The following is a 55,549-nucleotide window of genomic DNA, read 5'->3' as shown; positions in this document are numbered from 1 at the left end:
CACCAAGGAGACCGGCGTCACCGTGGACGACGTGGCCAAGCGCCTCATCGACTACGGCTTCCACGCGCCGACCATGTCGTTCCCCGTGGCCGGCACGCTGATGATCGAGCCCACCGAGAGCGAGGACCTCGCCGAGCTCGACCGGTTCGTGGACGCCATGATCGCCATCCGCGGCGAGATCGCCAAGGTGGCCTCCGGCGACTATGACAAGACCGACAACCCGCTGCGCAACGCGCCGCACACGGCCGAGTCGGTCAGCGCCGACGAGTGGCCGCACCCCTACGGCCGCGGCGAGGCCGCCTACCCGGTGCCGTCGCTGCGTGAGGGCAAGTACTGGGTGCCGGTACGCCGCATCGACCAGGCCTACGGCGACCGCAACCTGGTGTGCTCCTGCCCGCCGCTCGAGGCGTACGAGGACTGAGCGACTCCTGGCGGGCGGGGCTCTCACCCGCCCGCCATTCGCAGGGCGTCAAGTGAGCAGACATGATCGCTCGAAGTCGTTAGGCTCAGGGCGACCGTCCCCACAAGGAGCTCCGTTGACGTCCTCAGAGCTGGAGACCTCACCTCTCGACGCCGCCCGCCGCCTGGCCGAACGCGGCGACCTCGACGCCGCCGCGGCCATCCTGGGCGAGCTGGCCGGCGACCCCGACGAGCCCGACAGGGCCCAGGCCGCCGTGGGCCTCGCCGTCGTGCTGGAGCAGCGCGGCGACGTCGAGGCCGCCAGGAGGGCCGCCAGGACCGCGCTGGCCACCGGCCACCCCGAATACGCCGCCCAGGCCGCCTGCCACCTCGCCCAGGGGTTCGAGCGCGAGGAGCGCGACGAGCAGGCCAGGGCCGCCTGGCAGGCCGTGCTGGGGGTCGGCACGCCCTCGTACGTGCCGCTCGCCCACCTCGCCCTGGCCCGGCTGGCCGTCCGCGACGGCAACCTGGAGGAGGCCGAGAAGGAGCTGCACGCGGCCATGGAGGCCGGCATGCAGGCGGGGGACGAGCGGGTAGGTGCGCACGCCGCCCAGCGGCTCGCCGACCTGATGGTCGAGCACGGAGAGCCAGGGGCGGCGGCCGAGGTGCTGCTGGACGCCCTGGAGTTCGCGCCTGAGGACGAGGTGCCGGGGCTGCGGGTGCAACTCGGCATCGCGCATCTGGAGCTCGCCTGCGCGGAGTTCGCCGAGAGCGTCGAAGGCGGCGCCGACGCCCAGACCAGCGCGCTCGCCATCGAGCTCCTGGCCCGCACCCTGCCGCTGCGCGGGCGGGCGGACGACGCCGACCGGGTGTGGACGTACGGGCTGGAACACGAGAACGAGGCCCTCGCCGCCGAAGTCCGCCTCCGCTACCACCGCGACACCTGATCCCCGCCGAGACCGGCCAGGCCCGCCGCCTGTCCTGGCACGGGCGGCTCAGTGGCGGAGGATGCCGGGCGTGCGGCCCGGGTCTGGTCGCGGCGTTCGGTGGCGCTTGAGCAGTGGCCTGGTCACAGGGACTCTCAGCGGCGGCGCATGACGGCCGCGGCGGCTGCCACGTTGACGACGACGATCGCGAGCCAGGCGATCACCAGGCCATAGCCGCCCGCGGTCGCGCCTGCGACGCCGGTCAGGGGGATGCCGAGGGCCAGTGAGCCGAGGGAGATCGGCACCATCGGCGCGGCCGGGCTGGTCCGCTTGCCCCTGGGAACGGCGTCGTGCCGTTCGAGCTCGGCGTGCACGCGGTGGGCGATGGTGGCGTCGAGGCGCTCGACGAACGAGTCGATGAGCGCGGCCTCGTACTCCGGGCCCAGATCACGACGAGCTTCGAGCGTGGCCTGCAAGTCGTCCCGGAGGGATTTGTCTGGCATGAGACCCATCATGCTCCCCTCTCGGCGCGCCGTCATCCGACCTGAGAGCTAGCGCGGGATCCTTCGCAGGTACGGTGCTGCCATGCAGGTGATGACCCCGAGAGGGCCGGCGCTGGCCGAGATCGACGAGGCCGACGACCCGCGGCTGCTGCTGGTGCTGACCCACGGCTCGGCCGGCACCGTGGACGCGCCCGACCTGCTGGCCGTGCGCGCGGCGGCGCTGGAGGCCGGGGCGACGGTGGTCCGGGTGACGCAGGCGTTCCGGGTGGCGGGGGCACGGGCGCCCGGCACGCCCGCCCGGCAGGACGAGGCGTGGGAGGTCGTCCTGGAGGACCTCCGCAAGCGCCTGCCGGACCTGCCGCTCGTGCAGGGCGGGCGGAGCAACGGGGCGCGGGTGGCCTGCCGTACGGCCAAGGCCGTCGGCGCGGCCGCCGTGGTGGCGCTGGCCTTTCCGCTGCACCCGCCGGGCAAGCCCGAACGTTCCCGCGCCGGCGAGCTGCGTGCGGCCGGGGTGGACGTGCTGGTGGTGAACGGCGACCGCGACCCGTTCGGCGTGCCCGACGCGGCGGACGCGACCCGGCTGGTGGTGCTGCCGGGGGAGGGGCACGACCTGAAACGGGACCCCGCCCGGGTGGGCGAGATCGTCGCACGATGGATCACCCGATACGCCTAGCCCTCTGGAGCCAGGCTGATTTCTCGACAGAGGCGGCGCCGAGGCCGGGAGGTTTGGGCGCTCGATTCGCTGTTCGTGAGGGCGGGTCGGCGGCCGGGAGGTGTGGTCACTCGGCCGGCCGCTCGTCGTCCCGTGCCTCAGCGGGTCCGGCCGCGCCTCGGCGGGCCGGTGGCGGTGGTGCCGGGGCGGCGTGCCCCGGCGCCCGACTTTGAGGTCAGGCCGCGCCTACGACGGGGCGGTGCGGGGCGATGGCGGTGCCGCTGGGCAGGAGCTCTCCGGTGTCCTCGAACAGGACGACGCCGTTGCAGAGCAGGCTCCACCCCTGTTCGGGGTGGCAGGCGAGGGTGCGGGCCGCTTCGCGGTCCGGCGCCTCGGCATCCGGACAGGCCGGGTCGTGCGGGCACATCGGCGTGCCTCCGATATCTCGTGGGATGCTCCCGTGATGGAGGGGCGGGAGCCGGCTCGGGTAGTTGTGCTGGCAAGTGTGCGACCTGAGTCACACGTTTCGACATAGTCCGTTAGGACTGTTACAGGAGGGTCCCCGAACCGTGTGACCTTCGACACAGCGTGCCTTATGCAGGATAACCGGCCAAGCGCGCCACGCGCATCACGTTTGCAAACCCTTGAGAAGAGCGTCGAGTCCGCGCTCGAAGTCCACATCGGCTCTTTCGTCCCGCCTGACCCATTCATCGACTTCGGGGTCCGCCCAGCCCGACTGCTGCACCTCGACCGCCACGCTGCCGAAGACGAAGGCCCGAAGTGCGCGTACGGCCTCGGCGGCGTCGGGCAGGCCCGCGTCGGTGAGCTGGTCGATCTGCTCCCTGATCGTGATCATGGTGGCGCCCTTGGGCGGCTTGGTGAGCGCGAGGGCCAGCACGCCGGGATGGTCGCGCAGCAGCTCCCTGCTCGCCCGGCACCACGCCTTGGCCGTCTCCTGCCAGGTCGGGCCTGGCTCGACGTGGACGGCCGTGACGTGCTCGGCCAGGGCGTCCATCAGCGCCTCTTTGCCCCGGGGCAGGTGGTGGTAGATGGCCATCGCCTCGACCTGCAGCGCGTCGCCCAGGCGGCGCATCGTGAGGCGGCGCAGGCCCTGGCTGTCGGCGATGTGCAGGGCGGCCTCGATGATCCGCTCGCGGGAGAGGGGGACCGGCGGTCTCTTGGCGGGCATGGTGATCATCTTACTATGTAAAGGCGCTCGGGCCGGGGCGATTTCCGCACGTGTCGCCGGACGGCGTACCCTTGGCGGTTGAACGAGTACCGACAGCGTGAAAGGGCCGGGTCGATGGCGTTTTTCCGTCCGCGGGTGAGCCGGGAGGCAGAGGTTCGCTACCACGCGGACCAGGAGATAGCCAAGAGCTTCCCCGAGTTGCTCGACAAGGCCAGAGAGGCTGAGGGCACGCTGCAGGAGCTGCGGGCCGCCGACGCCGACGAGGCCGAGCTGCGTGCCGCGGGGCTGGCGTTCGACCGCGCGCTGACCGAGGCGCTGCGTGCCGCCGAGGCGGGGCAGCGGGCCACGTTCGGGGTGAAGGCCTACGACGACCGGATCGCCCGGCGCAAGGCCAAGGCGACGCCCGAGGGCGCCATGTGGACGGCCGAGGTCAACCGGCTGCGCACGCTGCGCGAGGAGAACCGCCTCTGGGGCATCCCGCACGTCCCGTCGCGCGTCCCCGCCGCCCGCTGAGGCTCCCACGGCCCTGACGCTCCGGCGGTCAGGGTCCCGTGCATGACGAAGAGCCCCGGTGGGTCACCGGGGCTCTTCGCATGCCTACGCCCGATCCAGGCCGGGCGGGTGGTGCCAGTCCGCCCGATCGCCTGGGCGGGTGGTGTTAGCTTGCCCAGTCCAGGAGCGGGCGGGTGTTGCTGGGGTGGCGGAGCTTGGAGAGCGACTCCTTCTCGAGCTGGCGGATGCGCTCCCTGGTCAGCCCCAGGTGCTTGCCGATCTCGTCGAGGGTGTGCGGCTTGCCGTCCACGAGGCCGAAGCGCAGGGCCATGATCTTCGACTCGCGCGGCGAGAGGTTGTCGAGCACGCCGCGCAGCTGGTCGCCCAGCAGCTGGCGGTCGACGATCTCCGACGCTTCGGGGGAGTCGACGTCCTCGATGAGGTCGCCGATCGTGGTCTCGCCGTCCTCGCCGATCGTCGCGTTGAGCGAGATCGGCTGCCGGCTGGTGCGCAGCAGCTCCTCGATCTGGTCGGGCGTCTTGTCGAGCTCGACGGCCAGCTCCTCGGGCGTGGGCTCGCGGCCCAGCCGCTGGTGCATGTCACGCTCGACCCGCGACAGCTTGGACAGCATCTCCAGCACGTGTACGGGCAGCCGGATCGTCCTGGCGGAGTCGGCGAAGCCGCGCTGGATGGCCTGCCTGATCCACCACATCGCGTACGTGGAGAACTTGAAGCCCTTGGTGTAGTCGAACTTCTCCACGGCCCTGATGAGGCCCAGGTTGCCCTCCTGGACGACGTCCAGCAGGGACATGCCGCGGTCGGTGTACTTCTTGGCGACCGACACCACGAGGCGCAGGTTGGCCTCCAGCATGTGGTCCTTGGCCTGCTTGCCGTCCTCGACGACGAGGTGGAGGTCCTCGCGCGCGGATTCGGGCAGGTCGGGCTGGGTCTCCAGCTTGTACTCCGCGTACAGGCCGGCCTCGATGCGCCGGGCCAGCTCGACCTCCTGGGCGGCGGTGAGCAGGGTGCGGCGGCCGATGGACTTGAGGTAGGTGTGCACCGAGTCGCCCATGACGGACGCGGTGTCGTCCAGGTCGAGCGGCTCGTTGTCGGCGTCGGGGTCCTCACCGTTGACGGCGAGGTCCTCGGGGACGTCCTCCGCGTGCTCCGGCTTCGTTCCGGGGACCGTCCGCGTCTTCGCGGAGGTTTTTGCCTCGCCGGCCTTGCGGCCGGTAGTCTTTGCCCGCGAGGTGCTCTTCCTGGTGGTGGCCTTCTCGGGCGTGGGGGCGGTGGTGCTGAGCGACGGTTCGTTCTCGGCGGCCAGGCTCACGCCGGCCTCTGACAGTTCGCGCAGGATCGTGCGGCCTTCAGAGGGGCTGATACCGGCCTCCGCGAAAGCGTCACGCAGCTCCGCCAGAGAGAGGTGACCCTGGTTTCGCCCTCGTTCAATCAGCTGGTCGAGAGTTACGGGTGGGGTCGCCACGGCGGTTCTGGGCATGAGGACACCTCCTCCGTACGGAGTGGAAGCGATCAGGCAGGTTGTGGTGGGGCGGGTTCGCGTCCGCACGGCGCACCAGTATCAATAACGCCAATCGCCGTCATTTGTTCCCGTGCGCATTGATGCGGGGTGGAAAGGGGCGGATCGCCCACATAGCCAACCGCCCCGCCCCGAGTCTTATTCCGGCAGGCCGGCGATCTCTCCCGACTCGACCTCGCCGGAACGACGCCCGCCCGGCGCCGCGTCACTGGTCTCCAGCTTGCCCACCTCGGGCATCGGCATCGGCTGGGCGTCCTCCATCCGCTGGTCGCTCCAGTATCTGAGCACCTCGCGGGGGTCTGGGTTGACCTCTGTGGAGACCACGACGCCGTCGGTGGTCTCGGGACGCGGCTGCTCGCCGGTCTTCTCGATCTGGGCTCGGGTCTCCCTCGCGACCTGGTCGAGCTTGCCCGCCGAAGCGGCCGCCGCGACAGAGGCACCTCCGACGACGATGACGCCGACGACGGCCGCGGATGCCCACATCTTGCGGGTCTGGTCCATGAAGGCTCCCTCCTTCTCCCCCACTATGACGCAGCCGCAACTCGTCAGGTTCCTGCCCTCAGGCGTACCAGATCGGTCTTTCCGTTCGGCAGCAGGGGCAGCCGGGACATCAGCCGCAGGTCGCGCGGGGCAGCGTGAGGAGGCAGCCTATCGCGGCAGAATGCCCGCAATTGCGAAATTGTGGGAGGCGCGCCGGGGTCGGCGGGGACGATGACGGCAGTGACCAGCTCGCCCCACTCAGGGTCGGGTACGCCGATCACGGCCGCGTCGGCCACCTCCGGATGGGCGGCCAGGACGGCGGTCACCGCGGCGGCCACCACCTTCTCGCCCCCGGTGTTGATGACGTCGTCGGCGCGGCCCAGCACGCGCAGCCGCCCGCCGTCCAGCTCGCCGAGGTCGGAGGTGACGAACCAGCCGCCGTCGAGCGGGGCGGGCGGCCGGTCGAAGCGGTAGCCGGAGAACAGCACCGGGCCCGCGATCCTGATCAGGCCGTCGTCGCCGATCTTGAGGTCGACGCCGTCGAGCGGCCGTCCGTCGTAGACGCAGCCGCCTGAGGTCTCGCTGCTCCCGTACGTCGTCACCACCCGCGCGCCCAGCTCACGGGCCCGGTCGAGCAGGCCGGGACGGGGTGCGGCGCCGCCGAGCACGATCGATTCGAACACCGACAGGTCGGCCCCCATCTCGACCAGCCGGTGGAGCTGGGTGGGGACCATGGAGACGTGGTCGGCGCCGGAGTCCAGCACCGCGTGGGGGTCGAACGAGGGGTGGATCACCGGCTCGCTGCCGGAGAGCAGGGCGCGTACCAGGACCTGAAGGCCGGAGACGTGGGCGACGGGCAGGCAGCACAGCCAGCGCTCGCCCCTGACCGCCCCGACGCGGCGCAGCGAGGCCGTCGCCGAGGCGTGCAGGGCGGCGGCCGAGAGCAGCACGCCCTTGGGGGCGCCCGTGCTGCCGCTGGTGGAGATCACGACCGCCACGTCGTCGGGCACGCCGGCGCCGTCGCCGCGGGGGACGCCGCCGACGTGGGTGGGCCGCAGCGCCTCGATGGCCGGCCCCTCGTGGCCGGGGACGAGCGGGAGCACGGCGGGCCCGTCGCCCGCCAGCGCGGCGCGGATCGCCGCGAAGAGAGCAGGTCCCGGAGGCTGCACGATGGCATGCAGCGGACGGTCCGGATGCGACGGGTTCCTCCACATGCTCGTAAGGTTAATGGCGACAGGTCGGACAGCGGGTGCAGGGAGGGTCGTGACGCGTTCCCCCGTGGTCTGCCGGACCGCGCGGCTTCCCGGGCAGACCGTCAGGTCCCACCTGCCGTCGCCGCCCCCGGCCCGCACGCGGCTCCCCGGCCGGCCCCTCAGGCCCGGTGCGTGGGCGCACCGTCCCTCGGTGAAATTTCATGATTTGTCGGCATTTGAGATTGAATCTCCCCAGTGGCTTCGCCGGAAGCAGGAGGCGTCCCGTTGAACCCCGCTACCGCGCTGGCCACGGTGCTGGTCGATGAGCTGGTGCGCTGCGGCCTGACCGACGTGGTGCTGGCGCCAGGCTCGCGTTCCGCACCGCTGGCCATGGCGCTGCACGCCGAGTCGCGGGTGCGCCTGCATGTCCGCATCGACGAGCGCTCGGCGTCGTTCCTGGCGCTGGGGCTCGCCAAGCGCTCAGAGCGGCCGGTCGCGCTCATCTGCTCGTCCGGCACCGCCGCCGTGAACTTCCACCCGGCCGTCGTCGAGGCCGCCGAGTCGGGCGTGCCGCTGCTGGTGCTGACCGCCGACCGCCCGCCCGAGCTGCGCGGCACCGGCGCCAACCAGACGATCGACCAGCTCAAGCTGTACGGCTCAGCGACCCGCTGGTTCGCCGAGGTCGGCGTGCCCGAGGACCGTCCTGGCCAGGTCGCCTACTGGCGTTCGCTGGCCTGCCGCGCCTACCAGCGCGCCGCGGGGGCGGGCAACCCCGGCCCCGTCCACCTCAACCTGGCCTTCAGGGAGCCGCTGATCCCCGACGGCGACACCGAGTGGTGCGAACCGCTCGACGGCGGCGCCAACGGCCCGTGGGTGCGGGCCAGGGTCGCGCCCCCGCCCATCGCCCTGCACCTGCCGCCGACCAGGCGCGGCGTGCTGGTGGTCGGCGACGGCGCCGCCAACGTGCGCCGCTACGTCGCCGCGGCCGGCATGGCGGGCTGGCCGGTGCTGTCGGAGCCCAGCGGCGGCGGCCGCTACGGCGACCACGCCATCTCCACCTACCATTACCTGCTCGGCACGCCCGAGTTCGCCGACAGCCACCGGCCCGACGTCGTGGTCACGCTCGGACGTCCAGGGCTGTCGCGCCCGCTGCTGTCGTGGCTCGCGCGGGCCGGCGAGCACATCGTGGTCGCGCCCGACCTCGACCGCTGGCCCGACCCGACCCGCTCGGCCACCCAGGTGGCGCAGGCCGTGGAGATCCCGGTCGCCTCCGGCGACGACAGCTGGCTGCACGCCTGGCGGCACGCCGACCTCGCGGTGCGGTCGGTCATGGACGAGGTGCTCGACCTGACCGGCACCAGCGAGCCGCGCCTGGCCAGAGACCTCGTCGACGCGCTGCCGAACGGCGCCCTGCTGTTCTGCGGGTCCTCGATGCCGATCCGCGACCTCGACCAGGCGATGCGGCCCAGGCGGGGCATCCGGTTCATGGCCAACAGGGGCGCTTCGGGCATCGACGGGCTCGTGTCCACCGCCATGGGGGCCGCGCTGGCGCACAACGGGCCCTCGTACGCGCTGATGGGGGACCTGTCGTTCCTGCACGACCAGAACGGGCTCATCCTCGGGCCCCGCGAGCCGCGGCCCGACCTGTGCCTGGTCGTGGTCAACAACGACGGGGGCGGCATCTTCTCGCTGCTGCCCCAGGCGGCGGTGCGGGATCCGTTCGAGCGGGTCTTCGGCACGCCGCACGGAGTGGATCTCGGGTATGTGGCGGCCGCCACCGGCACGCCGTACACGCTCGTCTCCGACATCGGTGAGCTGCCCAAGGCGCTGCGGGGGGAGGGGCCGCGCATCGTGGAGGTGCGGACGGACCGGGAGGAGAACGCGCTCGTGCACGCCCGCCTGCGCGAGGCCGCCCAGGACGCCGTGCGGGCCTTCCTCAGCGCCTGAGCCTCCCCCGGCGGGTCACTCGGCGGGTCCCTCGGCGGGTCACTTGGCGAGGGCGTCGAGGAGGCGGTTGAGCGGGCCGTCGATGCCCCAGCGGTCGGCCAGGGCGACCAGGGCCTCCGCGTCGCGAGGCTTGGCGGGCAGCGTCAGGTCGGCGTCGGGCAGCGGCGCGTCCTTGGCCACCTCGACCACCGGCGGGGCGACGCGCAGATAGTCGCGGGCGGCGGCCAGGCGGGTGCGGCTGCCGGCCGGGAAGCCGTCGGTCTCGCCCGCGTCGAGCGCGTCCAGCAGCCCGGAGAGCGAGCCGAACCGGGTGATCAGCGCGGCGGCGGTCTTCTCGCCGACGCCGGACACGCCGGGCAGGCCGTCGCTGGGGTCGCCGCGCAGGGTGGCGAAGTCGGCGTAGGAACGGCCGGGGATGCCATATTTGGCCGTGACGAACGCCTCGTCCGCGATCTGCAGGTTGCGGATGCCGCGCGCGGTGTAGAGGACGCGGACCGGGCGGGCGTCGTCGACGAGCTGGAACAGGTCGCGGTCGCCGGTCACGATGTCGACCGCGCCGCCGGCCTGGGCGGTCAGCGTGCCGATCACGTCGTCGGCCTCGTAGCCGGGCGACTCGAGGCGGGCGATGCCGAGGGCGTCGAGCACCTCCTGGATGACCGCGATCTGCGGCACCAGCGCCTCGGGCACCACCTCCGTGTTGCCGTGCGCCACCCGGTGCGCCTTGTACGTGGGGATCGCCGCCACCCTGAACGCCGGCCGCCAGTCGGCGTCCATCGTCGCCGCCAGCTGGTCGGGCTCGTATTGGCGGACGAGGGTGGCGATCATGTCGATGAGCCCGCGTACGGCGTTGACGGGCGACCCGTCGGGAGCCTTGATCGACTCGGGGACGCCGTGGAAGGCGCGGAAGTAGAGGGACGGGGTGTCCAGAAGCATCAGCACGCGACCCATGCTGCCACCCCGCACCGACATCCCGCCCACCCCAGCTCACCGGTGCTCAGGCGTCGAGGATGCCGACCGCGACGAGGCAGGCGTCGTCCTCCGGGTTCGGGCCGCCGATGTCGGTCAGGAGGGCGTCCAGGCCGTCGTCCAGGTCGTGGGCGGACAGCCGGCGGGCGGCGGCCAGCACCAGGTCCAGGCCCACGTCGATGTCGCGGACCCGCCGCTCGACCAGCCCGTCGGTGAACATCAGCAGCAGGTCGCCGGGCAGCAGCCGGGTGGTGGCCAGCTCGTACGGGCTGCCGGACGCCGCCCCCAGCAGCACCCCTCGGGGCTTGGCGAGCTGGCTGGCCACCCCGTCGCGTACCAGGATCGGCGCCAGGTTCCCGGCCTGCCCCCAGGCGAACACCCGGGTCGCCGGGTCGAGGTGGCCCACGATCGCGGTGGCGGTGGTGTCCTTGAGCTGGTGCATGACCAGGTCGTTCAGCCAGTCGAGCAGCCGGTTGGCGGCCTGCCCGGTCATCGCCAGGCCGACCAGGGCGTGGCGGAGCTGGGCCATCCGGGAGATCGCCGGCAGGCCGTGCCCTGAGACGTCGCCGATGGTGAGCAGCAGCCGGCCGTCGGGGGCGGGCGCGGTCTCGAACCAGTCGCCGCCCAGGTTCGCGGTCTTCTCGGCCGGTACGTACCGCACGGCGACCCTGGTGTGCGGCAGATCCAGGCAGCCGACCGGCGCGGGCAGGATGGCCTCGCGCAGCGCCAGCATCACGTGCCGCTCCTCGGCCGCCTGCTCGCGGGCCTCCAGGAGCTGGCGGCGCGACTCCGAGACCATGCGCTCGGCGCGGCGGCGGCCGGTGATGTCCTGGATGACGCCGTGCATGCCGATCGTGCCGCCTGGGCCCGGCAGCGGTTCGAGCACGACGCGCAGGTCGCGTACGTCCCCGGCGTCCCGGCGGATGCGGAACTCCGCCTGCACCGGCTCGACGCCCTGCACCACCGACCACAGCAGCCGGTCCAGCGTGGCCACGTCGGCGGGATCGACGTGCTCGGCCAGGTCGGGCAGCGCGATGGGACCGTCGTCGGGGTCGCGGCCGAAGATCACGTAGACCTGCTCGGACCAGGTCGTCTCGCCCGTGTGCAGGTGCCACTCCGCCCAGCCCATGTTGCCCAGCCGCTGGGCGTGCGCCAGCCGTACGGCGAGCATCTCGGCCTCGCTCTCGTGCCCGAGCAGCTCGGCCGCGCCTATGACGTCGACCATGGTCTCACTCTCGAAGCGCAGGGAACTGGACAATTGGCCCCACACTACGTGATCGACCTTGAACGTGGAGTAGCCATGAGATGCGGCGTGGTGAGACCTTTTCGCGGATTTTAGGCGGTGCACGTACGAGTAGATTGGGCCTGTGACGTCCTCAGATCTGTATCCCGTGTCCCGTCTCGCCGCCGTCCAGGAGGCCACCGCCAAAGCCGGTCTCGACGCCCTGCTGCTCACGCCGGGGCCCGACCTGCGTTACGTCAGCGGCTACGACGCCAAACCGCTGGAGCGGCTGACATGCCTGGTGGTGCCGGCCTCGGGGGAGGCGTACATGATGGTGCCCCGTCTCGAGCTGCCCGCCGCGGAGGCGTCGCCGGCGTCCAGGCTGGGGCTGGAGTTCGTGGCGTGGGACGAGACCGACGACCCGTACGCGATCGCCGCCGCCCGCCTCGGCCGCCCGGCCAAGGTGGGGCTGGCCGACCGCATGTGGGCCATGTCGTCGCTGCGCTTCCGCGAGGTGCTGCCGGGCACCGAGCAGGTGCTGGCCGGCAGCGTGCTGCGGGAGCTGCGGATGCGCAAGTCGCCCGCCGAGGTGGCGGCGCTGCGGCAGGCCGGCGAGGCCATCGACGGCGTGCACCGGCAGGTGCCGGAGCTGCTGCGGGCCGGGCGCACCGAGCGCGAGGTGGCCAGGGACATCGCCGAGGCCATCCTCGCCTCCGGCCACGCCACCGTCGACTTCGTCATCGTCGCCTCCGGCCCCAACGGCGCCAGCCCGCACCACGACGTGTCCGACCGCGTCATCCAGGCGGGCGAGCCGGTCGTGGTCGACATCGGCGGCCAGCTGCACAACGGCTACTGCTCCGACTCCACCCGCACGTACAGCGTGGGCGAGCCGCCGGCCGATTTCGCCGCCTATTACGAGGTGCTGCGCCAGGCCCAGGACGCCGCCTGCCGCGCGGTGCGGCCCGGCGTGTCGTGCGAGTCGATCGACGCCGCGGCCCGCGACGTCATCGCCGCCGCCGGCCACGGCGACTACTTCGTCCACCGCACCGGGCACGGCATCGGCATCGAGACGCACGAGGAGCCGTACATCGTGGCCGGCAACGGCGAGCCGATGGAGCCAGGGTTCGCGTTCTCCGTCGAGCCCGGCATCTACCTGCCCGGCCGTCACGGCGCGCGCATCGAGGACATCGTGGTCTGCACCGACGGCGGCTACGAGCGGCTCAACGACACGCCGCGCGAGCTGGTCGTCGTCTGACGGGCGTGTTCCAGCAGGTCACGTACGCCACCAGGCCCGGCTCCGCGCGTCCCGACGAGGACCTCGTGGTCGCCGGGCCGTCCTGGATCGCCGTGCTCGACGGCGCCACGGCCGCGCCCGGCGTCGACAGCGGGTGCGTGCACGACGTCGCCTGGCTGGTGGGGCGGCTCGGCGGGGCGCTGGCCGCCGAGTTGTCCCGCGACGTCCCTGATCCGCTCGCCGTGGTCCTGGAACGCGCCATCGAGGCCACCGCCGCCGCCCACGCTCCTTCCTGCGACCTCGCCAACCCCGACTCGCCGTCCGCCACCGTGGCGCTGGTGCGGGTGCGCGAGCGGCTGGAGTACCTCGTGCTCGGGGACTCGCCGGTCGTGCTCTCCCTGGCCGGGGGCGGGGTGCGGGTGGTGTCGGACGACCGGCTCGAGCGGCTGCCCGGCGGGCGGCCGTACAGCGTGGAGCTGGTACGCCGGCTGCGCAACGCGCCCGGCGGGTTCTGGGTCGCCGCCGCCCGTCCCGAGGCCGCCCGCCAGAGCGTCACCGGCGACCTTCCCGCCCGTGACGTGCGCGGGGCCGGGGTGTTCACCGACGGGGTGTCACGGCTCGTCGACTGGTACGGGTGGCGCTGGGAGACCGTGCTCGGCCTGCTCGCCGGGCGGGGGCCGGACGCGGTGATCTCCGCCGTACGGGCGCTGGAGAGCGAACGGGGGCCCGTACGCGGGAAGCGCCACGACGACGCCACCGCCGCCTGGGGGCTGCTGCGCCGGCCCGCCTGACGACGTGGTGTATCAGGTGCTCGCACCGCCGCTCTGGGATGGCGAGGGCGGCGGAGGGAGTTCGCATGTTCGTCGGCAGGACGCGGGAGCTCGCCCTCCTGCGCGGGCAGCTGCACGCGGCCCTTGCGGGGGCCGTCAGGATCGTGGCCCTCGAAGGGCCCGAGGGGATCGGCAAGACCGCGCTCATCCATGAGGCCCTCCGTTCTTCTGCGCCCCGCGGGGAGGCGGGCGCGAAGGGCGTCAGCACGCCGGCGGTGAGCGGCGTCGAGGGCGTCAGCACGCCGGTGGTGAGCAGCGCGGTGAGCGTCAGCACGCTGGCGGTGAGCGGTGCCGAGGGCGAACGCGGGCTCCGGCTCAGCGTCGTGCGCCAACTCGCGTATGAGGCCGCTCGCGTTTTGGGCGTCGGGCCGCTTGATGCGGGTGCCTTTGAGGGCGGGGCGGCCCTTGCCGCGCTCGCCGGCGCGGGCGTCGTCGCCCCTGAGGACCGTTTCTGTGCGGGCCGTCCCAGGACTTCCGGCTCTGGGCGCTTCGGTGCGTGTGCCGCCGGGGAGTTGCTGTGTGCGGCTCTCTCGCGGGTGGCGGAGCGGGGGTGCGTCGTGGTCGTGGACGACGCGCAGTGGGGTGATCGGGCGTCGTTGCGGGCTCTCGCGTACGTGCTGCGGCACCTGCGGGCGGGACGGGTCATCGTCATCGTCGCGTGTCGTGATATATCCGACCCGTGGCTGCCTGAAGGGCTGCGGCGGTCGCTCACCGGTGACTCCACCCTGCGATTGACCCTCGAGGGCCTGACGCCCGACGACCTCGCCGCCCTGCTCACGTGTTCAGAGGGCGGGGCGAGCTCGGGTGCGGTCCCTGAGCGCGGGGGAGCGGCCTGGACAGGAGCGGGCCACTCCCTTGGTCGGCCTCACCCGCAGGCTCTCCTCCGGGACGGTCACGATCGTGCGGTGCCGGGGGCGGACCTGCCCCTTTGGAACCGGTCACCGGAGCGGCTCGGGGCGGGGGCGGTGCGGCGGTTGTGGGAGCACACCCTGGGCAATCCGCTGCACGTCCGTGAGTTGCTGGGCACGCTGCCCCACGGCGTGCTGGACGATCCCGGGGCGCGGTTGCCTGCGCCGGGGACGTACCGCAGAGGCTTCGAGCGGCGGCTGCGCGCCTGCGGGCCCGACGCCGCGCGGCTGGTGGCGGCGTGCGCGGTGCTGGGCGGGCCGACACCGCTGCACGTGGCCGCGAGCGTGGCTGAACCTGTGGCCGTCGGCGATGTGCCGCTGGAGGCTTTTGAGGAGGCCGTGGCCGCCGGGGTGCTGCGGGAGGCGGGTGGGCGGCTGGTCGACTTCCCGGAGCCGCTCGCCAGGGCGGCGGCCTACGACGGCATCGGGCCTGCCACCAGGGCCCGCCTGCACCTGGCCGCCGCAGGGGTGGCCGATGACACCGGTGCGGCGTTGCGGCATCGCGCCGCCGCCGCGTTCGGGCCGGATGGGGAGCTGGCCGAGGAGCTGGCGGGGTTCGCGGCCAAGGCGGCGCAGCACGGGCTCTGGCGGGAGGCCGCCGCCCATCTCGACCTGGCCGCCGGGCTCACCGAGCCGGCCGGGCGGCGCGACGAGCTGCGTACGGCCGTCCTGGAACATGTGCTCATCGGCGGCGACGTGCTGCACGCCGCCCGGCTCGCCGCCGCGCGCAACACCGACCCGCGCCCCGCCCGCCGGTACGTGCTGGGCCGGCTCGCCCTGGCCGCCGGGCGCTTCGAGGCGGCGTACGAGCTGCTGTCCGAGGCGTGGCGGCACGCCGAGCCAGGGCACACCGCCGACGTCGCCGAGCAACTGGCCTGGCTGCACCTGGTGACGGGCGATCCCGTGGAGGCGGCGGCATGGGCCCGCCGGTCGATCGACCAGCCCATCCAGAGCCCGGCCGCCCGCCCTCACGACGTCCTTGCCCTGACCCGGGCCCTCACCTGTGTCGCGTCGCCCGAGGCAGGCTCGGCGCCGGACGACGGGCTGGCCGGTGCGGTGGCGTTGCTCCGGCGAGGAGCGGTGGGTGCGGCCGGGAGCGTGCTCAGGCGGGTGGTGGGCGCGGCCGGGACCTTGGCGCAGCATCGGCTGCTGGCCACCGGGCTGCTGGCCGTCGCCGATAACGAGATGGCGCGGTGGGACGAGGCGGTGGCCGGGGCCGAGGACGCTCTGGCCGAGGCGACGGCGCTCGGACAGCGCTGGCTGCTGCCCCTGCTGGAGGTGGCCTGTGTGGCCCCGCTGGCGGCCAAGGGCGAGCATGAACGGGCGCTCGCGCACGCCACGTCCGCCGCCACGACCGCCCGCGGGATGCGGCACGCCCTGGGGGAGCGGCAGGCCGGACTCGCCCTGGCCTCGCTCGGCGCGGGGCCGCTCCCGGAGGGCGAGTGCGGTGACCCCGGGTGCGGGGCGCTGTTCACCCCCGACCCGCGTCCTGGACGCATCGAAGCCCGCGCCGCCGACGGCCGGCTGGAAGAGGCGGAGCGCCTGCTCGCCGTGTACGAGAGACACGCTCAGGCCCGGCCGGGCGGCACGGAGCAGGTGCCCGCCTCGGCCCAGCGCCGTGCTGAGGACCGTCCGGGCACCACGGGGCGGGGGCTCGCTGGGGGCGAGGGTCGGGTGGGTGCTGAGGTGGGGAGGTTGCGGGGGTTGGTGCTTGTGGCCGGGAACGTTCCAAAAGAGGCGGAGGCGGAGTTCTTGCGGGCGTTGGGGATGGCGGCGGGTGTGTGGCCGTTCGAGGAGGGCAAGGTGCTGCTCGACCTGGGACGGTTGCTGCGGAGGACCGGGCGGCGGCGGGCGGCGGCCGAGCGGCTGGGGGCGGCTCGGGAGATCTTCCAGCGGCTCGGCGCGCGGTCGCGGGCCGAGCGGTGTGCGCACGAGCTGGAGGCGTGCGGGCTGGAGCCGCCCGCCACCGTACGGCTGGGGCTCACCCCGCAGGAGCTGAGCACCGCCATGCTGGTGGCCGGTGGGCTGACGAACCGGCAGATCGCCAGGGAACTGCTCATCAGCGTCAAGACCGTCGAGTACCACATCGGCAAGATCTATACGAAACTCGGCATCGGCTCCCGCGTCGCCCTGACCGCCGAACTTCACGCGGCTGGCTTGGGGGAGAGGCGAACGGGCCCGCCCGGCCAGGCAGCTGATACCTTGATCGATACCGCGTGATCATGAAACAATTGCCGTGACAGGTGCATATCCAGGGGAGATGGGGGTCGTCGGGCATGATCCGCGAGCCGGTCGAGCGGCCCTAGGATGCCGGGCGACGAGCTGGACGAGGCGTTCGAGCTCGGCGAGACGTGCGCAATGGCCGCCGAATGCGGCAGAGATCTGCGGCGGTGCGCCGAAATGTACGGCGGGTTGTTCCCCGCTGCCGCTTTCACCACCGACCTCATTCACACCCTGACCTTGTCCACCGCGTTCAGCGCCCCCTGGGCCGGCGCCCACCGGCTCAAGGTCGTCAACCGGGCCGCCCTGTGGGTCCTCGCGGTGGACAGGATCGTCGACCACACCGCGCTCACCCGCTCCCACGTCGACCGCCTGACGAAGGAGTGCCTGGACGTCGCGCGGGGCGCGGCGCCGCGCTCGGCGGTCTCCCGCTTCCTCGCCGACCTGCGCGACGAGCTGGGCACCGCCAAGGAGTTCGGCGACCTGCAGGACATCTGGGCCGACCAGCTCGCCCGCATGCTGGAGGGCATGGCGCGGGCCTGGACCTGGCGGGACGCGCATGCGACGCCGTCGCTGGACCACTACGTCGAGAACGCCGACAGCCGCGGCTCCTGCTTCGTGGACCTGTGCCACTGGATCTACACGGCCGACGACTGGTCGAAGGCCCACCTGGAGGAGCTGCGGGCGGTCAGCCGGCAGGTGCAGCGCTACCTGCACCTGCTCGGGGACGTCGTGACGTACCGGCGGGACCTGAGCTGGGGCGACCTGAACGTGCTCGCGCTGGGCGTGGAGCGCTCGCAGGTGACGGCCGCGATGGCCGAGCTGGCCCGCAGGGCGCAGGAGCTGATCGAGCCGGTACGCGCCCACAGCCCCCGCACGGCCTTCTACCTGCACAGACAGCTCGGCTTCCACACCGGCTTCACCGGCGTTTCGGGCTTTCACCCGCCAGAGTAAAGTACTCGTCTGAATACATGACAGACAAACTTGACTCTTTGGCTGTTAGATCGCCGAATAAGCGGGCGTCCTGTCACAAACCGTGACATTTTCATTCTTGTAAAAGATTGCGGCTTGAGTGGAAAATGTGGCGTTGCTAGGGTGTCTCGATGCCAGGCATGTGGCTCGACCTTCACAGCTTTCCTTGACAGGTACCACTGACCACGGCACCTCAGGGACGGGGTCACACATGCGCGGGAATTGTACGGGCGGTGCTGGATGGAATTCGGTCGCTCAGACCGTTGGCGGCTGCCGACAGCGATCAAGATCTTGATCGCCGGGGGCTTCGGCGCGGGCAAGACCACCATGGTCGGTGCCGTCTCCGAGACCAGGCCACTGCGCACGGAAGAGGCGCTCACCCAGGTGGGCACGCACATCGACGACCTGTCGGGCGTGGAGCGCAAGTTCACCACCACGGTGGCGATGGACTTCGGGCGCATCACGATCCGCAACGACTACATGCTCTACCTGTTCGGGACGCCGGGCCAGGAACGGTTCTGGTTCGTCTGGGACGAGCTGGCCATGGGCGCGCTCGGCGCCGTCGTGCTGGCCGACACCCGCCGCCTCGACGACTGCTTCCCCGCCGTCGACTACTTCGAGAAGCGCGACCAGCCGTTCATCGTGGCGCTCAACCAGTTCGAGGGCACCAGCCCCTTCACCGTCGGCGACGTGCGCTCGGCCGTCGGCCTGGCGGCGGACATCCCGATCGTGCGCTGCGACGCCCGCCGCCGCGATTCGGGCAAGGAGGTGCTCATCACGCTCGTCGAGCACGCGATGCGCAGGGGAGCATCCCCGGTCGGGACCATGTCGTGACCATGACCGGCTACCTTTGACCGATGGAGGAGATCGACCGCCGCATCGTCACGCTGCTGGCCCGTGACGGCCGCATGAGCTTCACCGATCTGGCCAGGGAGACCGGGCTCTCGGTCTCGGCGGTGCACCAGCGCGTACGCCGCCTGGAGAAGCGCGGCGTGATCCGCGGATACGCCGCGATCATCGACCACGACGCGGTGGGGCTGCCGCTGACCGCGTTCGTGTCCATCAAGCCGATCGACCCGGCCGCGCCCGACGACGCCCCCGAGCGGCTGGCCCACCTGACGGCCATCGAGGCGTGCCACAGCGTGGCCGGCGACGAGAGCTACATACTCAAGGTGCGGGTGGCCTCGCCGGTCGCGCTTGAGGACCTGCTGCAGCAGATCCGCGCCTCGGCCAACGTCTCGACCCGCACCACGGTCGTGCTCAGCACCCCTTACGAGCACCGCGCCCCCGACGTCGCGGGCGAGCCACCGATGGCCGCCGAAGGCGCCTGAGCCTGACCGGCCGCAGCGCGACCCCAGGCCCCAGCGCGACCCCAGGCCCCAGCGCGACCCCGCACCCGCAGCGCGACCCCGCACCCGCAGCGCCGTCATAAGAGCCTCTGGAGCGTCCCCTGAACCCCCGGATCGGCCTCAGCGAGCGTAGGCCGTGGACAGCGCCGTCAAGGCCCCCTTGGCGGCGCCCAGCCGTTCCAGGCCCAGCAGCGCCGCCCCCATGACCGGCGGCCGGTCGGCCACCACCGGCTCGGCGTGCGGCGCCCGCAGCGCGAACGCCGCCTCCAGCAGCTTCGTCATCAGCGGGTCGCGCGCGGTCAGCAGCCCGCCGCCGAGCACCACCTCCACGGGCGTCTCCAGCAGCCCGAGCCGGCGCAGGCACACCTCGGCCAGCACGGTCACCTCCTCGGCCTGCCGCTCGACCAGCTCCCTGGCCACCGGGTCGCCGTCGCCGGCCGCCGCCAGCACGCCGGGCGCGAGCTCGTGCAGCCGGTCGCCGTCGACCAGCCCGAAGTGCACGGCCAGCACCAGCTCCTCGACCGTGGCCGTGCCGAAGTGCGAGGTGACGAGGCGGGCCAGCGCGGTGGGCCGGCCCCTGCCGTCCTCGGCGCGTACGGCGTGCCACAGCGCCTCCTCGCCGAGGTCCTGCCCGCCGCCCCAGTCGCCGCTGAGCCGCCCGAGCGCGGGCAGGCGGGCCACCGCGCCGGACGGCGCGACGCCGACGGCGTTGATCCCGGCCCCGCACACCACCGCCACCCCCCACGGCCCCGACGCGCCGGCCCGCAGCAGCGCGAACGTGTCGTTGCGGACCACCACGTCCGCCCCCAGCCCCCTGGCGGCCAGCTCGGCGGCCAGCGCCTCCTCCTCGACCGGCAGGTCCGCCCCGGCCAGGCAGGCCGACACGTGGGCGTACCCGTCGCGCGGCACCCCGGCGGGCAGCGCGGCCAGCGCCGCCGTGATCACGTCCACGGCCGCCGCCACGCCGTCGCGCTGCGGCGCGAACCCGCCCGCGCGGCCCGCCCCCAGCACCGCGCCGTGCTCGGACACCACGGCCACGTCGGTCTTGCTGTTGCCGCCGTCCACGGCCAGCACGAGCCGGCTCACCGGGACGCCGCCCACGGCAGGTGCGCGCGGTTGGCCGCCAGCAGCAGCCCGGCCAGCTCCTCCGCGGTCTCGTCCTGCCCGACGAGCGGATGGGCGAGCAGCGCGTCGCGCACCCGGTCCGCGCCACCGTGCAGGGCCGCCTCCAGGGCCAGCGTCTCGTACGCCGACACGTGCGCGATCAGGCCGGCGAACAGCGGCTCGACCGGCGGGACCGGCAGCGGCACGGCCCCTGTGACGGTGACGGCGGCGGGCACCTCGATCACCGCCTCGTCGCCGAGAAAGGGCAGCGTGCCGTCGTTGCGCACGTTCACGACCTGTGTGTCGCCCCGGTCCCCGAGCAGCGAGGCGATGAGCGCCACCGCCGCCTCGGAGTAGAAGGCGCCGCCGCGCTCCGACAGCAGCTCGGGCTTGGTGACCACGGCGGGGTCGGCGTACAGGGAGAGCAGCCGCGCCTCCATGTCCGCCACCTCGGCCGCCCGCGAAGGCTTCGAGCGCTGCTCGCGCACCACCGCGTCGTGGGCGTAGAAGTAGCGCAGGTAGTAGGAGGGGACGACGCCGAGCCGCCGCAGCAGCCCGGGACGCAGGCCGAGACTCTCCGCCAGCTCGTCGCCGTGCTCGCGCAGCAGCGCGGGCAGCACGTCCTCGCCGTCGAGGAGCACGGAACGTTCCCAGGTGAGGTGGTTCAGCCCGACGTGCCCGAGCGACACGCGGGCGGGGTCGGCGCCCAGCCAGGCGGCGAAGCGGCGCTGCAGGCCGATGGCCACGTTGCACAGCCCGATCGCGCGGTGGCCGGCGTCCAGCAGCGCCCTGGTGACGATGCCGACGGGGTTCGTGAAGTCCACGATCCACGCGTCGGGGGCGACGGCGCGGACGACGTCGGCGATCTCCAGCACCACCGGCACCGTGCGCAGCGCCTTGGCCAGCCCGCCCGCGCCCGTCGTCTCCTGCCCCACGCAGCCGCAGCGCAGCGGCAGCGTCTCGTCCACGTCCCTGGCCGCCTGCCCGCCCACCCGCAGCTGGAACAGCACCGCCCGCGCCCCCGCCACGCCCTCCCCGACCGAGGACGTGGCGAGCACCCGCGCAGGGTGCCCCGCGTGCGCCAGCATGCGCCGCGAGACCCCCGCCACCAGGTCGAGCCGCTTCGCGTCGGGGTCGATCAGCGCCAGCTCCGTCACCGGCAGCTCGCCGCGCAGCCGCGCGATCCCGTCCACCAGCTCCGGCGTGTACGTCGAGCCGCCCCCGACCACCGCGATCCTCAACCCTTCACTCCCGTCAACGTCACGCCCTCGATGAAGACCCGCTGGGCGAAGAAGAACACGATGATCACCGGGGCGGTCACCAGGAGGGTGGCGGCCATGGTGAGGTTCCACTGCACGCTGTGGAACGCCTTGAACGTGGCCAGGCCGAGCGACAGCGTCAGGTTCTCCTGCTCGACGCCGGCGTACAGCAGCGGGCCGTAATAGTCGTTCCAGCAGTAGAAGAACTGGAACAGCGCGACCGCCGCCACGGCGGGGCGGGCCATCGGCAGGATGACCCGCAGCAGCGTCCTGAGGTCGGAGCAGCCGTCCACCCTGGCCGCGTCGGTGTAGTCGCGTGGGATGGTGAGCAGGAACTGCCGCAGCAGGAAGATCGAGAACGCGTCGCCGAGCAGCAGCGGCAGGATCAGCGGCCACAGGCTGTCGGTGAGGCCGAGCCGCGCCCACACCAGATAGACCGGCACCGCGACGACCTGCGGCGGCAGCATCATGGTGGTGACGACCAGCAGGAACGCCGCCCGCCTGCCGCGGAAGCGGAACCTGGCCAGCGCGTAGGCCACCGGCACCGACGACACCACGGTGAACAGCGTGCCGAGCGCCGCGTACAGCAGCGTGTTGCCCGCCCACCGCAGCAGCATCGACTTCTCGAAGACCAGCGCGACGTTCTCCCAGTTCCACTCGCGCGGCCACAGGTCGCTGGTGAGCGCCTGCTCGTCGGTCATCAGCGCGGTCAGCGCGATGAAGGCGATGGGAGCGAGGAACATCAGCGCCAGCGCCACGGCCAGCGCGTGCGTGGCGATCCACACCAGCACCCGCCGCCGGCGCGCCCTGAGCCCGGCGCGGCGGCCGCCGGGCGCGCCGGGGCTCCCCGGCGCGGGGCGGGGCGGCGCGGTCATGGTGGCGCTCATGACACCTCCTCGGCCCGGCGGAAGTGCCGCAGCAGGATCAGCGTGAAGATCATCGATGTGGCGAACAGCAGCAGCGCGAGCACGCAGGCGTAGCCCATGGTGTAGTCGCGGAACCCGGCGTGGAAGAGCCACTGCGGCAGCGTGAGCAGCGACTCGTCCGGGTAGCCGGGGGTGAACGAGCTGCCGGGCGAGTCGGTCGCGCCCGAGGCGACCCGGGAGGCGATCATCGCCTGGCTGAAGTACTGCAGGGCGTAGATGACGTTCGTGACCAGGGCGAACATCAGCACGGGCGCGATCGTCGGCAGCGTCACGCTGCGGAACTGCCGCCAGGGGCCGGCGCCGTCGATGGCGGCGGCCTCGTACAGGTGCCTGGGGACGTCCAGCAGCGCCGCCATGAAGATCACGGCGAGCTGGCCGCAGCCCCACAGCGACAGCAGCGTCAGGCTCGGCTTGGCCCAGTCCGGGTCGCCGAACCAGTCGGGCCCCTCGATGCCGAAGACGGCCAGCACCTGGTTCATCGGCCCCGTCGAGGGGTTCAGCAGGAACACGAACGTGATCGTCCCGGCCGCCATCGGCACCAGCGAGGGCAGGTAGAAGATCGTCCTGAACAGGCCGGTGCCCGCCTTGAGCCGCACCACGAGCTGGGCCAGCGCCAGCGCGAACAGCACGGTCGCCGGGACCATGATGAGCACCAGCCACAGCGTGTTGGCCGCCGAGGTCGGCACCCGCGGGTCCTGCAGCAGGTAACGCCAGTTGTCCAGGCCGATGAACTCCAGCGTGTAGAGGTCGTAGCGGTGGAAGGAGAAGTACACCGTCGACAGCAGCGGATAGACGAAGAAGATCGACACGCCGGCGAGCCACGGCGCGAGCCACACCAGCGCGCGCAATCCCTCGCCGTGCCGCCGCCGCAGCGGTACGGAGGTCACGGCGGCCACCTCAGCCCCCGGACAGCTTCAGCTTGTCGTCGATGACCTTGTCCACGCCCTTGAGCCCGGCCTCCAGGTCCGGTACGTCGCCCTTCTCCCACTTGACGGCGAAGGAGGAGAACGCCTCCTGGTTGAAGACGCTGTTGATGTTCGCGGGCAGGGTCGTGGTCTTGGGATGGGCGAAGATGCCGAGGAAGGTGGCGAAGTTCGGGTCCTTGGCCAGATCGGGCGACTCCATCGACGCCTTGGTCGTGGGGACGTTGCGCAGCGCGTTCGACAGCGTCACCAGCGAGTCGGTGTCCGTCGTCAGGTGCTTGACCAGCTCCCAGGCGTGCTGCGGGTGCTCGGCGCCCTTCGGCACCCCGATGACCGTGCCGGCGGTGAAGCCGCTGCCGTACAGGTCGGGGCGGTCGTCGGCGACCGGCAGGGGAGCGGTGCCGTAGTCGAGGTCCTTCGCCTCATTGGCGATCATGGCGTTGCGCCACTCGCCGTCCAGCACCATCGCGACCTTGCCCTTGTAGAAGGGATGCTCGGCGCTCCACTCGTCGCCGAGTCCCTTGCGGAAGCGGTCGAGCTTGTCGTGGCCGTACCAGTCGACCAGCTCTTTCTGCCAGGTCAGCAGCTTCTTCCAGGCCGGGTCGGAGCCGATGGCCGAGGTGCCGTCGTCGTTGTACCACTTCGCGCCGACCATCGGGCCGAGGTGGCTCATGCTGTTCTCGTAGTACTGGACGCTCGGGATGAACCCGGCGACCTTGATCTCGCCCTTGTCGTCGCGCACGGTCAGCTTCTTGGCCAGCGCGGTCAGCTCGCTCAGCGTCTTCGGCGGCTGCTCGCCCTTCATCAAGGCCTTGTTGTAGTAGAGGCCGTACGCGTCGGCGAGCAGCGGCAGCGTGCACTGCCTGCCCTCGTAGGCGGTGTAGGACCGCGCGACGGCGGGCAGCACCGACAGGTCGACGCCGTCCTGCTCGATGACGGGCGTGAGGTCCTGGAACGATCCCGACCTGCACCACTGTGCCACGTTGTCGGTGGTGAACGAGGCCGCGACGTCGGGCGCGTCACCGCCCCTGATGGCCTGGGTGATCTGGTCGTCCTGGACGCCCTTGACGGCTTTGACGGTGATCTGCGGGAACTTCTTCCTGAAGCCGGCGATGGCGTCCTCGAACGCCTTGACCTCGGCGTCGGTCGAGAAGCCGTGCCACAGCTCCAGCGTGGCGGGGGAGAGGGCCTGAGAAGCGGAGCTCGAAGGACGGGCGCCGAGTGACGGGCCCGCCTCCTTGCCGGCGGTACACGCGGTCAGCGCCAGCGCGGCGGCGACCGCAAGAGGGACGAAGCGCACGGGGGGTGCCTCCTGCCATCCATCATGACGGGACGGTTGAACGGAACACCTCGTCGCGGACGGCGGCGAGGCCGAGGTCGAGTGCGCCGGCGAGCACGGGGTTGCCCTCGACGCTCGACAGGCGGACGGGGGGCTGGGGGATGGTCAGCGCGTGCAGCTCGTGTTCGACCAGCTCGCGCAGGGTCTCGCCGCCCGGCAGCACCACGCCGCCGGTCAGCACGATCAGGCCGGGATCGACGACCGAGGTGATGGCCGCCAGGCCCACGGCCAGGCGGGCGGCGACGTCGCGCAGCCCGGCCCTGGCGTCGTCGGCCTTCTTCCCGGTGCCGGCCGCCGCGCGTACGGCGTTCGCGACGGCCTGGCGGAAGTCGGAGCCGCGCACGCCGTACGAGCGCAGCAGCTTGAGCACGGCAGGGCCGCCGGTCAGCGCCTGGTAGCCGTGGTTGGCGTAGCGGCCCGCCTCGCGGGCCGTCGGCGCGCCGGGGGTCGGCATGTAGCCCACCTCGCCCGCGCCGCCGGTGGCGCCCCGGTGCATGCGCCCGCCCAGCACGACGGCCGAGCCGATGCCCTCGTCGGCCCACAGCAGCACGAAGTCCTGCCGGCCGCGCGCCGCGCCGTGCGCCTGCTCGGCCACCGCCACCAGGTTGACGTTGTTCTCCACGTCAACCGGCGCGCCGAGCCCGGCGCTGAGCGTGGGCACCAGGTCGGGCAGCTGCCAGCCCGGCACATCTTTGGCGGCCGCGTAGCCGAGCCTGCCGGTGGCCGGGTCGATCGCGGCCTGCACGCCGATCACGATCCGGCGCGGCTTGTCCGGCGGGTTCGCACCGCGCAGCGCCGCCGCCAGCCGGTCCACCAGCTCGCCGTGCGGCCGGCGCGGGGTCGGCAGCACGTGCTCGCCGACGACCGTGCCGGTGATGTCGGCCACCTTGGCCTCGATGCGGGCGGGGGTGACGTCGAGAGCGGCCACGTACGCGGCCTCCGGGTTGATCCGGTAGACCTCGGCCGTACGGCCCGGCAGGCCCTCCCTGACGCCGTCCTGCACGACCAGCCCCGCCTGCTGCAACCTGAGCAGGAGCTGGGAGGCCGTGGGCTTGGACAGGCCGGTGAGCGCGCCGATCTCGGGCCTGGTCAGCGGGCCGCGCTCCAGGAGCGCCTGCAACGCCGCGCGATCATTGATGGCACGTAGCAGACTGGGGGTCCCCGGAACCGGGCCGCTCACGGTGTCTCCTTCGCATGGGTTAGGAAACTTTCCTAACTCGCGATGACCATAAGAAGACCCTGGCGAGACGGTCAAGAGGTGAAACCAAGACGTGACCAGGAAAGGAGAAAAGTGACGAGACTGCTACAGCAGGCGTGCTAATGTCGGCGTTTGTCGCAACAACAAGCAGAATGGCCCGGAGTGTCCCATTAACCACATTAACGGTCAGGCGGCAACGCGTCAAACCGAACTGGCAAAAGAGCAGGCGTACGTCACCCGCCTCTACGACCGCCTCGACACCCTTCGCGAGCGCACCCAGCGGCAGCTCAAGGAGGTGCTGGCCGCAGGAGCCGTCGGCACGATGCAGAACAGGTCGGAGCGCGACACGTTCGCCGACATGTACGCCTCGCGCCTCGCCAGGCTCTGGGCGGTCGAACGCGGTCTCGCCTTCGGCCGGCTCGACCACGTCGACGAAGGCCGCCTCTACATCGGCAAGATCGGCATGACCGACGACGACCAGCGCCGCCTGCTCATCGACTGGCGGGCGCCCGTCGCGCAGCCCTTCTACCGCGCCACCCCCACCGCCCCCATGGGCGTCACCCGCCGCCGCCACCTGCAGACCAGGGGCCGCGACGTCATCGGCGTGGACGACGACCTGCTCGACCTCGACGCGCTCACCGACGACGACCGCGCCACGCTCAACGGCGAGGCCGCGCTGCTCGCCGCCCTCGACGAGCGGCGCACGGGACGCATGCGCGACATCGTCGCCACCATCCAGTCCGAGCAGGACCGCGTCATCCGCAGCGACCTCAACGGGGTGCTGGTGGTGCAGGGCGGACCGGGCACCGGCAAGACCGTCGTGGCCCTGCACAGGGCCGCGTACCTGCTCTACACCCACCGCGAGCGCCTTGAGCGGCGCGGCGTGCTCATCCTCGGCCCCAACCTCACCTTCCTGCGCTACATCGAGCAGGTGCTGCCCTCGCTAGGCGAGACCGACGTGCTGCTGTCCACGGTCGGCGAGCTCCACCCGGGCGTGACCGCCACCAAGCGCGATCGCCCCGAGGTGGCCGCGCTCAAGGGCGACGCGCGGATGGCCGACGTGATCGCCAAGGCCGTACGCGACCGGCAGCGCGTCCCGCGCAAGCCGATCGAGCTGCAGGTCGGCCGCATCACGCTCACCATCGACCGGCAGATGCTCGACAACGCCAAGAACAAGGCCGGCCGCTCGCGCCGCCCCCACAACCAGGCCCGTGCCGTCTTCGTGCGCTCGCTGCTCACCGCGCTGGCCAGGCAGCAGGCCCGCAAGATCGGCAAGGGCCTCATCGACGACGACGAGCTGGCCGACCTGCGCGAGGACCTGCGCACCGAGCCGGTCGTCAAGGCCGCGCTCAACCGCCTGTGGCCCTATCTGACGCCCCAGGGCCTCCTGCTCGGCCTGTACGGCTCCGCCGAGCGCCTCGGCCACGCCGCCTCCGCCCTCACCCCCGAGGAACGCCGGCTGCTGCGCCGCGACGGCGGCGAGTGGACCGAGTCCGACGTCCCGCTCCTCGACGAGGCCGCCGAGCTGCTCGGCGACATCGACGAGCAGGTGCTGCGCGCCACCGCCATGCAGGCCGAGGAGGAGCTGGCCGCCGCCAGGCGGGCCGCCGAGAACGAACGCGAGGCCGAGCTGGCCTACGCCCGCGAGGTGCTGGAGCTCACCGGCCTGTCCGACGTCATGGAGGCCGAACGGCTCGCCGAGCGCCAGCGCGGCGACGGCCCCTACCTCACCACCGCCGAGCGCGCCGCCGCCGACCGCACCTGGGCCTACGGGCACATCATCGTGGACGAGGCGCAGGAGCTGTCGCCGATGGCCTGGCGGGCCGTCATGCGGCGCTGCCCGACCCGGTCCATGACCATCGTCGGCGACATCGCCCAGACCGGCTCGGCGGCGGGGGCCCGCTCCTGGGCCGAGGTGCTCGACCCGTACGTCGCCGGGCGCTGGCGGCAGGAGCAGCTGACCGTCAACTACCGCACCCCGGTCGAGCTGATGGACGTCGCCGCCCGCGTCCTGGCCACCATCGACCCCGGCCTGCGGGCCCCCCTTTCCGTCCGCGAGGCGGGCGCCCGGCCCTGGTCGGCGCCGCTCGCCGCGCTGCCCGAGCTGGTCGCCGCCGAGGCGGCCGGCGGCGGCAAGGTGGCCGTGGTCGCGCCCGACGACCTGGTGCCCGAGCTCGGCGCCCGGCTCGCCGCCGCCGTGTCAGGCGCCGCCGTCGTCACGCCGGGCGCCGGGCGGGGCAGGGGCACCGAGGCGCTCGACGCGCCCGTGGCCGTCATGGGCGTGACCGACGCCAAGGGGCTCGAGTTCGACTCCGTCATCGTCGCCGAACCCGACCTCATCGCCGCCCAGTCGCCACGCGGGCCGAGCGACCTGTATGTTGCTCTCACGCGTGCGACGCAACGGCTCGGGGTCGTCCACGAGCGCCCGCTGTCGCCCGCCTTGCGGGACTTGCCAAGCCGCTCGCCGGAGCCCGCTAATGGCCTTTGACCTGCTTTGAAGCCACCGGTCAAACATGTCCTAGCTGCGAAAACTTGATGTTTCTGCTGATCGGGACACGGTTGACATCTGAGGTGGAGTCGGTAGTTTGCTGCGCAGTCCAGCACGGGACTTGGCCGGTTGGCCGTCTCTGACATCGTCGGATCCTGCGTCCGTGACGGAGCGCGACTCCGTCCACACAGCCAGGTGCAGGGCCGTCGGTCCGTCGAGTCGGGGCACCCCAACCGGGCGGGGGGTTGGACCCGGGACGGGTCCGGGAGCCCAGTAGACAACGGAATTCCGCGCTCGCCGCCGACGAGACGGGTCCGGTCCGAAGGGTTTCCGGGCCCTCTTCCCGTTCCCGTGCTCCAGGACCGCCGACGCGCCGGGTGGTCCCGCCTTCATCGCCGCGGGACCGCCCTGCCGTCTTTCCCCTTCTTTCGATCTTCTGCGGGGTGTGCCGACCTGAGTGCGGCCCGAGGGCGGTAGCGTTTTCGCCAGCAGGCGTTTGCGAGGTGGCGAGGAGACCGCGGAGTGGTTCAGGACCGAACGAATCTCACGCCCGCGTCCGGGCGGGTCTCTACCGGCACGCCCACCGACGGCACGCCCCCTGCCTCCACGCCGGCCCAGGAGCCCGCCTCCGCCGCGACCCGCGCTCCCGAACCCGCTTCAGGGCAGCCCGCCGCGGAGTCCGAGATGTCCGCTGAGCCGGAGCCCGAGCCGCAGCCCGCGACGTCCAGCGAGTCCTCGTCCGGGCCGGGCGGGCCGGCGCGTAAGGAGAGCCGGCGGGTGCTGGGCGCGCGGATCGTGGCGGCCGCGGCCGGTGGGTTCGCGCTGTTCCTCGCGTTCCCGCCGCTCGACTGGTGGCTGTGCGCGCCGCTCGGCATCGGCCTGATCGCCGCCTCCATCCACGGCACCCGTCCCCGCCGCGCCGCCTGGATCGGCTACCTGGCGGCGGCGGTGTTCCTGCTGCCCACCGTCGCCTGGGTGCGCACGATCGGCGACGACGTGTGGATCATGCTGGTCGCCACCGAGAGCTTCTTCTACGCCGCCATGGCCGCGCTGGCGGCGCTGGTGTTCCGGCTGCGCGCCTGGCCGCTGTGGTTCGGCGGCCTGTGGATGCTCATGGAGTGGGCGCGCGGCCTGGTGCCCATCGGCGGGTTCCCGTGGGCGCGGGCGGCCTTCAGCCAGGGCGAGTCGCTGTTCACGCCGTACGCCGCGCTCGGCGGCGCGCCGCTGGTGTCGTTCGCGGTCACGCTGTGCGGCGCGCTGCTGGCGTACGCGGTGCTCAACCGGCCCGCGCGGGCGGTGGCCAGGGCCGTGCCGGTCGGGCTGGCGGTGGCCGTGCCCGTGCTGGGGCTCGCGGTGCCGAGGTTCGGCGACGAGGGCCGCTCGATCAACGTCGGCGTCGTGCAGGGCAACGTCCCCGGCCGCGGCATGTACGCGCTCGGCGACGAGCCCGCCGTCGTGCTGCGCAACCACGCCAACGAGACCAAGCGCCTGGCCCAGGCCGTACGCGACGGCAAGCTGCCCAAGCCCGACATCGTGGTCCTGCCGGAGAACTCCACCGACATCGACCCCTACCGCGACCCGTACGCCCGCCAGATCATCCACGACTCCGTGCAGGACGTCGGCGTGCCCACCCTGGTCGGGGCGGTCGTGGCCATCGGCGACGAGAACCGCGCCACCCGCAGCCTCGTCTGGGACCCGGTCACCGGCCCCGGCGCCTACTACGACAAGCAGCACCTGGTGCCGTTCGGGGAGTACACCCCGTTCAAGGAGATCGTGCTGGCGCTGTGGGAGCGGGCCGGCCTCGTCGGCCGCCAGTCGATCGCCGGCACCGAGCCGGGCGACCTGAAGATGGGGCCGGTCACCGTCGGCGCCGTCAACTGCTACGAGGTCGCCTACGACGACACCGTGCGCGGCACCGTGCGCGCCGGCGGCACTCCGCTGGTCGTGCAGACCAACAACGCCAGCTACGCCCTGTCCAACCTGCCGTCCCAGCAGCTAGCCATGTCGAAGCTGCGCGCGGTCGAGCACAACAGGGCGGTGGTCACCGCCGCCACGACCGGGATCTCCGCCTACGTGACGCCTGAGGGTAAGGTCTCCTGGCAGACTCGCGAGCTTGTCGCTGACATGAACGTGGTCAAGGTGCCCGTACGCACACAGGAGACAATCGCCACAAAGGTGGGCGCTCTTCCTGAATGGGCATTGATGGTGATGGGAGCGGCGGCGGCCGGGTTCGCCGCGTGGCGTGGCAGGCGGCGAGGCGATCGGATGAGGAACGACGGATGATGGAGAGTCTCGGCCGGGTGCTCGTCGTCGTGCCGACGTACAACGAGCGCGACAACCTGCCGGCGATCGTCCAGCGCGTACGCGCGGCCGTGCCCGAGGCCCATGTGCTGGTCGCCGACGACAACAGCCCCGACGGCACCGGCGAGGTGGCCGACACCCTCGCCGCCGGCGACGAGCAGGTGCACGTGCTGCACCGGCCGGGCAAGCAGGGGCTGGGCGCCGCCTACATCGCCGGGTTCCGCTGGGGGCTCGACGAGGGCTTCGACGTCCTGGTCGAGATGGACGCCGACGGCTCGCACCAGCCGGAGGAGCTGCCGAAGCTGCTCGAGGCGCTGGCCGAGGGAGCCGACCTCGCCATCGGCTCCCGCTACGTGCCCGGCGGCAAGGTCGTCAACTGGCCGCAGCGGCGCGAGCTGCTGTCCAAGGGCGCCAACATCTACACGCGGGTGATGCTCGGCCTGCCGGTCCGCGACGCGACCGCGGGCTTTCGCGCCTACCGCGCGGCCACGCTGGAGAAGGTGGGCCTCGCCGGCGTCGAGTCGCAGGGCTACTGCTTCCAGGTGGACCTCACGCTGCGCACGTCCCGCCACGGGCTGCGGGTGGTGGAGGTGCCGATCACGTTCGTGGAGCGGACGGTCGGCAAGAGCAAGATGAGCGGCAAGGTCATGTCCGAGGCGCTGTGGCGGATCGGCATGTGGGGCGTCACCGGGCTCCCGAAGCGCCTCAAGGGCGGCGGCCCCCGCGACTAGCGACGCCCGTCCGGGCGTGGGGAACGGCGGCGCGCGACTGGCGGCGTCCGCCCGGCGCTCGAAGGACGGCGGCGTGCGGACGGCGGCGTCCGCCCGGCGCTTCCAAGGACGGTGGCGCGCGGTCGGCGGCGTGTGGACCGGCGTTCGAGGATGGTGGAGTGCCTTCGGCGGAACGCTTCGAGGGCGCCGGGCGTTGTCCAGTGCAGTGACGCGTGTGCGGAATCGAGGGTTGAAACGATGCGGCTGCTGCTATTCCTGGCCTTCCTGGTCATCCCCGTCCTGGAGATCTGGCTGCTGATCCAGGTCGGTCAGGTGATCGGCGGGCCGGCCACGATCGCCCTGCTCATCGCCGACAGCCTGCTGGGCGCGTGGCTGGTGCGCCGCGAGGGCCGGCGGGCGTGGCGGGCGCTGCAGGAGGCCGTGCAGAGCGGGCGCATGCCCGACCGCGAGCTGGCCGACGGCGGCATCATCCTGGTCGGCGGCACGCTGCTGCTGGCGCCCGGGTTCTTCCTCGACGTGTTCGGGCTGCTGTGCCTGATCCCGGTGACCCGGCCGATGATGCGCCGCCTCGGGGCGTGGTTCTTCGAGCGCCGGATCAAGCGCTTGGCGCAGTCGTCCCCGTACGCGAACCTCTTCCCGCCCGGCGGCTTCCCCCGCCCCGACGCGGCCCACCACGACCCCCGCCACGACCCCCGCAACGACGCCCGCGACGAGGGCCGTGACCCACGCGCGCCGCAGGGCGGCCGGGTGGTGCACGGCGAGGTCATCCGCGAGGACCGCGACTCCTGAAGCGCGCACAGAGAAACCCCCGGGCCTGAGCCCGGGGGTTTTCACCGTGAGAGGAAATCAGGCGCTCTTACGACGCTGAGCCCGCAGAACGGCGAGCCGCTCGTTGAGCACCTCCTCGAGATCTTCTATGGACCGTCGCTCCAAGAGCATGTCCCAATGTGTCCGCGGGGGCTTGGTCTTCTTCGACTCCGGCTGCTCGCCGTCCACCCGCAGCGCGGTCGCGCCGCACATGCGGCACTCCCAGCTCGCGGGAATCTCGGCCTCGGCGGCAAGCGGAACCTCGAAGCGATGGCCCTTCGGACAGGTGTACGACACCTCCTGGCGCGGGGCCAGATCCGTGTTACGGTCGTTCTCGTAGCTGGTTGCCCCGAGCCGGGTGCCACGAAGCGCGCGCTCGCCCATGTTTAAATGCCTCCTACAGGGCCCCCTTGCGTGGGGGGTCTGTCTCCCACGGTGTCTAACGCTTGGTACCGTGATGGGATTCCCACCCGCGGGGTGATCCAATCGCGCTTGGGGCCTCGGTTCTTCGCGTGATCGCCGATCAGGCCCGTAGCCTGCGGGAATCCCGGGGCATGCGCGGCGCGGGGGGCATATTTCCGGATTTTGTGTCTGTACGAAGTCGCCTACCCGGGTCCGGAAAGCTCCGTGACGGTCAGACGCCGGTCACTCCGTCGACCATCTCGCGCACCATGTCGAGGTGCCCGTTGTGCCGGGCGGTCTCTTCGATGAGATGCATCAGCACCCAGCGCAGCGTCACGTGCTCCTTGCCGCGGCCGGCCCACTTGGCCCGGTCGTCCAGGTCGTGGGCGGCGACCAGCTCGCGATAGCGGGCGCACTGCGTCTCGTACTCCGCGAGCAGCTGCGCGATCGGCATCTCCACGGCGATGCGCATCTCGCGGTCGGGGTCCTCGTCGGTCCACGGGCCCTGGTCGTCCTCGCCGAGGAACACCACCTGGAACCAGAAATACTCGACCCAGCGGACGTGGTTCACCAGGCCGGACATCGTCATCAGCGGCGACGTCGGCAGCGGCGCGTGGCGCGCGTCCTCCTCCGCCAGGCCCTCGCACTTGGCGTGCACGGTGGCCCTGGCGTAGTCGAGGAACGTGGTGAGCGTGGCGCGCTCGTCCCACGCCGGGGGAGTGTCGGTGCGGTTCATGCCCGGCATGATGCTGGGCGTCTTGTACCGGTGTCGACTGGTTTATCCGTCAGCGCCGCTGGGGACGGCACGGCGGCGGCGTATCCGCTCGGCGTCGGGCCAGCGTACGTCGCTCGCCCAGCCCAGCCGCTCGAACAGCCGGATCAGCCCGCCCGACGGGTCAACCTGGCCGCGGTCGAGGCCGTGACGGGCGCAGGACGGGTCGCTGTGGTGGCCGTTGTGCCAGCTCTCGCCGAACGACAGCAGCGCCAGCGGCCACAGGTTCGTCGCGCGGTCGTGGCGGCGGGTGCGGAACGGGCGGCTGCCGATGACGTGACACAGGGAGTTGACGCTCCACGTGACGTGCTGGAGCAGCGCGACCCGGATCAGACCGGCCCACAGGAAGGCGGTCAGGCCGCCGTACAGGGTGCCGGTGATCGCCCAGCCGGCCAGGAACGGCAGCGCCAGCGACACCGCGCACAAGGCCGGGAACCAGCGCGCCACCCGCCGCATCGCTGGGTCTGCCAGCAGGTCGGGCGCGTACCGGGAGGCCGGCGTGTCGTCGTCCTCGAACAACCAGCCCAGGTGCGCGTGCACGAGCCCGCGCAGCTGGCCGAACAGGCCGGTGCCGTACCGGTACGGGGAGTGCGGATCGCCAGGCTCGTCGGTGAAGGCGTGGTGGCGGCGGTGCACGGCCACCCAGTCGATGACGTTCCCCTGGAAGCCCATCGACCCGGCGACCGCCAGCGCCACCCGCAGCCACGGCCGGGCCGTGAAGGAGCCGTGCGTCAGCAGCCGGTGGAACCCGACCGTCACGCCGAGGCCGGTCACCACGTACAGGACGGCGGCCAGCAGCAGATCGGTGAGCGAGACCCCGCGCCCCCACGCCAGAACGATCACCACACCGAGGGCGATGAACGGCGCGATCACGATGGCGCCGGTCAGCATCACCTGGAGCGGGCGGGCCGGCGTGTGCTCACCGGCGTCGGGGAACGGTGAGCTGCCGTCGTAGTCCTGGCGGCGTCTCACCGGTGGTTCTGTAACAGGCATGAAGTCTCTTCCGTCTCGTCTCGCTCATACGACGCGTCGGTGCACGTGGCACCAGCGCCAGGTCTCTCCGGGCGTCAGCGATGCGGCGACCGGATGGTCGGTCTCGCGGTAGTGCGCCCTGGAGTCGGCAGGGCAGGCCACCCAGCCGCAGCTCAGGCAGACCAGCAGCCGAGGCCATGGCCGTCCCGCCGCCAGGCACTGTGCGCATTCCCGCTTCCCCGGTTCGGGGGCGGGGAGCCCGTCCACGTGGTCACAGCGCGGGGTCCGGCCGTTCCTGCGGGCGCTTGGCCGCACCTGCGTGCCCAAGGGCATCCTCGACCGCCTCACGGTGTGCTCGTCGCCGGACCCTCAGTCAATGCGCCGCGGCGATCAGGGGAAACAGGCGATGCGCGCAAGGCTCATCTTGTTTCGCGATAACGGCTGCTCTACGACGGCCGGTCGTCCGCCGCCGGGCTTGCGTGCGCCGTCTCCAGCCAGCCGAGCCTGCCCGCCAGCCGCCTGGCGATGTCGAGGACCGCGGCGACGTGTGGCGAAGGGCCGGCCGCCGGCCACAGCAGCGACCACGGGTAGTGGGCGGCCGGCTCTGACAGGGGCCGCCAGACGGTGCCCGGCGGGTTGGAGGAGCGGAACGACGACGGCAGGCAGAAGACGCAGCGGTGCCCCAGCACCAGGTCAGCGGCGGCCCGCGTGCTCTCGACGGTCCCCTCGTACGGGATGGGGGTGAAGCCCGCCGACCGGCACAGCTCCGCCACGAACGCGTTCAGCTCGGGCGTCTGGCCCTCCTCGCCGAACAGCAGCCGCTCATCGGCCAGCGCCGCCACCGGAACGGTCGCCAGCGCCGCGAGCGCGTGCCGCTCGGGCAGCAGGACGCCGATCGGGTCGAGCCTGACCAGCTCGGACGCCACCCCGGGCACCTGCTGCGCGGCCCAGCCGATGCCGACGTCCAGGCGGCCGTCGGCCAGCTGCTTGAACTGCTCCGGCGTGCCGGCCTCGACCTGATGGATCCTCAGCCCGGGATGGCGGCGCTGCACCTCACGCAGGATCTGCGGCATCGCGTCGTAGCCGGCGTCCACGATGCCGGCCCGCAGCGGGGGAGAGGGCGTCGCGGCGTCGCGCGCGGCGCGTACGGCCCGGCCGACCTGGTCGAGCACGCGGCGGGCCTCGGCCAGGAAGGCGGCTCCCGCCGGAGTGAGCGCGACGTGGTGGGTGCTGCGCTCCAGCAGCTGCACGCCCAGCTCGCGTTCGAGCCGCTGAATCTGCTGGCTCAGCGCGGACTGCACGATGTGCTCGCGAGCCGCGGCCCTGCCGAAGTGCAGCTCCTCGGCCAGCGTGACGAAATAGCGCAACTGGCGTAGCTCCATGCGGCCACCCCCTCCCTTCGGGCGGCATGTCACCTCCACCTTAGATTCGCTCGCCCGTCCGGGACCACGACCGGCGCCGGGTGGCGAAATCTTCGCCGGTGTCGGCGGAGATAGACTGGTTTTCGATCGGGTAAGCGAAATCGCCTGAGAAACGTTCACCCACGACCGTCTGGACTATTCATGGAGGAAGAGATGGCCGATGTGGACGTGTGGGTCTATGCGCTGTCCGGCGCGGGGAAAGACCAGCGGGTGACCGTGCATCTCTCCGGTGGGCAGTCGCTGAAGGGGGCGGTCGTCGAGCTGGATCGCTCGCGCAACACGGTCGTGCTCGACGAATACGCCCAGGGGTCCGCGTCCACGCGGCACGAGTCGCCGGTGCACACGATCCTGCTGACCGCCGTGCAGGCCGTCACCGTGCACAAGGAGGAATAGCGCGGGTTTGGAGCGCGGGTGGGGGCGTGGTAGACTGACTGATGTTGCAGTTGTTGTACCCATAAGAAGACTTTGTGCGCGTCTGGCAGAGTTTCGCCAGGCGCGTTTTTGTTTCCCGGTCATCTCCGGATGGGCTTTCATCGCGGCGACACGGCGATCCGCGCGGTGCGGATCGCGTCCCTGCACATCTCAGAAGGAGATCGACATGGCTTCCGGAACCGTCAAGTGGTTCAACTCCGAAAAGGGCTTCGGCTTCATCGAGCAGGACGGCGGCGGCGCCGACGTCTTCGCCCACTACTCCAACATCGTCAGCAACGGTGGCTACCGTGAGCTGCACGAGGGCCAGAAGGTGTCGTTCGACGTCGTGCAGGGCCAGAAGGGCCCGCAGGCGGAGAACATCGTCGCCGCCTGACCCGGCAGACATCCACGGGCCGGGCCCGCACCCTTCCGAGGGCGCGGGCCCGGCCTGTTTTTTGTGGCGTGGTCTGTTCGGGGCTGCGGGTTCGGCGTGCGCATGTAGATGGTGCGGGCCCGGCCCGTTCCTTCCAGGGTGTGGATCCGGCTGCTTCTTCGAGGGCGCAGGTCCGGCTGGTGCCCTCTAAGGGCTGGCCTGTCTCCCTGCCACCGTCGGTCGTCTCCCGTGCGAGTTCGGTCTGCACCTGCTTCTTCTGTCTGCCGTCGGCGGCTTCCATGTGCGGCCTCCAGGAGCCCTTCTTCGGGGCTCTTCCACGGTGTGGGACCGTGAGTGGCGGGGGGTGGGCGGCGTAGGGTGGGAGGTCTGGGATATCTCGCATGCCGGCAGCCGCGTCGGCGTCGCCCCGGCCACAGCCGGCCTTCGACCGCCGGAGACAGGCGGCACACCGATGCCGAACCGCCGCTCACCGACCGCCTCCCTCATCTCCCTCCGACCGGCCCGGCTGTTCCTCGAACCCACCCTGACCCGCGACGGGACGCTCGACGGCGCCTGGTGGCCGCACAGCACCGACCTCCGGCGCGAGCTGCCCGCATTCGTCCGCGCTCTTGAAGATCGGATCGGGCCCGTGCTGCGGGTGGGGCTCGACACTCAGGCATGGGACGAGGTGCCGGCCCACCTGGTCGTAGACGGACGGTTCGTACGGATCAGCGGTCATCCGGCCACCCCGCACACCATCCGCGTGATCCGCGGCGGCCAGGACGGCTTCCTGCTGCTGGTCGTCCCACCTGACACCACCGGCTCTGTCGCCGCGAGCGCGATGGCAACCGCCGCCCGCACCGGCAACACGCTGTCGGCCCACGACATCCTCGCCACCCCTGGGACGCTCCCGCCGGACGCGGAGTGGCGAATGCGCCGCTACCGCGACTCGGACAGAGCGGCCGTCGACGCCCTCGCTCTCTCGCCCGCCCCCGCCCCAGCCGTTGCCGACGCCTGCGAGCCGTCCGGGCTTGCGGGTGTGCTCGGCGGGCGGCATGTGGCAGGGACGGCTTATGAGGAGCCGGAGATTCATGTGCTGGAGGGGCCGGGCGGGCGGGTGCTGGGGGCGGTGGCCCATGCGTTGCGGCGGGATCGTGCGGCCGGGCGGATTCTGTGGTTGCTCGGGGGCGAGGTGCCGGAGGTCGTTGCGGCGCTCGTCCGGCGCGCTCTGAACGGGATGGGCGGCGTGCCCGTGCATGCCTTCACCGACGAGCCGGGCGGGCGGCCGGGGACTGCCCCGGCGGCTCTGCCTGCGGGGCGGCGGGCCGTCACGCTCGCGGTGCTCGAACGGGAGGGGTTCGTCGCCAGGGACTCGTGGCGGCATCTGCGGCGGACGTCGCCGTGCGCGCCGGGCGCGGGGCCGTACCCGATGGTCGATGTGGTCGTCAGCGGGACGCCGCGGGGCTGGTGGCTCAAGGCCCGCGGCGATGAGGCGGCGGCCGCGCTGGTCGCTCAGGAGCCGGTCGGCGGGCGCGGCGTCGTGTGGTGGCTCGGCGCCGACGCCGGGCACGCCGACCCCGACCTCGAACGGGCGCTCCTGCTGCGCGCCGACGCCCTCCTGACCGAGCACGGGGCCCGCGAGACGGTCCTGTACGCGGCCGGCGACCCCGAGCCCTCGTGGGAGCTGTTCACCGCCGCCGGCTTCACCGAGATCGACCGCCTGGTCTCCTTCACACGCCCGGCCACCTCGGCGGGAGCGCCCGCGGGCCATCCGGCCTTCGTCCGGGCCGCCGCCTCCCCGTCCGCCGCCTCCCCGTCCGCCGATCGCCCGTCCTCCACGCGTCCGCCCGCCTCCGCGTCCTCGCCCGCTGATCGGTCGTTCTTTGCGCGGCCGGTTGCTCCGGCGAGCGCGACTGGTGATCGTTCGTTCCTGCCATAAGCGAAGGGGTGCCTGTCATCGCCTGTTGTTCCGTCTCCCCGTCCGCCCCCTGTCCGCCCGACCAGCCCGTACGTCCGGCGTGCCGGCATGTGAGCGAGGCGAAGCTGACCGGGGGGCGGTTGCCGGCCGCGGCCGCTGCCCGGTGGGTGTGTCCGCATGGGACATCCGCCGCCCAGGGGTGTGTCACCTGCTATGACGACAGTTCCGAGGCCGGGTCCGGGGCGCCGGTCTGGGAGCTGGCGGTGTGGTTCACCTCCGAGCGGCCCATGCCGATCGCGGCGCTGAAGGACGTGCGGCGGCACGGTGGACGGTTCGCGCTCGATCAGCCGTCCACGCCGCTGGTTTACCTGCTCAGCGGCCAGGTGCGGGCGGCCACCGCCGCGCAGGCCGTCGCGGGGCTCGTCGGGTTTCTGCTGGCCAACAGGCATGTCGTGGACGCGTTCGTGGTGACGGAGATGCGGGCGGTGCACAGGACGGTCGCGGGAAGCGGGCCAACAGCGGGTCAAAGTCTCATGGTGTGAGAGTCGTGGCCGGTCCCGGGGGAAGCGCATCCCTTGAGGGCCGGACACCTCGTGGGGAGGGGCGCCGTGCGGGAATCTGGCATGGGGTTCGTCCTGGTCGGCTACGACGAGTCGCCGGGGAGCGAGCAGGCGCTGCGGTGGGCGGTGGAGGAGGCGCGGCTGCGCGGGCTGGCCGTGGTGGTGTGTCACGCCTGGAACTGGCCGTATCCGCTGCGTGCGGTCAGCCGGGCGTTGCTCGCCGAGGTCGAGCGGGTCGCCGCCGGGGTCGTGGAGGACGGCGTACGGCGGGTGCGTGCGCTGGGCGGGGTGCCGGACGTCCGGCCGCTGCTGGTCAAGCGGCCCGCCTCCGCGGTGCTGCTGGAGGCCGCGGCGGAGGCGGAGCTGGTGGTGCTGGGGTCGCGCGGGGTGGGCGGGTTCGAGGATCTCAGGGTGGGCTCGGCGGCCGTCCAGGTGCCCGCGCACAGCCCCACGCCCGTCATCGTCGTCCGCCCCGACGACCATGCCGACGACCATGCCGACGACCATGCCGATGACCCGCCCGGCACCCGTCCCGATGAGGACGCACGCTCCGATGAGGGGGCCGGCGGTGGGCGGATCGTGGTGGGGGTGGACGGGTCGCCGGCCAGCCTGGCGGCGTTCGGGTTCGCGGTGCGTGAGGCGGCGCTGCGGGACGGGGTCGTGGAGGCGGTGTGCGGCTGGTGGGACCCGTGCGCGTGGCAGGGGCACGAGGAGCCGTTCGTGGACACCGCACGGATGCGGGCCGAGGCGGAGTCGGGCTTCAGGGACGTCGTAGGCCGCCTGGCCGGCTGCGGGCCCGACGTGCCCGTGACGGCCACCTTCGAGGCCGAGCGGCCGCCCAGGATGATCGTGGAGTCGGCCAAGGGCGCGACGCTGCTCGTCGTGGGCCGCAGCCACAGGCAGGCGGGCGTGCTGGTCGGGCCCGTACTCCAGGCGGCGCTGGCCGAAGTGCGCTGCCCGGTCGCCGTGACCCCACCGCCGAGCTGAGCCGGACGGGGCGATAACGTCCCGATGAGTGGATTTGATACCTATTTCCCCAAAAGGTGACGTGTATCACGCAACTTCACTGGTCTTGCTTGCGTCCTACCTGACATCGTGTTGATCTCTTATGTGAAAGGACACTCGTTGGGCAAGCTCAAGAAGACCGCGGCCGTGGCATTCGGCCTGGCGGCCGCACTCGCCGGGACGATCGCCACCAGCGGCCCCGCCATGGCGGCGGACACGCCGATCGCGGCCTGCGGCGGCGGCAGCTACCACGTGATCGACAGCCACGCCCTCGGGTCCAGCGCCGTCGTCTACCTCCTCTACAACGGCTCCACCAACTGCGTGGTGACCTGGAAGACGGGCGCCAGGGGCAACAGCACCTGGGTCGAGGCGCGCGTTCGCCACGACCACATGTACTTCAATGTGGACGAAGGCAACTTCAAGTACTACGCGGGACCGGCCAAGGCGACGGGCGCCGCGGGCAGCTGCATCATGTGGGGCGGCTCGTACGGCAGCCAGTCCTACCTCAGCGGGTGGGAGCACTGCGGCTGACCGGCTGACCGAACTCCGGGCGGGGGCGCCAGGCGCGGAGCGCGTCCCCGCCCGGGCTCCATGGAGCCGCACCGCGCCGCGAGTCACGTGAACGGAAGGCCGATGCCCGCGCCCGACCTCCAGGCCCGACGGGCCCGCGCCGCCGTCGCGGCGCTGTTCCTCACGAACGGCGCCGTGTTCTTCAACGTCGTCCCGCGCTACCCGCAGATCAAGGCCGAGCTGGACGTGGGCAACGCGGTCTTCGGCGGCGCGGTGGCCGGCATGCCGATCGGGGCGTTGCTGGCCGGGCTGCTCGCCGGGGCGGCCGTGCGGCGGTTCCGCTCGTCGCGGGTGGCGGCGTTCGGGATCGTGCTCATGACGGTCGTGACGGTGGCCGTCCCGTTCGTCCCCAACTGGGTGGCCTTCTGGGGGGTGCTGTTCGTCCTGGGGGCGCTCGACGCGGTCGTGGACGTCGCCCAGAACGCCCACGGGCTGCGCGTGCAGCGCATCTACCGACGTTCCATCGTGAACTCGCTGCACGGCGTGTGGAGCGTCGGCGCCGTGCTGGGCGGCCTGATGGGCTCGGCCGCCGCCGGCCTGCACCTACCGCTCGCGGTGCACCTGACGATCTCCGGCGCCCTGTTCAGCGCCGTCGCCCTGACCGCCTACCGCTTCCTGCTCCCCGGCCGCGACGACGCCGAACGGGCGGCCGCAGTGCCCGAGGGCGGGCGGTCGCTTCCCGGCACGTCCGCTCGTGAGCGGTGGCGCGCGCTGGCCGGGCCGGCCATGCGGACGGTCGTCCTGCTCGGCGTGGTGGCCGCCTGTGGTGCGCTCGTGGAGGACGCCGGCGCGTCCTGGGGCGCGTTGTTCCTCAGTGGCGACCTGGGCGCCGACGCCGCCACCGCGGGGCTGGCGGTCGTCGTCTTCCAGACCGCCATGACCGTGGGGCGGCTCACCGGTGACCGCGCCGTGGACCGCTTCGGGCAGCGGACCGTCGCACGGGCCGGGGGCCTGCTGGCCGCGGCCGGGATGGGCGCCGCGCTGGCGGTGCCGACCGTGCCGGCGGCCCTGGCCGGGTTCGCGCTGGCCGGGCTGGGCGTCGCCACCCTCGTGCCGGCCGCCATGCACACCGCCGACGAGCTGCCCGGGCTGCCGCACGGCACCGGACTGACCGTCGTGAGCTGGCTGCTGCGCGGCGGCTTCCTCGTCTCACCGCTCCTCGTCGGAGCCGTCGCCGACCTGGCCGGCCTGCGCGTGGGGCTGCTCTCGGTGGTGCTGGCCGGCGTGATCACGATCGCGCTGTCCCGCACCCTGGCGAACCGCGCCGTCTGAGGCTACGCCTCGCGCTGGATGTCCGTGATGGCGGACTCGTACGCCAGCAGGGTGTCGACGAACGACCGGCGCTGCTCGTCCGTCAGCGGCGCCAGAGCGCGGCGCCAGGCCCGCGCGCCCGGGGACAGCCACCGCGAGATGGCCGGGCGGCTCGCCTGGCTGATGTCGATGATGCGGCGGCGCCGGTCGGCGTCGTCCTCGCGCCGCTCCAGCACCCCCTTACGGCTCAGCTCGCTCACGATGAGGCTCACCGTGGTCGGCGCGACGCCCAGCTTCTCGGCGAGCTGGGAGACGGTCAGCGGGCCGTCGAGCAGCAGCATCGACAGCAGCGACAGGTGCCGTGGCGCGAGGTCGAGCGAGCGCAGCTCCTCGGGCGGCGGCGTGCGCTTGGCCCGGCCGATCAGCCGGGGCATCACGAGCATCAGCGCGCGGACGGCATCGTCCGCGGGTTCGGGTGTTGACATGCGTCGGGCCTGCCAATTAGCTTTGCTATCAAAGGTACTTTGTTCTCAAAACGATTGTATCGGGGAGCCTCATGCCGCACCTGACCGTTCATGCCCTCGAAAGCGATCTCACCGGCCGCGAGAGTGAGCTGATCGCGGCACTCACCGACGCCGTCGTCGCCGTCTACGGGGAGTGGGCCCGCGAGATCGCGGAGGTCAGGCTCGTCGGCGTCCCGGCGGGTCGCTGGGGCATCGGCGGCAGGCAGGCCGAGGATCCGGCGCCGAGCGTGACGTTCGGCGTCAAGGACATCGCCTTCACCCGCCCCGACAGCGACCAGATCGTGGCCCGCCTGATCTCCGGCGTGACGGACGCGATCGCCGGCGTCGTCGGCGAGCGCGTCCGCCCGAGGGTGGCCGTGGACCTGGTGAGCATGCCGACCGGACGCAGCGGCGTCGGCGGCGTCGTGATCACGTCCTAGACACCGGTCAGACGCCGTCGGGCACCTCGTTGCCGGCGGCGCGGATGGCCTTGGGCAGGTTCGTCAGGGCGAGCAGCACGAAGCCGATCACGAAGAAGACGATCATCGACATGATCGCGATCCGGTAGCTGTTGGTGAGCTGCAGCGCGATGGTGACCGTCAGCGCCCCGATGAACGCCGACCCCTTGTCGCTGATCTGCAGCAGGCTGAAGTACTCGGCCTCCCGCCCCTTCGGGATCACCAGCGAGAACAGCGAGCGCGACAGCGCCTGCGTGCCGCCCAGCACGATCGCGATCGCGAACGCCATCAGGTAGAACTGCAGCGCCTGCCCCTCGGCCACGAACATGGCCATCGACACGATCGCCGTCCACAGCACCAGGCTCGCCAGCACCGTCCGCTTGGTGCCGTAGCTGCGCGCCAGCCGGCCCAGCAGCAGCGCCCCGAAGAACGCCACGAACTGCACCATCAGGATCGCGGTGATCTGCACGGTCTGCGGCAGCTTCAGCGCCTCCGAGGCGAACGCCGCGCTGTTGCCGATGACCGTCTGCACGCCGTCGTTGTAGACCAGGTACGCCACCAGGAACAGCAGCGTCAGCGGATACTGCCGAAGGCCGGACAGGGTGCGGCCGAGCTGGCGGAAGCTGCCGCCGACCGAGCGCAGCGCGGTCGTCTCGTGCGCGGGCACCGGCCGGTTGCGCAGCCGCAGCAGCGGAATGATCGTGAACGTCGCCCACCACAGGCCCGCCGACATCATGCAGATCCGCACCGCCATGCCCTCGGTCAGGCCGAGGCTCTCGTGCTGGAGGTAGAGGACCAGGTTGAGCGCCAGCAGCAGGCCGCCGCCGAGGTAGCCGATGGCCCAGCCGCGCGAGGAGACCGCGTCGCGTTCCTCGGCGGTGGAGATCTGCGGCAGGAACGAGTCGTAGACCACGATCGAGGAGCCGTAGGCCAGGTTGGCCGCGATGAACAGCACGCCGCCCAGCATGTAGCGGTCGCCCTCGACGAAGAACAGCCCCATCGCGGCCAGCGCGCCCGCGTAGGCGAACAGGCCGAGCATCTCGCGCTTGCGCCCGGTGTGGTCGGCCAGCGCCCCCACGATGGGCAGGAACACGATCTGCAGAAGCACCGCGACCGTGGTGATCAGGCCGAAGAACGCGGCGGGCCTGATGTCGGCGCCGAGCACGTCCACGTAACCGAGCCCCGGGTTGGCGGCGGCCAGCTCGTCGAACGTCGACACGCACGTGGCGGAGGCGATCGACGGGAAGTCCTTGGCGCAGGCCGCGGTCTTGGCGACCGGGATCAGGTAGGGGCCGAGGAAGACCGAGATGACCGTGGTGTAGAAGGCGGAGTTGGCCCAGTCGTAGAAGTACCAGCCGCGTTGCTCGCGCCGGCGCGCTGCGGGGGAGTCGTCGAGGGCCGCGGGGGGTGCGGATGCGGGCATGGTGTCGGGTAGCTCCTCTGCGGGGGGCCGGACGTGTCGGGGATGTCGTGCCGGTAAGGGGACCTCAGGCGGCCAGGCCGGAGTGCCAGAGCCCGCGGCGGTCGAGCACGTCGCGCAGGCCCGTGACGTTGTCGGTCATGATGCCGTCGACGCCGAGGTCGAGCAGCTGCTCCATGCGGGCGGTCTCGTTGATCGTCCACACGTGCACCTGCATGCCGATGGCGTGGGCCGTACGGACCAGGCGGCGGGTGGTGACTCGCAGCCCGCGGAAGCCCACCGGCACCTGCGCGCAGGGAACCCCGGCGCGCGACAGGCGGGCCAGCATGCGGCCGTAGCCCGAGGTGGCGGCGGCGGCGCGCAGCGCGGCGACGCCGCGCGGGCCGAGCGCCGAGCACACCTCCCCGCGCAGCGCCCGCCTGGCCGCCAGCAGCCGCTCGTCGTTGAACGAGGTCAGGCAGACGCGATCGTAGGCGTTCGTGCGCCTGACCGCCTCGGCCAGCGGGCCGATGGCCGCCCACTCCTTGACGTCGATGTTGAAGCGGTGCTCGGGCCAGGTGCCGAGCAGGTCCTCCAGGAGCGGGATCTCGTGCACGCCGTTGATGCGGGCCCGCTTGACCGCCCGGTAGGGCAGCTCGGAGATGCGGCCGCGCTGGTCGGTCACCCGGTCGAGGGTGTGGTCGTGGAAGGCCAGCAGCACGCCGTCGGACGTGGCGTGCGCGTCCGTCTCGAGGTAGGTGTAGCCGAGCCCGATCGCGCGCTCGAAGGCGGCGACGGAGTTCTCGGCGCCCTCCGCCGCGCCTCCGCGGTGGGCGAAGGCCAGCGGGCCCGGGTGGTCGAGGAAGGCGAATCGGCGGCTCAGCACGTGCAGAAGTATGCCCTTCCGTGATGAACGGTTCGGTTACGAATCGGGGAGATTCTGCCACTCCTGCCGGCGGGCCTCGGCGAGCGCGATGGCCGCCGCCACCGCCACGTTGAACGAGCCGACCCGGCCGACCTGCGGGATGTAGCAGGCGCCGTCGACGGCGTCGAGCAGGGCGGGGGAGCAACCGTGGTCCTCGCTGCCGACCACCAGGCACACGTCGCGGGCCAGGTCGGCGCGGTGCAGCGGCACCGACTCCGCGGTCAGCTCGATGGCCAGCACGGTGTAGCCCTCGTCCCTGGCCGCCTTGACCGCCTCGGTGGCCGGGATCGCCTCGTGCCAGGTGACCAGGCGCTCGGTGCCGAGCGCGGTCTTGCCCGCTTTGGGGTTGGTGGGCGGGGTGGCGTTGCCGGCCAGCCAGATCTCCTCCACGCCGAACGCGGCGGCGCTGCGGAAGATCGAGCCGACGTTGAACGGCCCGGTGACCGACTCGATGATGAGGCCGAGCCGGTTGCCGGTGTTTCTGCGCCAGGTGCGGTTGAGCCGCTTGACGTCGGTGGGGCGCAGCTGTCTTCTCAACGGGTCACCTTCAGGATGCGGTAGGCGGCCCTGCTGGCCTCGCGTGAGGCCTGCCAGCCCTGCTCGCCGAGCCAGCGCTGCAGGGAGTCTGAGCCGAGGTGTTTCTGGACGACCAGGTAGGCCTCGCCGTCGGGCGTCAGCCGGGTCAGCCACCTGGTGAGCATGTCGTGCAGCGCCTGCTTGCCGATGCGGATCGCAGGGTTGGACCAGATGGCCCGGAACGTCACGCCGCCGGGCACGTCGTCGATGTGCGCGGTGCGGACGTTACCGAGCTGCGCGGCCTCGGCGTTGCGCCCGGTCAGCTCGAGGCCGCGGCGGTTGACGTCGATCGCCCACACGGTGGCGCCCGGCGCCCGCGTGGCCATGGTCAGCGCGACGGGCCCGTAGCCGCAGCCCAGGTCGAGCAGGTCGCCTTCCTGAGGCGGCGGCGGGACGCTCTCCAGCAGCACCCGCGTGCCGAGGTCGACCCGCTCGGGGGAGAACACGCCGCGGTCGGTCTCCAGCCGCAGATGCAGGTCGGGCAGGACGAGATCGACCGACCCCGGCCTGCTCGCGGTCTTCGGCTGCTCGGAGAAGTAGTGGGCCACGTCGGAGAACGTTACGGGATCCGCGAACCGAACAGCACCGCGGCGCCCGCCACCAGCAGCCCGGCCACGATCGCGGCCACGATGAACCACTGGGTGACCTCTTGGTTGACCAGCTTGTAGCCGAGCGAGGTGCCGATCTGCTCGTAGACCTCGCGCAGCTCACTGCCGGACTCGGCGGTGTAGGCCCGGCCGCTGGTGCCGTCGGCGAGGGCCTGCAGCGTCTGCTTGTTGACCGGTACGTTCACCGGGCGGCCGTCGATGCTGACCGTGCCCTCCTGGGTGCCGTACGCGATCGTGGAGACCGGTACGCGGGCCTGCTGCGCCGCCTCGATGGCCTCGTTGACCGACCGGCCCGAGGTGTTGTCGCCGTCCGACAGCAGCACGATCGCGGCCGGCGGCGGGTCGGTCGCGGCCTGCTGGTCGAAGGAGCGCACCGACTCCAGCGAGTTGAAGACCGCCTCCCCGATGGCGGTGCCCGGCCGGGTGGTGAGGTTGCCGAGCGCGGTGACCACGGCCTGGTGGTCGGTGGTGGGGGAGACGATCACGTTGGCCGAGCGGGCGAAGGAGACGACGCCCACGTTGAAGCGGTCGGGCAACTCCTGGGCGAACGCCTGCGCGGCGGCCTTGGCGGCGCTGATGCGGTCGGGCTGCACGTCGTCGGCGTCCATGGACAGCGAGATGTCCAGGGCGATCATGATGGTCGCGCGGTCGCGGGGGACGCGTACCTGGTCGGCGGGCTTGGCGGCGCCGACGACCAGCAGCGACATCATGACGAGGAACAGCGCGGGCGCGACGTGCCGGCGCCAGCCGGGACCGGCGGGGGCGACCAGGTTGAGCAGGGCCAGGTTGGTGAAGCGCACCGTGTAGCGGCGGCGGGCGAACATGGCCGCCACGTAGCCCGCCACGAGCAGCAGCACGAGCACGAACAACCACAGCCAGCCGGGGGCGAGAAAGGTCATGCGGACGGCCTCCTGTGGGCGAGGTGGCTCATGCGGCGCTGGCGCAGCACGAACTGCGCGACGTCGAACACCCAGTCGCGGTCGGTGCGCAGCACGAGGTGGGCGACGCCGGCGCGGCGCAGGGCCAGGCGGGTGCTCTCGCGCTGCAGGGCCGCGGCCTCCGCGTACGCCTGCCGGATTTTCGGCGAAAGGTGCACTTCGCGTACGTTCCCGGTCTCGGGGTCGGCGAACGCGACCCGGCCCACGTCGGGCAGCTCCAGCTCGCGGGGGTCGATGACCTCGACGGCCAGCACCTGGTGGCGGGCCGCCAGGCGGCGGATCGGCCGCTCCCAGGGGCGTTCGGCGTCGGGGTCGAGATCGGGGTGCGCGTCGAGGAAGTCGGAGACGATCAGCCGCAGGCCGCGGCGGCGGCGGGTGGCGTTGAGGATGTCGATGCCCTCGGCGAGGTCGGGCGGGTCGTCCACGACGCTGCCGCGCGGCGCGTCCATGAGGGAGTGCAGCAGGCCGTAGAGGGCGGGGCGGCCGGTGCGGGCGGGCATGCGGTGCACGTACTCGTCGTGGATCACCAGCGCCCCGAACCGGTCGCCCATGCGGCTGGACAGGAACCCGATCGCGCCGATCGCCGCCACCACCAGGTCGCGCTTGTCGCTGTCGGCGGTGCCGAAGTCCATGCTGGGCGACAGGTCGGCCAGCGCCCACGTCTCCAGCTCGCGGTCCGCGATCAGGTCGCGGACGTGGGGGATGGTCGTGCGGGCGGTGACCGCCCAGTCCATGCGGCGCACGTCGTCCTCGCCGGCCACGTAGACGCGGCTGTCGCCGGCCTCGCTGCCGGTGCCCGGCAGCAGGCCCTGGTGGGCGCCGTGCAGCAGGCCGTCGAGCCGGCGGGTGACGGTCAGCTCGAGTCGCCGCAGCGCCTGTTCTGCTGTGTTGCTCAACGGTTCTGGTTCCAGACGACGAGGGGCGGGGGTACGGCGTGCAGGATCTGCTTGACCACCTGCTCGGGATCGACCCCGTCGGCCAGGGCGTCGAAGGTGAGCATCAGCCGGTGGGCCATGACGTCCACCGCGACGTCGCGTACGTCGTCGGGCAGCAGGTAGTCGCGCCCGCGCAGCAGCGCCAGCGCACGCCCCGCCGACACCAGGCCGAGCGTCGCCCGGGGGCTGACCCCGACCTCGATCGTGTCGGTGAGGTCGGCCAGGCCGTACTCGGCCGGGTTGCGGGTGGACATGACGAGACGCACGACGTAGTCGGCGACGAGCTGGTGCACCGAGACCTGCTCGGCTGCGGTCTGCAGGGCCAGCAGCTTGGGCGGGTCGAGCACGCGGTCGGGGACGGGCGGGGTGACGCTCATGCGGTGCAGGATCTCCAGCTCCTCGTGGGCGCTGGGATGGGGGACCCGCACCCGGAACAGGAACCGGTCGCGCTGCACCTCGGGCAGCGGGTAGACGCCCTCGGACTCGATCGGGTTCTGGGTGGCCAGCACGATGAACGGCCTGGGCAGCGGATGGGTGACGCCGGCCAGCGTCACCTGCCGCTCGGCCATGACCTCCAGCAGCGCGGACTGGACCTTGGCGGGGGCGCGGTTGATCTCGTCGGCCAGCAGGAAGTTCACGAAGACGGGGCCGAGCTCGACATCGAACTTCTCATTGGACGGGTGGTAGACGCGGGTGCCGACGATGTCACTCGGCACGAGGTCGGGGGTGAACTGGATACGGGCGAACGTGCCGCCCACGACGGTGGCCAGGGTGGAGGCGGCGAGGGTCTTGGCGACCCCGGGCACTCCTTCGAGCAGGCAGTGCCCGCGCGCCAGCAGGGCCACGACGAGGCGTTCGACCATGTGGTCCTGGCCGACGATGACACGCCGGACCTCGTCGAGACTCTGACGCAGCAGTGCCGCGTCGTTTCCGCCTGGCAACTCTTCGGCGACGCTCATGACGCCCATTCCACCAAACGCGCCGCAAACTCGCACGACGCCACGTCTGTGCTTACATGGCAAACGTGGCAAGTCCCCTGCAGTACGGCGATCCTCCCCGGCTGGGGCCCTACGTGGTGCAGGCGCGCCTGCACAGCGCGCCCGCCGGATTCGTGTACCTCGGCCAGGGCCCCGACGGGCGTGCCGTCTCGCTCGCGGTGCTCACCCGCGGCGCCGCCTACGACGCCGCGGCCCGCGACCGGTTCGTCACCGCCATCAGGGACGCCGGCGGGCGGGAGCGCTCGGGGGTGCGCGGCTGGCTCAACCGTCCCGCCCGGCCGCGCGGCGGTGGCGCGGTGCTGGAGGGCGCGCCCGAGGTGCTGGCGTACGACGGGGGGCGGGCGCCGTGGGTGGCGGTGCCGTACGCGCCGGGGCGGCCGGGTGCCGAGCGGTTCCTGGAGCCGGTCATGGTGGGCGGGACGCTCATCGGGCAGGCCCATGGGCCGGACTTCGTGCCGTACTGGCTGACCGACCGCGCCCCCGCCCTGCCGGGACCGCCGCGCCCGCGCCGGCCGCTCACCGAGACGCGCAAGCGGGTGCTGATGGCCGCGCTCGCCGTGGTGCTGCTGTTGCTGCTGGTGGTGACGATCCTGCTGTTGCTGCTGCTCGGGCGCCAGGACAGCGAGCCGCAGCCCCGGCAACTCCCGCCGACGGTGTTCGTGCCGACGCCGCCGCCGACGCCCGAGACGCCAGAGCCGCGGCCGTCGCCCTCGCAGTCGCCGTCGCCCACGGAGAGCGGGCAGAGCACGCCGGGACGCTCGCCGGGCGAGGACCCCGGCGACGAGTCGCCGCTGTAATCGATTTGATCCTCACGTTACGTGAGGGTTTAGCGTCCGGGGTCATGGAATTCATCGTTCACGACACCCTGACCCCGATGGCGTCCCTGCTGGAGCAGCCGCTCGCGGACCGGCCCGGCGCGCTGCGGGAGCTGCTGGAGCCGATGCGCTCGTCCATCCCGATGCCGGGCGACATCGTCGACATCCACCATCAGGGCGGCGGCTTCCGGGCCGACAAGGAGGACCCGCGCTACCTGCCCGCCGTCCGCCGCATGATCGAGGAGGACGTGCTCGGCCAGGTGCGGCACGAGCTGGAGCGGGCCTCGCAGGCGCTCGGTGGCGCCAAGCAGGCCGACTCGCTCCAGGTCTTCCTCGTCATGGGCGACCCCGACAACGAGCACCTGATGATGGCAGGCGGCTATTACGGCATGGGAGCCGGCACCGGGTACATCTACCTGCTGGCGTGGCCGGCGGACGACGTGATCGGGCGGATCCCGCACCTGGCCGTGCACGAGTTCCACCACCACGTGCGCTACACCAACGTGGAGTGGAACCCGGCCACCGTGACCGTGGGCGAGCACGTGGTCGGCGAAGGGCTGGCCGAGGCGTTCGTCCGCGAGCAGTCGGGGCCCGAGGCGATGGGGCCGTGGTCGTCCATGGTGGCAGGGGAGGACTTCGAGCGCGCCCTGGAGCTGATCATGGCGGACTTCGACCTGGAGGGGATGCAGAACACGCCGGCGTACGTGCTGGGCGACGGCATGGCGCGCAGGTTCGGCCAGGAGCCGCGCGGCATTCCCGACATGGCCGGGTACGCGGTGGGCCTCCACCTGGTCGACCGCGTCCTGGCCGCCACGGGGCTCACCGCCGCCGAGGCCACCGTCGTCCCGGCGGCCGAGCTGCTGCGCCGCGGCGGCGTCCGCCCGTGACGTCAGCCGGGGGAGACGAACCCGGACTCGTACGCGGCGATCACCGCCTGGGTGCGGTCACGCGCGCCCAGCTTGGCCAGGACGTTGCCCACGTGCGTCTTGACCGTCTCCTGGCTGACGACCAGCTCGCCGGCGATCTCCTGGTTGGACAGGCCCCTGGTCATCAGCCGCAGCACGTCGCCCTCGCGCTCGGTCAGCCGGTCGATGCCGGGCACCCGGTCCGGCGATCCGGCCGGTGACCGGCGGCCGGCCAGGGCGCGGATCGCGGCCGGGAACAGCAGCGAGTCGCCGGCCGCGACCATGCGCACGGCCTGGACGAGGTCGTCCGGTCTGGTGCGCTTGAGCAGGAAGCCGCTGGCCCCCGCCCGGAGCGCGTCGTAGACGTGGTCGTCGTTCTCGAACGTCGTCACCACCAGCACCTTGGGCGGATCGTCCAGGGCCAGCAGCCGCTCGGTGGCCCTGATGCCGTCCACGGCGGGCATGCGGACGTCCATCAGCACCACGTCGGGCCGCTCCCGGCGCACGACGGGCAGCACCTCGGCGCCGTCGGCGGCCTCACCCACGACGGTGAGATCCGGCTCGGCATCGAGGAGGATGCGCAGGCCGGCACGGATGAGATCCTCGTCGTCGGCGATCACGACTCGCAGCGTCATGCACCCGACCGTAGCGGTAGCCGGGCCGTCACCCGCCACCCACCCGCGGCGGGCCCGGCCTCCAGCTCACCCCGCAGCAACCTGACCCGCTCCCGCATCCCCGCCAGCCCCCGCCCCCCGCTCCACCCACTGGCGCCGTCACCGTGCTGGGCGTTGACGACCTCCAGGTGCAGGTCGTCGCCGTGGACGGCGGCGGTCAGGCGGACGGGGCCGTGGCCGTGCTTGATGGCGTTCGTGAGCGCCTCCTGCACGATCCGGTACGCCTCCCGTGACACCACGGCCGGCACCCCGGACAGGTCGCCCACCTGCCGCTGCACGGAGGCGCCCGAGGTGGCGATGAGCTCGCCGAGGTCGGCCAGCGTGGCCTGCGGCGCGATCCGGCGTTCGGCCCCGTCGGCGGCCCCGTCGGCGGCCCCGTCGGCGGCCCCGTCGGCGTCCCTGCCGGCGGCGGCCGCATCGCGGGTGGCGTCGTCGCCGTCCCTCAGGAGGCCGAGGACGTGGTCGAGGTCGTCGAGGGCGGCGCGGGCCGACTGTTCGATGGCGGCCAACGCGGTGCGTGCCGTGGCACGGGCGTCGTCGGAGTCGCGGTCGAGGACGCGTCCTGCGGCCGCGGCCTGCAAGGTGACGACGCTGAGCGCGTGGCCGACGGAGTCGTGCAGTTCGCGGGCCAGGCGGTTGCGTTCGGCCAGGGCGCGGGCGTGCTCCTCGGCGGCGGCCAGCCGCTCCGAGGGTGTGGGGCCGAGCAGGACGGGAGCCAGCCTTGCCAGCAGCGCGCCGGCTCCGGCCACCAGGGCGATCAGGGCGACCAGCAGCGCCACCCCGCCGAGCGCCCACAGCACCGCGTTCCAGCCCGGCGTGATCTCCATCCCGCCCAGGTCCTGGGGCGGCCCGGTGAAGAGCACCACGAGCGTGAAGGCCGTGAACGGCAGGATCGCCAGCGTGCAGCCGCTGAGCACGCCGCCGACGCCCAGGTGGAGGGTGAACCAGGCGGCGGTGCGCCGCCGCTCCTGCCAGGTCCTGCCGGTCTGGCGCGGCGGGGTGCGCACGCGAGCGCCCAGCAGGCCCTGCGCCGCGCTCACCTCCAGCCCGCGCACCGGCAGGAACAGCCCGGTGACGGCCACGACGGGCAGCATCGCGCCGAAGACGCCGACCTGCGCGGGCAGCAGCAGGTTGCCTGGCTCGCCGCTCACCAGGCCCGCGACCAGCACGCCGACCATCATGTACGGCATCAGCAGGGCCCCGCCCAGGATGAGGCACGTCCACCGGCGGAACAGGTTCCCTGTCACATCCGAGAGTGTATGTCGAGGAGAAGCCGCCTCTCCCGGCGGTTTCCCGCCGCTTCGAGGTCGCTCACGCGGCGCCTCCGGCGGGGTGCCCGTGTCGGCATTGCGGCGCATAGGAGCTGCCTATCCCGATAGCCGGTAAATTCGGGAAGATTGCGAAGTTCACGGACGGAGACCCCCTCACCATGACCGACCAGCAGCCCTGGCAGTGGGACGAGCGGACCTGGCGCGGGCACGTCGACCGGGTGCGCGCCGGCCGCAGCCTGCGTCCCGCGTCGTGGCCGGGCGGCGCCCGCGTCGCCGTCGCGCTGTCGTTCGACTCCGACCACGAGACGATCCCGCTCAAGGACGGCGAGACCCGGCCGGGCCGGCTGTCCCAGGGCGAGTACGGCTCCCGCGCCGGCGCCCCGCGCGTGCTGCGGCTGCTGGAGCGGTACGGGGTGCCCGCGTCGTTCTTCATGCCCGCCGTGTCGGCGCTGCTGCACCCCGGCGAGGTACGCGACTACGTGGCGGCCGGCCACGAGGTCGCCATGCACGGCTGGATCCACGAGCGCAACATGCGGCTCCGCCCTGCCGAGGAGCGCGAGCTGGCGCTACGCGCGGCCGACACGCTGGAGCGGCTGTCCGGCACGCGCCCGGCCGGCATCCGCACGCCGTCGTGGGACTTCTCCGACCACACCCTGGCCATCACCCGCGAGCTGGGCCTGCGCTACGACTCCTCGCTGATGGCCGACGACGAGCCGTACGAGCTGCTGGCCGACGGCGAGCCGACCGGCGTGGTGGAGATCCCGGTGGAGTGGATCAGGGACGACGCGCCGTACCTGACGATGGACCGTGACGGCGCGTCGCGGCCCCACACGCCGCCGCGGCAGGCGGCGGCGATCTGGCGCGACGAGTTCGACGAGGCGTACAGGGAGGGCGGGCTGTTCCAGCTCACCCTGCACCCGCACGTCATCGGCCACCGCTCCCGCATGGCCGCGCTTCGCGAGTTGCTGCGGCACATCGACGCGCACGAGGGCGTCTGGTACGCCACCCACGCCACGATCGCCGCGTACGTCTGGGAGCACGCGTGACGGTCGCGGTCTCCGCGACCCGGCTGTCCCCTGCTCAGCGCAAGGCCATCGTGGCCGGCGCCGTCGGCCACACGGTCGAATGGGTGGACTGGGCGATCTACACCACGTTCGCGTCGGTGTTCTCCCGCCGCTTCTTCCCGCCGGGCGACGAGGCGGCGAGCCTGCTGTCGGCGCTGGCGGTGTTCGCCGCGGGCTTCGTCATGCGGCCCATCGGCGGGGCGATCCTCGGCCCGTACGGCGACCGGCACGGCCGCAAGAAGGGCATGACGCTGACGATCTCCCTGATGGCGGCGGCCTCGTTCGTGATCGCGATCTGCCCCGGCTACGAGACGATCGGCGTCCTCGCCCCCGTCGTGCTGGTGCTGGCCCGGCTGGTGCAGGGCTTCTCGGCGGGCGGCGAGTGGGGCACGTCGTCGGCGTTCCTGGTGGAGTCGGCGGCCCGCGGGCGGCGCGCGTTCGCCGGGTCGTGGCAGCAGGTGTCGGTCGGCGGCGGCGTGCTGATCGCGTCGGGGCTCGGCACGGTGCTCACCTCCGTCCTCGACGAGGCGGCGCTGTACGGCTGGGGCTGGCGGGTGGCGTTCGCGATCGGCGGCCTGCTCGGCCTGGCCGGGTTGTGGCTGCGGGTGTCGGTGCCGGAGACGGAGGCGTTCGAGCGGGCCGTGGCGTCGGGCCGGACGCGGACGAACCCGCTCAAAACGATGCTCCGTGAGCATCCCCGGGCCGCGCTGCGGGTGGCCGGCGTGGCGAGCGCCGGCACGCTGCTCTACTACGTGTGGATCAGCTACATGCCGACCTACGCCCACATCGACACCGGCATCCCGTTGAGCAGGGCGCTGCTCGCCAACACGATCGCCGTGCTGGTGCTGCTCGTCCTGCTGCCGTTCGGGGGACTGCTGTCGGACCTGGTGGGGCGCAAGCCGACGATGATCGCGTTCGCGCTCGGGTTCCTGGCGCTGGCCTGGCCGGCCTTCCACTTCCTCGACGGCGGCTTCGGCGCGCTGCTGGCCATCGAGCTCGCCGGCGTGGTGTTGCTGGTCGGGTACTCGGCGAACTGCGCGGCGGTCATGGCCGAGCAGTTCCCCGCCGAGGTGCGCACGACGGGCATCGGGCTGCCGTACGCGCTGTCCGTGGGCGTCTTCGGCGGCACCGCGCCGTACGTCACCACCTGGCTCAGCGCCAGCGGCCACCGCGACCTGGTATGGATCTACGTGGCCGGCGCGGCGCTGATCGGCGTGATCGTCTACGCCACCATGCCCGAGACGAAGGGCGAGGAGCTGACCTGACCCGGCCCCCGCGTGACCGGCCGGCCTGCGGGGACCGGGCGCCGGTCAGCGGTCGGCGGCGAGGCTGTGGACCGGGTGCTCGCCCTCGGTCTGCAGCCGGTACTCGCGGCCGTTCTTGGCGCGGTTGTCGTCGATGACCCGCTCGGACGGGGCCTTCTCGCCGCCCATGAGCGCTTCCTGCATCTTCTCGAAGCGCTCGTGGGCCTCCTGGACGTAGCCGGTGCCCAGCGTGGTGTAGTCGATCTGGGTCGCGATCAGCTCGCGCAGGTACTCCTTGTTCGGCTCGAACGTGACCGGGGCCGGCAGTTCGGGCGCGAGGACCTGCTCGGGGTCGCGGCCGTCGTGCTTCTTGAACAGCTCGGCGGCCAGGCGCAGGTGCTCCAGCTCCATGTTGAGGTGGAGCTCCCAGATGTTCTTCACCTTGGGGTCGGACTCGGTCTCCATGAACGAGTGGTACAGGTAGCA

Annotated in this window: 56 protein-coding genes and 1 pseudogene (1 of these 57 cut by a window edge); 27 read left to right on the top strand and 30 right to left on the bottom strand. The window is 72.3% G+C overall.

Features of this window, described 5'->3' with window-relative positions:
• Both gcvP and AB0K18_RS38780 read left to right on the top strand, forming a co-directional pair.
• Positions 1-421, top strand: partial view of an aminomethyl-transferring glycine dehydrogenase gene (gene gcvP, locus AB0K18_RS38785; RefSeq protein ID WP_364925155.1) — the 3' end only. Its footprint begins 2,408 nt before the window's first position; 421 of the gene's 2,829 nt are visible here — the last part of the coding sequence; the start codon falls outside the window, past its left edge; it ends in the stop codon at positions 419-421.
• 115 nt (positions 422-536) lie between these two features.
• The gene (locus tag AB0K18_RS38780; RefSeq protein ID WP_364925153.1) at positions 537-1,346 is read left to right on the top strand and encodes a tetratricopeptide repeat protein; all 810 of its coding nucleotides are present in this window, start codon (positions 537-539) and stop codon (positions 1,344-1,346) included.
• Positions 1,347-1,480: 134 nt separating this feature from the next.
• Here the strand turns inward: AB0K18_RS38780 and AB0K18_RS38775 are convergent, their stop codons facing one another.
• On the bottom strand, positions 1,481-1,828 hold the full coding sequence (locus AB0K18_RS38775; RefSeq protein ID WP_364925150.1) for a hypothetical protein: 348 nt from the start codon (positions 1,826-1,828) through the stop codon (positions 1,481-1,483).
• An 82-nt stretch (positions 1,829-1,910) separates the two neighbouring features.
• On the opposite strand from AB0K18_RS38775, the gene AB0K18_RS38770 reads away from it, so the two are divergent.
• Positions 1,911-2,501, top strand: a complete 591-nt coding sequence (locus AB0K18_RS38770; protein ID WP_364925148.1) for an alpha/beta family hydrolase — start codon at positions 1,911-1,913, stop codon at positions 2,499-2,501.
• A gap of 214 nt (positions 2,502-2,715) precedes the next feature.
• Here AB0K18_RS38770 and AB0K18_RS38765 read toward each other — a convergent pair whose 3' ends face one another.
• Both AB0K18_RS38765 and AB0K18_RS38760 read right to left on the bottom strand, forming a co-directional pair.
• Positions 2,716-2,907 (bottom strand): DUF5999 family protein, encoded by a 192-nt coding sequence (locus AB0K18_RS38765; protein ID WP_080040273.1) that lies wholly within the window; start codon positions 2,905-2,907, stop codon positions 2,716-2,718.
• Positions 2,908-3,108: 201 nt separating this feature from the next.
• Positions 3,109-3,669 carry a TetR/AcrR family transcriptional regulator C-terminal domain-containing protein gene (locus AB0K18_RS38760; protein WP_355422528.1) on the bottom strand — a complete coding sequence of 187 codons (561 nt, stop codon included), beginning with the start codon at positions 3,667-3,669 and terminating at the stop codon, positions 3,109-3,111.
• Positions 3,670-3,804: 135 nt separating this feature from the next.
• On the opposite strand from AB0K18_RS38760, the gene AB0K18_RS38755 reads away from it, so the two are divergent.
• Complete coding sequence (locus AB0K18_RS38755) at positions 3,805-4,182, top strand: hypothetical protein (RefSeq protein WP_364925144.1); 378 nt, start codon at positions 3,805-3,807, stop codon at positions 4,180-4,182.
• 145 nt (positions 4,183-4,327) lie between these two features.
• On the opposite strand, the gene AB0K18_RS38750 is transcribed toward AB0K18_RS38755, so the two are convergent.
• The 3 genes from AB0K18_RS38750 to AB0K18_RS38740 form a co-directional block, all read right to left on the bottom strand.
• The gene (locus AB0K18_RS38750; protein WP_364925141.1) at positions 4,328-5,659 is read right to left on the bottom strand and encodes an RNA polymerase sigma factor; all 1,332 of its coding nucleotides are present in this window, start codon (positions 5,657-5,659) and stop codon (positions 4,328-4,330) included.
• 177 nt (positions 5,660-5,836) lie between these two features.
• Positions 5,837-6,199 carry a hypothetical protein gene (locus AB0K18_RS38745; protein WP_364925138.1) on the bottom strand — a complete coding sequence of 121 codons (363 nt, stop codon included), beginning with the start codon at positions 6,197-6,199 and terminating at the stop codon, positions 5,837-5,839.
• 44 nt (positions 6,200-6,243) lie between these two features.
• A complete protein-coding gene (locus AB0K18_RS38740; protein ID WP_364925135.1) occupies positions 6,244-7,392 on the bottom strand; it encodes an AMP-binding protein in 1,149 nt (382 codons plus the stop codon).
• Between the two features lie 264 nt (positions 7,393-7,656).
• On the opposite strand from AB0K18_RS38740, the gene menD reads away from it, so the two are divergent.
• Positions 7,657-9,318, top strand: a complete 1,662-nt coding sequence (gene menD, locus AB0K18_RS38735) for a 2-succinyl-5-enolpyruvyl-6-hydroxy-3-cyclohexene-1-carboxylic-acid synthase (RefSeq protein ID WP_364925132.1) — start codon at positions 7,657-7,659, stop codon at positions 9,316-9,318.
• Positions 9,319-9,357: 39 nt separating this feature from the next.
• On the opposite strand, the gene AB0K18_RS38730 is transcribed toward menD, so the two are convergent.
• Positions 9,358-10,251, bottom strand: a complete 894-nt coding sequence (locus AB0K18_RS38730) for a 5'-3' exonuclease (protein WP_364925363.1) — start codon at positions 10,249-10,251, stop codon at positions 9,358-9,360.
• Positions 10,252-10,312: 61 nt separating this feature from the next.
• On the bottom strand, positions 10,313-11,509 hold the full coding sequence (locus AB0K18_RS38725) for a SpoIIE family protein phosphatase (protein ID WP_364375965.1): 1,197 nt from the start codon (positions 11,507-11,509) through the stop codon (positions 10,313-10,315).
• Between the two features lie 142 nt (positions 11,510-11,651).
• Here AB0K18_RS38725 and AB0K18_RS38720 point away from each other — a divergent pair, with 142 nt between their 5' ends.
• From AB0K18_RS38720 to AB0K18_RS38695, 6 genes are all read left to right on the top strand, one after another.
• Positions 11,652-12,761, top strand: coding sequence for a Xaa-Pro peptidase family protein (locus tag AB0K18_RS38720; RefSeq protein ID WP_364925129.1), 1,110 nt, complete (start codon positions 11,652-11,654; stop codon positions 12,759-12,761).
• A 5-nt stretch (positions 12,762-12,766) separates the two neighbouring features.
• Positions 12,767-13,531 carry a protein phosphatase 2C domain-containing protein gene (locus tag AB0K18_RS38715; RefSeq protein WP_364925126.1) on the top strand — a complete coding sequence of 255 codons (765 nt, stop codon included), beginning with the start codon at positions 12,767-12,769 and terminating at the stop codon, positions 13,529-13,531.
• Positions 13,532-13,596: 65 nt separating this feature from the next.
• Positions 13,597-16,698, top strand: a complete 3,102-nt coding sequence (locus tag AB0K18_RS38710; protein ID WP_364925124.1) for an AAA family ATPase — start codon at positions 13,597-13,599, stop codon at positions 16,696-16,698.
• A gap of 87 nt (positions 16,699-16,785) precedes the next feature.
• Positions 16,786-17,652 (top strand): terpene synthase family protein, encoded by an 867-nt coding sequence (locus tag AB0K18_RS38705; RefSeq protein WP_364925121.1) that lies wholly within the window; start codon positions 16,786-16,788, stop codon positions 17,650-17,652.
• A 258-nt stretch (positions 17,653-17,910) separates the two neighbouring features.
• Positions 17,911-18,504 carry an ATP/GTP-binding protein gene (locus AB0K18_RS38700; protein ID WP_364925118.1) on the top strand — a complete coding sequence of 198 codons (594 nt, stop codon included), beginning with the start codon at positions 17,911-17,913 and terminating at the stop codon, positions 18,502-18,504.
• Between the two features lie 23 nt (positions 18,505-18,527).
• The gene (locus tag AB0K18_RS38695) at positions 18,528-19,001 is read left to right on the top strand and encodes an Lrp/AsnC family transcriptional regulator (RefSeq protein WP_364375983.1); all 474 of its coding nucleotides are present in this window, start codon (positions 18,528-18,530) and stop codon (positions 18,999-19,001) included.
• A 138-nt stretch (positions 19,002-19,139) separates the two neighbouring features.
• Here AB0K18_RS38695 and AB0K18_RS38690 read toward each other — a convergent pair whose 3' ends face one another.
• From AB0K18_RS38690 to AB0K18_RS38665, 6 genes are read right to left on the bottom strand one after another with little or no spacing between them, the layout of a single operon-like run.
• On the bottom strand, positions 19,140-20,105 hold the full coding sequence (locus AB0K18_RS38690; RefSeq protein ID WP_364925116.1) for a BadF/BadG/BcrA/BcrD ATPase family protein: 966 nt from the start codon (positions 20,103-20,105) through the stop codon (positions 19,140-19,142).
• Positions 20,102-21,364, bottom strand: a complete 1,263-nt coding sequence (locus AB0K18_RS38685; protein ID WP_364925113.1) for a 6-phospho-beta-glucosidase — start codon at positions 21,362-21,364, stop codon at positions 20,102-20,104. The genes AB0K18_RS38690 and AB0K18_RS38685 overlap by 4 nt, the downstream gene beginning before the upstream one ends.
• On the bottom strand, positions 21,361-22,269 hold the full coding sequence (locus AB0K18_RS38680; protein ID WP_364925110.1) for a carbohydrate ABC transporter permease: 909 nt from the start codon (positions 22,267-22,269) through the stop codon (positions 21,361-21,363). The genes AB0K18_RS38685 and AB0K18_RS38680 overlap by 4 nt, the downstream gene beginning before the upstream one ends.
• Positions 22,266-23,195 (bottom strand): sugar ABC transporter permease, encoded by a 930-nt coding sequence (locus tag AB0K18_RS38675; RefSeq protein ID WP_364925107.1) that lies wholly within the window; start codon positions 23,193-23,195, stop codon positions 22,266-22,268. The genes AB0K18_RS38680 and AB0K18_RS38675 overlap by 4 nt, the downstream gene beginning before the upstream one ends.
• 10 nt (positions 23,196-23,205) lie before the next feature.
• Complete coding sequence (locus tag AB0K18_RS38670) at positions 23,206-24,531, bottom strand: ABC transporter substrate-binding protein (protein WP_364925104.1); 1,326 nt, start codon at positions 24,529-24,531, stop codon at positions 23,206-23,208.
• A gap of 22 nt (positions 24,532-24,553) precedes the next feature.
• Complete coding sequence (locus tag AB0K18_RS38665; protein WP_364925101.1) at positions 24,554-25,750, bottom strand: ROK family transcriptional regulator; 1,197 nt, start codon at positions 25,748-25,750, stop codon at positions 24,554-24,556.
• A 313-nt stretch (positions 25,751-26,063) separates the two neighbouring features.
• On the opposite strand from AB0K18_RS38665, the gene AB0K18_RS38660 reads away from it, so the two are divergent.
• From AB0K18_RS38660 to AB0K18_RS38645, 4 genes are all read left to right on the top strand, one after another.
• Positions 26,064-28,256, top strand: a complete 2,193-nt coding sequence (locus tag AB0K18_RS38660) for an ATP-binding domain-containing protein (RefSeq protein WP_364925098.1) — start codon at positions 26,064-26,066, stop codon at positions 28,254-28,256.
• 684 nt (positions 28,257-28,940) lie between these two features.
• Complete coding sequence (gene lnt, locus AB0K18_RS38655; protein ID WP_364925096.1) at positions 28,941-30,539, top strand: apolipoprotein N-acyltransferase; 1,599 nt, start codon at positions 28,941-28,943, stop codon at positions 30,537-30,539.
• Complete coding sequence (locus tag AB0K18_RS38650; protein WP_364925093.1) at positions 30,536-31,288, top strand: polyprenol monophosphomannose synthase; 753 nt, start codon at positions 30,536-30,538, stop codon at positions 31,286-31,288. Before lnt ends, AB0K18_RS38650 begins: the two co-directional genes overlap by 4 nt.
• Before the next feature lie 237 nt (positions 31,289-31,525).
• Positions 31,526-32,077 (top strand): FxsA family protein, encoded by a 552-nt coding sequence (locus AB0K18_RS38645; RefSeq protein ID WP_364925091.1) that lies wholly within the window; start codon positions 31,526-31,528, stop codon positions 32,075-32,077.
• 57 nt (positions 32,078-32,134) lie between these two features.
• Here the strand turns inward: AB0K18_RS38645 and AB0K18_RS38640 are convergent, their stop codons facing one another.
• The 5 genes from AB0K18_RS38640 to AB0K18_RS38620 form a co-directional block, all read right to left on the bottom strand.
• Positions 32,135-32,479 (bottom strand): RNA polymerase-binding protein RbpA, encoded by a 345-nt coding sequence (locus AB0K18_RS38640; protein ID WP_345403653.1) that lies wholly within the window; start codon positions 32,477-32,479, stop codon positions 32,135-32,137.
• A gap of 250 nt (positions 32,480-32,729) precedes the next feature.
• Positions 32,730-33,233: a DinB family protein gene (locus AB0K18_RS38635; RefSeq protein ID WP_364925087.1), complete on the bottom strand. Its 504-nt coding sequence runs from the start codon at positions 33,231-33,233 to the stop codon at positions 32,730-32,732.
• A gap of 42 nt (positions 33,234-33,275) precedes the next feature.
• Positions 33,276-34,241, bottom strand: coding sequence for a fatty acid desaturase (locus AB0K18_RS38630; RefSeq protein ID WP_364925084.1), 966 nt, complete (start codon positions 34,239-34,241; stop codon positions 33,276-33,278).
• A 45-nt stretch (positions 34,242-34,286) separates the two neighbouring features.
• Positions 34,287-34,574, bottom strand: a complete 288-nt coding sequence (locus AB0K18_RS38625; protein WP_364925081.1) for a UBP-type zinc finger domain-containing protein — start codon at positions 34,572-34,574, stop codon at positions 34,287-34,289.
• A gap of 113 nt (positions 34,575-34,687) precedes the next feature.
• Positions 34,688-35,623, bottom strand: coding sequence for a LysR substrate-binding domain-containing protein (locus tag AB0K18_RS38620; protein WP_364925079.1), 936 nt, complete (start codon positions 35,621-35,623; stop codon positions 34,688-34,690).
• 180 nt (positions 35,624-35,803) lie between these two features.
• Between AB0K18_RS38620 and AB0K18_RS38615 the strand changes: the two genes are divergently transcribed.
• From AB0K18_RS38615 to AB0K18_RS38585, 7 genes are all read left to right on the top strand, one after another.
• Positions 35,804-36,055: a hypothetical protein gene (locus AB0K18_RS38615; protein ID WP_364925076.1), complete on the top strand. Its 252-nt coding sequence runs from the start codon at positions 35,804-35,806 to the stop codon at positions 36,053-36,055.
• Between the two features lie 205 nt (positions 36,056-36,260).
• Positions 36,261-36,467, top strand: coding sequence for a cold-shock protein (locus tag AB0K18_RS38610; RefSeq protein WP_355422459.1), 207 nt, complete (start codon positions 36,261-36,263; stop codon positions 36,465-36,467).
• Between the two features lie 451 nt (positions 36,468-36,918).
• Positions 36,919-38,385, top strand: a complete 1,467-nt coding sequence (locus AB0K18_RS38605; RefSeq protein WP_364925073.1) for a DUF5994 family protein — start codon at positions 36,919-36,921, stop codon at positions 38,383-38,385.
• 242 nt (positions 38,386-38,627) lie between these two features.
• Positions 38,628-38,906 (top strand): hypothetical protein, encoded by a 279-nt coding sequence (locus tag AB0K18_RS38600; RefSeq protein ID WP_364925070.1) that lies wholly within the window; start codon positions 38,628-38,630, stop codon positions 38,904-38,906.
• 66 nt (positions 38,907-38,972) lie between these two features.
• On the top strand, positions 38,973-39,911 hold the full coding sequence (locus AB0K18_RS38595) for a universal stress protein (RefSeq protein ID WP_364925067.1): 939 nt from the start codon (positions 38,973-38,975) through the stop codon (positions 39,909-39,911).
• A gap of 138 nt (positions 39,912-40,049) precedes the next feature.
• The gene (locus tag AB0K18_RS38590) at positions 40,050-40,460 is read left to right on the top strand and encodes a hypothetical protein (protein ID WP_364925064.1); all 411 of its coding nucleotides are present in this window, start codon (positions 40,050-40,052) and stop codon (positions 40,458-40,460) included.
• 102 nt (positions 40,461-40,562) lie between these two features.
• Entirely contained in the window at positions 40,563-41,771 is a 1,209-nt protein-coding gene (locus tag AB0K18_RS38585) for an MFS transporter (RefSeq protein WP_364925061.1), read from the top strand.
• 2 nt (positions 41,772-41,773) lie between these two features.
• On the opposite strand, the gene AB0K18_RS38580 is transcribed toward AB0K18_RS38585, so the two are convergent.
• The gene (locus AB0K18_RS38580) at positions 41,774-42,235 is read right to left on the bottom strand and encodes a MarR family transcriptional regulator (protein WP_364925059.1); all 462 of its coding nucleotides are present in this window, start codon (positions 42,233-42,235) and stop codon (positions 41,774-41,776) included.
• 71 nt (positions 42,236-42,306) lie between these two features.
• Between AB0K18_RS38580 and AB0K18_RS38575 the strand changes: the two genes are divergently transcribed.
• On the top strand, positions 42,307-42,693 hold the full coding sequence (locus AB0K18_RS38575) for a hypothetical protein (RefSeq protein ID WP_364925057.1): 387 nt from the start codon (positions 42,307-42,309) through the stop codon (positions 42,691-42,693).
• Positions 42,694-42,700: 7 nt separating this feature from the next.
• Here the strand turns inward: AB0K18_RS38575 and AB0K18_RS38570 are convergent, their stop codons facing one another.
• The 7 genes from AB0K18_RS38570 to AB0K18_RS38540 all read right to left on the bottom strand — a co-directional run bounded on the left by AB0K18_RS38570 (position 42,701) and on the right by AB0K18_RS38540 (position 49,051).
• Positions 42,701-44,134: an MFS transporter gene (locus tag AB0K18_RS38570; RefSeq protein ID WP_364925053.1), complete on the bottom strand. Its 1,434-nt coding sequence runs from the start codon at positions 44,132-44,134 to the stop codon at positions 42,701-42,703.
• Between the two features lie 64 nt (positions 44,135-44,198).
• Complete coding sequence (locus AB0K18_RS38565; RefSeq protein WP_364925360.1) at positions 44,199-44,993, bottom strand: glycerophosphodiester phosphodiesterase family protein; 795 nt, start codon at positions 44,991-44,993, stop codon at positions 44,199-44,201.
• A 39-nt stretch (positions 44,994-45,032) separates the two neighbouring features.
• Entirely contained in the window at positions 45,033-45,572 is a 540-nt protein-coding gene (locus AB0K18_RS38560) for a TrmH family RNA methyltransferase (RefSeq protein WP_345403695.1), read from the bottom strand.
• Entirely contained in the window at positions 45,569-46,159 is a 591-nt protein-coding gene (locus AB0K18_RS38555) for a methyltransferase (protein WP_364925048.1), read from the bottom strand. Before AB0K18_RS38555 ends, AB0K18_RS38560 begins: the two co-directional genes overlap by 4 nt.
• An 11-nt stretch (positions 46,160-46,170) precedes the next feature.
• Positions 46,171-47,118, bottom strand: coding sequence for a VWA domain-containing protein (locus AB0K18_RS38550; RefSeq protein WP_355422433.1), 948 nt, complete (start codon positions 47,116-47,118; stop codon positions 46,171-46,173).
• On the bottom strand, positions 47,115-48,053 hold the full coding sequence (locus AB0K18_RS38545) for a DUF58 domain-containing protein (protein WP_364925044.1): 939 nt from the start codon (positions 48,051-48,053) through the stop codon (positions 47,115-47,117). The genes AB0K18_RS38550 and AB0K18_RS38545 overlap by 4 nt, the downstream gene beginning before the upstream one ends.
• Positions 48,050-49,051 (bottom strand): AAA family ATPase, encoded by a 1,002-nt coding sequence (locus tag AB0K18_RS38540; RefSeq protein ID WP_364925041.1) that lies wholly within the window; start codon positions 49,049-49,051, stop codon positions 48,050-48,052. Before AB0K18_RS38540 ends, AB0K18_RS38545 begins: the two co-directional genes overlap by 4 nt.
• Positions 49,052-49,107: 56 nt before the next feature.
• Here AB0K18_RS38540 and AB0K18_RS38535 point away from each other — a divergent pair, with 56 nt between their 5' ends.
• Together AB0K18_RS38535 and AB0K18_RS38530 are read left to right on the top strand one after the other, a co-directional pair.
• Positions 49,108-49,887, top strand: a complete 780-nt coding sequence (locus AB0K18_RS38535; RefSeq protein ID WP_364925038.1) for a hypothetical protein — start codon at positions 49,108-49,110, stop codon at positions 49,885-49,887.
• A 44-nt stretch (positions 49,888-49,931) separates the two neighbouring features.
• Positions 49,932-50,792 carry a DUF2268 domain-containing putative Zn-dependent protease gene (locus AB0K18_RS38530; protein WP_364925035.1) on the top strand — a complete coding sequence of 287 codons (861 nt, stop codon included), beginning with the start codon at positions 49,932-49,934 and terminating at the stop codon, positions 50,790-50,792.
• A gap of 2 nt (positions 50,793-50,794) precedes the next feature.
• On the opposite strand, the gene AB0K18_RS38525 is transcribed toward AB0K18_RS38530, so the two are convergent.
• On the bottom strand, positions 50,795-51,445 hold the full coding sequence (locus AB0K18_RS38525; protein WP_364925032.1) for a response regulator transcription factor: 651 nt from the start codon (positions 51,443-51,445) through the stop codon (positions 50,795-50,797).
• On the bottom strand, positions 51,442-52,731 hold the full coding sequence (locus AB0K18_RS38520) for a histidine kinase (protein WP_364925029.1): 1,290 nt from the start codon (positions 52,729-52,731) through the stop codon (positions 51,442-51,444). The genes AB0K18_RS38525 and AB0K18_RS38520 overlap by 4 nt, the downstream gene beginning before the upstream one ends.
• A 182-nt stretch (positions 52,732-52,913) precedes the next feature.
• Here AB0K18_RS38520 and AB0K18_RS38515 point away from each other — a divergent pair, with 182 nt between their 5' ends.
• A complete protein-coding gene (locus AB0K18_RS38515) occupies positions 52,914-53,801 on the top strand; it encodes a polysaccharide deacetylase (RefSeq protein ID WP_364925026.1) in 888 nt (295 codons plus the stop codon).
• Positions 53,798-55,084, top strand: coding sequence for an MFS transporter (locus tag AB0K18_RS38510; protein WP_364925023.1), 1,287 nt, complete (start codon positions 53,798-53,800; stop codon positions 55,082-55,084). Before AB0K18_RS38515 ends, AB0K18_RS38510 begins: the two co-directional genes overlap by 4 nt.
• 45 nt (positions 55,085-55,129) lie before the next feature.
• Here AB0K18_RS38510 and AB0K18_RS38505 read toward each other — a convergent pair.
• A pseudogene (locus tag AB0K18_RS38505) lies at positions 55,130-55,549 on the bottom strand (hypothetical protein); the annotation flags it as partial.

Source organism: Nonomuraea sp. NPDC049421 (genome assembly GCF_040677005.1).
Lineage (GTDB): Bacteria > Actinomycetota > Actinomycetes > Streptosporangiales > Streptosporangiaceae > Nonomuraea > Nonomuraea salmonea.
The sequence above is the reverse complement of the archived record's forward strand: the minus strand, read 5'-3'. Positions and strand labels throughout refer to the sequence as shown.

Excerpts from the sequence above, each read along its gene's own strand:
- AB0K18_RS38775 (WP_364925150.1), bottom strand. The coding sequence starts at position 1,828 with ATGCCAGACAAATCCCTCCGGGACGACTTGCAGGCCACGCTCGAAGCT.
- AB0K18_RS38770 (WP_364925148.1), top strand. The coding sequence starts at position 1,911 with ATGCAGGTGATGACCCCGAGAGGGCCGGCGCTGGCCGAGATCGACGAG.
- AB0K18_RS38765 (WP_080040273.1), bottom strand. The coding sequence starts at position 2,907 with ATGTGCCCGCACGACCCGGCCTGTCCGGATGCCGAGGCGCCGGACCGC.
- AB0K18_RS38760 (WP_355422528.1), bottom strand. The coding sequence starts at position 3,669 with ATGCCCGCCAAGAGACCGCCGGTCCCCCTCTCCCGCGAGCGGATCATC.
- AB0K18_RS38750 (WP_364925141.1), bottom strand. The coding sequence starts at position 5,659 with ATGCCCAGAACCGCCGTGGCGACCCCACCCGTAACTCTCGACCAGCTG.
- AB0K18_RS38745 (WP_364925138.1), bottom strand. The coding sequence starts at position 6,199 with ATGGACCAGACCCGCAAGATGTGGGCATCCGCGGCCGTCGTCGGCGTC.
- AB0K18_RS38740 (WP_364925135.1), bottom strand. The coding sequence starts at position 7,392 with ATGTGGAGGAACCCGTCGCATCCGGACCGTCCGCTGCATGCCATCGTG.
- AB0K18_RS38730 (WP_364925363.1), bottom strand. The coding sequence starts at position 10,251 with ATGCTTCTGGACACCCCGTCCCTCTACTTCCGCGCCTTCCACGGCGTC.
- AB0K18_RS38725 (WP_364375965.1), bottom strand. The coding sequence starts at position 11,509 with ATGGTCGACGTCATAGGCGCGGCCGAGCTGCTCGGGCACGAGAGCGAG.
- AB0K18_RS38710 (WP_364925124.1), top strand. The coding sequence starts at position 13,597 with ATGTTCGTCGGCAGGACGCGGGAGCTCGCCCTCCTGCGCGGGCAGCTG.
- AB0K18_RS38705 (WP_364925121.1), top strand. The coding sequence starts at position 16,786 with ATGCCGGGCGACGAGCTGGACGAGGCGTTCGAGCTCGGCGAGACGTGC.
- AB0K18_RS38700 (WP_364925118.1), top strand. The coding sequence starts at position 17,911 with ATGGAATTCGGTCGCTCAGACCGTTGGCGGCTGCCGACAGCGATCAAG.
- AB0K18_RS38695 (WP_364375983.1), top strand. The coding sequence starts at position 18,528 with ATGGAGGAGATCGACCGCCGCATCGTCACGCTGCTGGCCCGTGACGGC.
- AB0K18_RS38680 (WP_364925110.1), bottom strand. The coding sequence starts at position 22,269 with ATGAGCGCCACCATGACCGCGCCGCCCCGCCCCGCGCCGGGGAGCCCC.
- lnt (WP_364925096.1), top strand. The coding sequence starts at position 28,941 with ATGTCCGCTGAGCCGGAGCCCGAGCCGCAGCCCGCGACGTCCAGCGAG.
- AB0K18_RS38650 (WP_364925093.1), top strand. The coding sequence starts at position 30,536 with ATGATGGAGAGTCTCGGCCGGGTGCTCGTCGTCGTGCCGACGTACAAC.
- AB0K18_RS38645 (WP_364925091.1), top strand. The coding sequence starts at position 31,526 with ATGCGGCTGCTGCTATTCCTGGCCTTCCTGGTCATCCCCGTCCTGGAG.
- AB0K18_RS38640 (WP_345403653.1), bottom strand. The coding sequence starts at position 32,479 with ATGGGCGAGCGCGCGCTTCGTGGCACCCGGCTCGGGGCAACCAGCTAC.
- AB0K18_RS38635 (WP_364925087.1), bottom strand. The coding sequence starts at position 33,233 with ATGAACCGCACCGACACTCCCCCGGCGTGGGACGAGCGCGCCACGCTC.
- AB0K18_RS38625 (WP_364925081.1), bottom strand. The coding sequence starts at position 34,574 with ATGCCCTTGGGCACGCAGGTGCGGCCAAGCGCCCGCAGGAACGGCCGG.
- AB0K18_RS38620 (WP_364925079.1), bottom strand. The coding sequence starts at position 35,623 with ATGGAGCTACGCCAGTTGCGCTATTTCGTCACGCTGGCCGAGGAGCTG.
- AB0K18_RS38615 (WP_364925076.1), top strand. The coding sequence starts at position 35,804 with ATGGAGGAAGAGATGGCCGATGTGGACGTGTGGGTCTATGCGCTGTCC.
- AB0K18_RS38610 (WP_355422459.1), top strand. The coding sequence starts at position 36,261 with ATGGCTTCCGGAACCGTCAAGTGGTTCAACTCCGAAAAGGGCTTCGGC.
- AB0K18_RS38605 (WP_364925073.1), top strand. The coding sequence starts at position 36,919 with ATGCCGAACCGCCGCTCACCGACCGCCTCCCTCATCTCCCTCCGACCG.
- AB0K18_RS38585 (WP_364925061.1), top strand. The coding sequence starts at position 40,563 with ATGCCCGCGCCCGACCTCCAGGCCCGACGGGCCCGCGCCGCCGTCGCG.
- AB0K18_RS38580 (WP_364925059.1), bottom strand. The coding sequence starts at position 42,235 with ATGTCAACACCCGAACCCGCGGACGATGCCGTCCGCGCGCTGATGCTC.
- AB0K18_RS38575 (WP_364925057.1), top strand. The coding sequence starts at position 42,307 with ATGCCGCACCTGACCGTTCATGCCCTCGAAAGCGATCTCACCGGCCGC.
- AB0K18_RS38570 (WP_364925053.1), bottom strand. The coding sequence starts at position 44,134 with ATGCCCGCATCCGCACCCCCCGCGGCCCTCGACGACTCCCCCGCAGCG.
- AB0K18_RS38550 (WP_355422433.1), bottom strand. The coding sequence starts at position 47,118 with ATGACCTTTCTCGCCCCCGGCTGGCTGTGGTTGTTCGTGCTCGTGCTG.
- AB0K18_RS38540 (WP_364925041.1), bottom strand. The coding sequence starts at position 49,051 with ATGAGCGTCGCCGAAGAGTTGCCAGGCGGAAACGACGCGGCACTGCTG.
- AB0K18_RS38535 (WP_364925038.1), top strand. The coding sequence starts at position 49,108 with ATGGCAAACGTGGCAAGTCCCCTGCAGTACGGCGATCCTCCCCGGCTG.
- AB0K18_RS38530 (WP_364925035.1), top strand. The coding sequence starts at position 49,932 with ATGGAATTCATCGTTCACGACACCCTGACCCCGATGGCGTCCCTGCTG.
- AB0K18_RS38525 (WP_364925032.1), bottom strand. The coding sequence starts at position 51,445 with ATGACGCTGCGAGTCGTGATCGCCGACGACGAGGATCTCATCCGTGCC.
- AB0K18_RS38515 (WP_364925026.1), top strand. The coding sequence starts at position 52,914 with ATGACCGACCAGCAGCCCTGGCAGTGGGACGAGCGGACCTGGCGCGGG.